This window comes from Mesobacillus sp. (genome assembly GCF_057785455.1).
Genome location: NZ_JBYNSB010000042.1, coordinates 57,672 through 115,342 on the forward strand (window position 1 = coordinate 57,672; position 57,671 = coordinate 115,342).

Annotated in this window: 57 protein-coding genes (2 of these 57 cut by a window edge); 30 read left to right on the forward strand and 27 right to left on the reverse strand. The window is 41.8% G+C overall.

All coding sequences use genetic code 11. The features are described 5' to 3' along the window. Positions 1-277, forward strand: the 3' portion of a protein-coding gene (locus AC3EBE_RS16800) for a hypothetical protein (protein ID WP_488596194.1). 401 nt of this gene lie to the left of the window's left edge; 277 of the gene's 678 nt are visible here — the last part of the coding sequence; its start codon lies beyond the left edge, outside the window; its stop codon occupies positions 275-277. Between the two features lie 54 nt (positions 278-331). On the opposite strand, the gene AC3EBE_RS16805 is transcribed toward AC3EBE_RS16800, so the two are convergent. Together AC3EBE_RS16805 and AC3EBE_RS16810 are read right to left on the reverse strand one after the other, a co-directional pair. Next, complete coding sequence (locus tag AC3EBE_RS16805) at positions 332-706, reverse strand: hypothetical protein (RefSeq protein ID WP_488596195.1); 375 nt, start codon at positions 704-706, stop codon at positions 332-334. Between the two features lie 5 nt (positions 707-711). Then, positions 712-1,902: a ParM/StbA family protein gene (locus AC3EBE_RS16810; protein ID WP_488596196.1), complete on the reverse strand. Its 1,191-nt coding sequence runs from the start codon at positions 1,900-1,902 to the stop codon at positions 712-714. A gap of 176 nt (positions 1,903-2,078) precedes the next feature. On the opposite strand from AC3EBE_RS16810, the gene AC3EBE_RS16815 reads away from it, so the two are divergent. The 3 genes from AC3EBE_RS16815 (at position 2,079) to AC3EBE_RS16825 (ending at position 5,277) form a co-directional block, all read left to right on the forward strand. Next, entirely contained in the window at positions 2,079-2,903 is an 825-nt protein-coding gene (locus AC3EBE_RS16815; protein WP_488596269.1) for a CsxC family protein, read from the forward strand. Positions 2,904-3,201: 298 nt separating this feature from the next. Next, positions 3,202-3,978, forward strand: a complete 777-nt coding sequence (locus AC3EBE_RS16820; RefSeq protein WP_488596197.1) for a CsxC family protein — start codon at positions 3,202-3,204, stop codon at positions 3,976-3,978. A gap of 150 nt (positions 3,979-4,128) precedes the next feature. Continuing rightward, positions 4,129-5,277, forward strand: coding sequence for a hypothetical protein (locus tag AC3EBE_RS16825; protein WP_488596198.1), 1,149 nt, complete (start codon positions 4,129-4,131; stop codon positions 5,275-5,277). A 63-nt stretch (positions 5,278-5,340) separates the two neighbouring features. On the opposite strand, the gene AC3EBE_RS16830 is transcribed toward AC3EBE_RS16825, so the two are convergent. Beyond that, positions 5,341-6,141: a CsxC family protein gene (locus AC3EBE_RS16830; protein ID WP_488596199.1), complete on the reverse strand. Its 801-nt coding sequence runs from the start codon at positions 6,139-6,141 to the stop codon at positions 5,341-5,343. A 276-nt stretch (positions 6,142-6,417) separates the two neighbouring features. After that, the gene (locus AC3EBE_RS16835) at positions 6,418-7,041 is read right to left on the reverse strand and encodes a CotY/CotZ family spore coat protein (RefSeq protein ID WP_488596200.1); all 624 of its coding nucleotides are present in this window, start codon (positions 7,039-7,041) and stop codon (positions 6,418-6,420) included. Positions 7,042-7,233: 192 nt separating this feature from the next. Between AC3EBE_RS16835 and AC3EBE_RS16840 the strand changes: the two genes are divergently transcribed. The 6 genes from AC3EBE_RS16840 to hutG all read left to right on the forward strand — a co-directional run bounded on the left by AC3EBE_RS16840 (position 7,234) and on the right by hutG (position 14,454). Continuing rightward, positions 7,234-7,833: a branched-chain amino acid aminotransferase gene (locus AC3EBE_RS16840; RefSeq protein WP_488596201.1), complete on the forward strand. Its 600-nt coding sequence runs from the start codon at positions 7,234-7,236 to the stop codon at positions 7,831-7,833. A gap of 515 nt (positions 7,834-8,348) precedes the next feature. Then, a complete protein-coding gene (hutP, locus tag AC3EBE_RS16845) occupies positions 8,349-8,786 on the forward strand; it encodes a histidine utilization transcription antiterminator HutP (RefSeq protein WP_488596202.1) in 438 nt (145 codons plus the stop codon). 103 nt (positions 8,787-8,889) lie between these two features. After that, the gene (hutH, locus tag AC3EBE_RS16850) at positions 8,890-10,416 is read left to right on the forward strand and encodes a histidine ammonia-lyase (RefSeq protein ID WP_488596203.1); all 1,527 of its coding nucleotides are present in this window, start codon (positions 8,890-8,892) and stop codon (positions 10,414-10,416) included. A gap of 95 nt (positions 10,417-10,511) precedes the next feature. Continuing rightward, positions 10,512-12,173: a urocanate hydratase gene (gene hutU / locus AC3EBE_RS16855; RefSeq protein ID WP_488596204.1), complete on the forward strand. Its 1,662-nt coding sequence runs from the start codon at positions 10,512-10,514 to the stop codon at positions 12,171-12,173. 84 nt (positions 12,174-12,257) lie between these two features. Continuing rightward, on the forward strand, positions 12,258-13,538 hold the full coding sequence (gene hutI, locus AC3EBE_RS16860; protein WP_488596205.1) for an imidazolonepropionase: 1,281 nt from the start codon (positions 12,258-12,260) through the stop codon (positions 13,536-13,538). Beyond that, entirely contained in the window at positions 13,507-14,454 is a 948-nt protein-coding gene (hutG, locus tag AC3EBE_RS16865; RefSeq protein WP_488596206.1) for a formimidoylglutamase, read from the forward strand. The genes hutI and hutG overlap by 32 nt, the downstream gene beginning before the upstream one ends. 58 nt (positions 14,455-14,512) lie before the next feature. Here hutG and AC3EBE_RS16870 read toward each other — a convergent pair whose 3' ends face one another. The 10 genes from AC3EBE_RS16870 to AC3EBE_RS16915 form a co-directional block, all read right to left on the reverse strand. Beyond that, complete coding sequence (locus tag AC3EBE_RS16870; protein ID WP_488596207.1) at positions 14,513-14,944, reverse strand: spore coat protein; 432 nt, start codon at positions 14,942-14,944, stop codon at positions 14,513-14,515. 28 nt (positions 14,945-14,972) lie between these two features. Then, complete coding sequence (locus tag AC3EBE_RS16875; protein WP_488596208.1) at positions 14,973-15,404, reverse strand: spore coat protein; 432 nt, start codon at positions 15,402-15,404, stop codon at positions 14,973-14,975. A 131-nt stretch (positions 15,405-15,535) separates the two neighbouring features. Beyond that, entirely contained in the window at positions 15,536-15,760 is a 225-nt protein-coding gene (locus tag AC3EBE_RS16880; RefSeq protein WP_488596209.1) for a spore coat protein, read from the reverse strand. 210 nt (positions 15,761-15,970) lie between these two features. Then, entirely contained in the window at positions 15,971-16,993 is a 1,023-nt protein-coding gene (locus AC3EBE_RS16885) for an LLM class flavin-dependent oxidoreductase (protein WP_488596210.1), read from the reverse strand. Positions 16,994-17,153: 160 nt separating this feature from the next. Then, a complete protein-coding gene (locus AC3EBE_RS16890; protein WP_488596211.1) occupies positions 17,154-17,888 on the reverse strand; it encodes an exonuclease domain-containing protein in 735 nt (244 codons plus the stop codon). Further along, positions 17,875-18,861, reverse strand: coding sequence for a DUF294 nucleotidyltransferase-like domain-containing protein (locus AC3EBE_RS16895; RefSeq protein ID WP_488596212.1), 987 nt, complete (start codon positions 18,859-18,861; stop codon positions 17,875-17,877). Before AC3EBE_RS16895 ends, AC3EBE_RS16890 begins: the two co-directional genes overlap by 14 nt. 82 nt (positions 18,862-18,943) lie before the next feature. Continuing rightward, on the reverse strand, positions 18,944-20,263 hold the full coding sequence (locus AC3EBE_RS16900) for an ammonium transporter (RefSeq protein ID WP_488596213.1): 1,320 nt from the start codon (positions 20,261-20,263) through the stop codon (positions 18,944-18,946). Positions 20,264-20,401: 138 nt separating this feature from the next. Next, on the reverse strand, positions 20,402-20,725 hold the full coding sequence (locus AC3EBE_RS16905) for a MerR family transcriptional regulator (RefSeq protein WP_488596214.1): 324 nt from the start codon (positions 20,723-20,725) through the stop codon (positions 20,402-20,404). 81 nt (positions 20,726-20,806) lie between these two features. Beyond that, positions 20,807-20,953 (reverse strand): Fur-regulated basic protein FbpA, encoded by a 147-nt coding sequence (fbpA, locus tag AC3EBE_RS16910; RefSeq protein WP_488596215.1) that lies wholly within the window; start codon positions 20,951-20,953, stop codon positions 20,807-20,809. Positions 20,954-20,965: 12 nt separating this feature from the next. Further along, on the reverse strand, positions 20,966-21,109 hold the full coding sequence (locus AC3EBE_RS16915) for a hypothetical protein (protein WP_488596216.1): 144 nt from the start codon (positions 21,107-21,109) through the stop codon (positions 20,966-20,968). 169 nt (positions 21,110-21,278) lie between these two features. On the opposite strand from AC3EBE_RS16915, the gene AC3EBE_RS16920 reads away from it, so the two are divergent. From AC3EBE_RS16920 to AC3EBE_RS16935, 4 genes are all read left to right on the forward strand, one after another. Beyond that, positions 21,279-22,139, forward strand: coding sequence for a dimethylarginine dimethylaminohydrolase family protein (locus tag AC3EBE_RS16920; protein WP_488596217.1), 861 nt, complete (start codon positions 21,279-21,281; stop codon positions 22,137-22,139). A gap of 159 nt (positions 22,140-22,298) precedes the next feature. After that, the gene (locus AC3EBE_RS16925; RefSeq protein ID WP_488596218.1) at positions 22,299-23,759 is read left to right on the forward strand and encodes an alanine/glycine:cation symporter family protein; all 1,461 of its coding nucleotides are present in this window, start codon (positions 22,299-22,301) and stop codon (positions 23,757-23,759) included. A gap of 137 nt (positions 23,760-23,896) precedes the next feature. Beyond that, positions 23,897-24,808 carry a CBASS cGAMP-activated phospholipase gene (locus AC3EBE_RS16930; RefSeq protein WP_488596219.1) on the forward strand — a complete coding sequence of 304 codons (912 nt, stop codon included), beginning with the start codon at positions 23,897-23,899 and terminating at the stop codon, positions 24,806-24,808. Positions 24,809-24,896: 88 nt separating this feature from the next. Continuing rightward, positions 24,897-25,166, forward strand: coding sequence for a DUF1292 domain-containing protein (locus tag AC3EBE_RS16935; protein ID WP_488596220.1), 270 nt, complete (start codon positions 24,897-24,899; stop codon positions 25,164-25,166). A gap of 217 nt (positions 25,167-25,383) precedes the next feature. Here the strand turns inward: AC3EBE_RS16935 and AC3EBE_RS16940 are convergent, their stop codons facing one another. Beyond that, the gene (locus AC3EBE_RS16940; protein ID WP_488596221.1) at positions 25,384-25,536 is read right to left on the reverse strand and encodes a hypothetical protein; all 153 of its coding nucleotides are present in this window, start codon (positions 25,534-25,536) and stop codon (positions 25,384-25,386) included. A 174-nt stretch (positions 25,537-25,710) separates the two neighbouring features. Here AC3EBE_RS16940 and AC3EBE_RS16945 point away from each other — a divergent pair, with 174 nt between their 5' ends. Both AC3EBE_RS16945 and AC3EBE_RS16950 read left to right on the forward strand, forming a co-directional pair. Next, positions 25,711-26,490, forward strand: coding sequence for a class I SAM-dependent methyltransferase (locus tag AC3EBE_RS16945; RefSeq protein ID WP_488596222.1), 780 nt, complete (start codon positions 25,711-25,713; stop codon positions 26,488-26,490). A gap of 53 nt (positions 26,491-26,543) precedes the next feature. Then, the gene (locus tag AC3EBE_RS16950; protein WP_488596223.1) at positions 26,544-26,813 is read left to right on the forward strand and encodes a hypothetical protein; all 270 of its coding nucleotides are present in this window, start codon (positions 26,544-26,546) and stop codon (positions 26,811-26,813) included. 166 nt (positions 26,814-26,979) lie between these two features. Here the strand turns inward: AC3EBE_RS16950 and AC3EBE_RS16955 are convergent, their stop codons facing one another. Both AC3EBE_RS16955 and AC3EBE_RS16960 read right to left on the reverse strand, forming a co-directional pair. Next, on the reverse strand, positions 26,980-29,040 hold the full coding sequence (locus tag AC3EBE_RS16955) for a metallophosphoesterase family protein (RefSeq protein WP_488596224.1): 2,061 nt from the start codon (positions 29,038-29,040) through the stop codon (positions 26,980-26,982). Positions 29,041-29,149: 109 nt separating this feature from the next. Next, positions 29,150-30,304 carry a glycoside hydrolase family 18 protein gene (locus AC3EBE_RS16960; RefSeq protein ID WP_488596225.1) on the reverse strand — a complete coding sequence of 385 codons (1,155 nt, stop codon included), beginning with the start codon at positions 30,302-30,304 and terminating at the stop codon, positions 29,150-29,152. Positions 30,305-30,467: 163 nt separating this feature from the next. Here AC3EBE_RS16960 and AC3EBE_RS16965 point away from each other — a divergent pair, with 163 nt between their 5' ends. The 7 genes from AC3EBE_RS16965 (at position 30,468) to AC3EBE_RS16995 (ending at position 36,381) form a co-directional block, all read left to right on the forward strand. Next, positions 30,468-31,262: an alpha/beta fold hydrolase gene (locus AC3EBE_RS16965; RefSeq protein WP_488596226.1), complete on the forward strand. Its 795-nt coding sequence runs from the start codon at positions 30,468-30,470 to the stop codon at positions 31,260-31,262. 108 nt (positions 31,263-31,370) lie between these two features. Further along, a complete protein-coding gene (locus AC3EBE_RS16970) occupies positions 31,371-31,655 on the forward strand; it encodes a DUF3219 family protein (RefSeq protein ID WP_488596227.1) in 285 nt (94 codons plus the stop codon). Positions 31,656-31,657: 2 nt separating this feature from the next. Then, a complete protein-coding gene (locus AC3EBE_RS16975; RefSeq protein ID WP_488596228.1) occupies positions 31,658-32,659 on the forward strand; it encodes an LLM class flavin-dependent oxidoreductase in 1,002 nt (333 codons plus the stop codon). Between the two features lie 158 nt (positions 32,660-32,817). Then, on the forward strand, positions 32,818-33,534 hold the full coding sequence (locus tag AC3EBE_RS16980; RefSeq protein ID WP_488596229.1) for a YebC/PmpR family DNA-binding transcriptional regulator: 717 nt from the start codon (positions 32,818-32,820) through the stop codon (positions 33,532-33,534). 177 nt (positions 33,535-33,711) lie between these two features. Then, a complete protein-coding gene (locus tag AC3EBE_RS16985; protein WP_488596230.1) occupies positions 33,712-34,956 on the forward strand; it encodes an erythromycin esterase family protein in 1,245 nt (414 codons plus the stop codon). A gap of 43 nt (positions 34,957-34,999) precedes the next feature. Continuing rightward, the gene (locus AC3EBE_RS16990) at positions 35,000-35,251 is read left to right on the forward strand and encodes a hypothetical protein (RefSeq protein ID WP_488596231.1); all 252 of its coding nucleotides are present in this window, start codon (positions 35,000-35,002) and stop codon (positions 35,249-35,251) included. 83 nt (positions 35,252-35,334) lie between these two features. Beyond that, a complete protein-coding gene (locus tag AC3EBE_RS16995) occupies positions 35,335-36,381 on the forward strand; it encodes a mechanosensitive ion channel family protein (protein WP_488596232.1) in 1,047 nt (348 codons plus the stop codon). Between the two features lie 52 nt (positions 36,382-36,433). Here the strand turns inward: AC3EBE_RS16995 and AC3EBE_RS17000 are convergent, their stop codons facing one another. Then, positions 36,434-37,081: an SDR family oxidoreductase gene (locus AC3EBE_RS17000; RefSeq protein ID WP_488596233.1), complete on the reverse strand. Its 648-nt coding sequence runs from the start codon at positions 37,079-37,081 to the stop codon at positions 36,434-36,436. Between the two features lie 153 nt (positions 37,082-37,234). On the opposite strand from AC3EBE_RS17000, the gene AC3EBE_RS17005 reads away from it, so the two are divergent. Further along, positions 37,235-37,426, forward strand: a complete 192-nt coding sequence (locus tag AC3EBE_RS17005) for a YbxH family protein (RefSeq protein ID WP_488596234.1) — start codon at positions 37,235-37,237, stop codon at positions 37,424-37,426. Positions 37,427-37,511: 85 nt separating this feature from the next. Continuing rightward, positions 37,512-38,075 (forward strand): class I SAM-dependent methyltransferase, encoded by a 564-nt coding sequence (locus tag AC3EBE_RS17010; protein ID WP_488596235.1) that lies wholly within the window; start codon positions 37,512-37,514, stop codon positions 38,073-38,075. Positions 38,076-38,094: 19 nt separating this feature from the next. On the opposite strand, the gene AC3EBE_RS17015 is transcribed toward AC3EBE_RS17010, so the two are convergent. Together AC3EBE_RS17015 and AC3EBE_RS17020 are read right to left on the reverse strand one after the other, a co-directional pair. Next, positions 38,095-38,454: a hypothetical protein gene (locus AC3EBE_RS17015; RefSeq protein WP_488596236.1), complete on the reverse strand. Its 360-nt coding sequence runs from the start codon at positions 38,452-38,454 to the stop codon at positions 38,095-38,097. An 83-nt stretch (positions 38,455-38,537) separates the two neighbouring features. Beyond that, entirely contained in the window at positions 38,538-39,764 is a 1,227-nt protein-coding gene (locus AC3EBE_RS17020) for an MFS transporter (RefSeq protein WP_488596237.1), read from the reverse strand. A gap of 307 nt (positions 39,765-40,071) precedes the next feature. On the opposite strand from AC3EBE_RS17020, the gene AC3EBE_RS17025 reads away from it, so the two are divergent. Together AC3EBE_RS17025 and AC3EBE_RS17030 are read left to right on the forward strand one after the other, a co-directional pair. After that, on the forward strand, positions 40,072-40,650 hold the full coding sequence (locus AC3EBE_RS17025) for a CBO0543 family protein (protein ID WP_488596238.1): 579 nt from the start codon (positions 40,072-40,074) through the stop codon (positions 40,648-40,650). Between the two features lie 237 nt (positions 40,651-40,887). Further along, entirely contained in the window at positions 40,888-41,847 is a 960-nt protein-coding gene (locus tag AC3EBE_RS17030; RefSeq protein WP_488596239.1) for a nucleoside hydrolase, read from the forward strand. A gap of 46 nt (positions 41,848-41,893) precedes the next feature. On the opposite strand, the gene AC3EBE_RS17035 is transcribed toward AC3EBE_RS17030, so the two are convergent. Further along, positions 41,894-43,114 carry an MFS transporter gene (locus AC3EBE_RS17035; protein WP_488596240.1) on the reverse strand — a complete coding sequence of 407 codons (1,221 nt, stop codon included), beginning with the start codon at positions 43,112-43,114 and terminating at the stop codon, positions 41,894-41,896. 239 nt (positions 43,115-43,353) lie between these two features. Between AC3EBE_RS17035 and AC3EBE_RS17040 the strand changes: the two genes are divergently transcribed. Next, entirely contained in the window at positions 43,354-43,743 is a 390-nt protein-coding gene (locus AC3EBE_RS17040; RefSeq protein ID WP_488596241.1) for a cupredoxin domain-containing protein, read from the forward strand. Between the two features lie 149 nt (positions 43,744-43,892). Here AC3EBE_RS17040 and AC3EBE_RS17045 read toward each other — a convergent pair whose 3' ends face one another. Beyond that, positions 43,893-45,296, reverse strand: coding sequence for a PQQ-dependent sugar dehydrogenase (locus AC3EBE_RS17045; RefSeq protein WP_488596242.1), 1,404 nt, complete (start codon positions 45,294-45,296; stop codon positions 43,893-43,895). Between the two features lie 281 nt (positions 45,297-45,577). Here AC3EBE_RS17045 and AC3EBE_RS17050 point away from each other — a divergent pair, with 281 nt between their 5' ends. Then, positions 45,578-47,191, forward strand: a complete 1,614-nt coding sequence (locus AC3EBE_RS17050; RefSeq protein WP_488596243.1) for an acetolactate synthase large subunit — start codon at positions 45,578-45,580, stop codon at positions 47,189-47,191. A gap of 906 nt (positions 47,192-48,097) precedes the next feature. Here AC3EBE_RS17050 and AC3EBE_RS17055 read toward each other — a convergent pair. The 5 genes from AC3EBE_RS17055 to parE form a co-directional block, all read right to left on the reverse strand. Beyond that, positions 48,098-48,589, reverse strand: coding sequence for a staygreen family protein (locus tag AC3EBE_RS17055; protein ID WP_488596244.1), 492 nt, complete (start codon positions 48,587-48,589; stop codon positions 48,098-48,100). Positions 48,590-48,670: 81 nt separating this feature from the next. After that, positions 48,671-49,429: a hypothetical protein gene (locus AC3EBE_RS17060; protein ID WP_488596245.1), complete on the reverse strand. Its 759-nt coding sequence runs from the start codon at positions 49,427-49,429 to the stop codon at positions 48,671-48,673. A 316-nt stretch (positions 49,430-49,745) separates the two neighbouring features. Next, positions 49,746-51,176 (reverse strand): alanine/glycine:cation symporter family protein, encoded by a 1,431-nt coding sequence (locus AC3EBE_RS17065; RefSeq protein WP_488596246.1) that lies wholly within the window; start codon positions 51,174-51,176, stop codon positions 49,746-49,748. Between the two features lie 262 nt (positions 51,177-51,438). Next, entirely contained in the window at positions 51,439-53,883 is a 2,445-nt protein-coding gene (parC, locus tag AC3EBE_RS17070) for a DNA topoisomerase IV subunit A (RefSeq protein ID WP_488596247.1), read from the reverse strand. Next, entirely contained in the window at positions 53,880-55,859 is a 1,980-nt protein-coding gene (gene parE / locus AC3EBE_RS17075) for a DNA topoisomerase IV subunit B (protein ID WP_488596248.1), read from the reverse strand. The genes parC and parE overlap by 4 nt, the downstream gene beginning before the upstream one ends. A gap of 444 nt (positions 55,860-56,303) precedes the next feature. Between parE and AC3EBE_RS17080 the strand changes: the two genes are divergently transcribed. Beyond that, positions 56,304-57,671: the 5' portion of a S8 family peptidase gene (locus tag AC3EBE_RS17080; protein ID WP_488596249.1), read on the forward strand. The gene runs 69 nt beyond the window's last position; the window shows 1,368 of its 1,437 coding nt (coding positions 1-1,368); its start codon is at positions 56,304-56,306; its stop codon lies beyond the right edge, outside the window.

Here is a 57,671-nt window from a genome sequence, read left to right on the forward strand (position 1 = left end):
TCAGATGAAAGAAAAGCTTGTAGTAGTTTACAATGAAATTTATCACAAGCCTAAAGAAGGCAACATGGTAATTGGTTATTTACTCCCTGCCGGTGATGGTTCTTTTTCACCAGTCATTGATTTCTTCCATATCCCTGCAACCTACACAGAAACCACCGCTTTTAGGCTCCTGGATTATTACCACAAAAAAGCTGTTTCTACAGACAATGATTTCTACTTGAAACATTATCCCAAATTATTGATGTTGATCTGCCAAATGCTGAGTCAGTCCAAATGAATTTCAATAAGGCAGAACAAAGGACGTGTACTCATGTACCGTCCTTAATTCATTCTATCCTCCAAATGCCTCGAGAATGTCCTCTACTTCTTTCAGATTAAGCAAATTAGAGGCATCTGTTTGATCTTTCCCTATCCTTTGGTGGACTGATGGTCTTAGTGGGTATACGCCATTCGCTAATATTTCCTTGATATCTGCCAGCTGCTGCAGAATTTCGCTAGTGCCACCATTGAGCACAGGTTTAGGAGACAAGTATTGATGAAGAGCCGAGAGAACAAGATGGCTCAATGAACTGTTGTTGGCATGGTATTCAATTTGCTCGGCAACTTTAGGTGAAACTGTATAGGTTTCGCCAGTTTTAACATCAATATATCGTTCAGGGACGGTTATCGCGATTTTATTTACATAGTCCGTATATGTGTTTGACATACCGATCATCCTTCAACGGAAATTAGTTCCTCGGTATTCTCATGCTGTTTTTTTAATTGATTCATTTTCGCCAAGATCATGAGGCCGAAGACATTCAGTTTTTCAAGGTTTTCAGGGAACGTCAGGTCAATTGGGCGCCCTTTTTCAGACCATCTTAAGGCTGCTTCCTGAATTTGTTTCTGTGCAAGCTTGGCTGCACCGCCCACAGCAATGTAACGTGAGGCACCTTTTATTTCACTGGAACTGCTTCTGGCACGATCAAAATGTTCGAGGTATTTAATCGCCATGATCCGCAGCTGCGGAATCACATATTTGCTGATGTCTTTCCTGACACCTGCAAAAGGCTCGACATACCATTCGGATTGTCCGGCATAAAGCTTCTCTTCAAGCTCCGACCTTGAATCGAAGGTATATAGCTCGTTTTTGCTGACTTTTTTAATGATGGTATCGAGGAATAAATTGATGCCGAAGTGGTCTCCCTCAACGGAGGCTACAGGCTTGCTATTTTTTATGCCTACAAAGTCTACAGAATCACCGCCGAGGTCTCCGATAATAATGCCCTTCCGCGAATCTTTAACCAGATTTTCATCCTTGATTGCCATCGTTTCGATATCGCGAATTAAGCCAAGATAAGCGCAGGCTCCTTCCGCCCCGACAATAACATCCTTGATCTCAAGTTTGACAATCAATTCCTTTGGTTCAGGAATGCCTGGCACCTTATGGAGGGTAACGGTGTGGTTCCCTATTAATCTTTGTTTCAATAATTCTTTCTTTTCCTTGTACTGAGTAGTTGGCAGCGATACTGCAAGCTGGTCGATACAATAATTGATTTCGATATCATCTGGATTGATGATCGAAGCATGATAGGCAGCCGCTGCGAAAAGCAGGATATAGGTGCGGTCTTCATCGGCTTTTTGATTATTGCTTGCTGTCAGGCTGACATTCCTTTGTTTTGCCGCAGCCTTCCCCGCATAAAAAACTTCTCTTTTGTTATTGATCGCCGGGCTTCTTACCTCTGCGATCAAATTTTCCTCGAGGTCTATATCTTCCTCGTCATAGGGCTTTTCATAAAATTCGTCATCATATAGGGCGATGGCATTTGGCAGCTGATATTCAAAAAGCTCTCCTTGATCAGAGGCCAAAATCTTATACCAGCTGTTGCCAATATCGACTGCAAAGTAATTATGATTGTTCATTTTATCCTCCTCCTTTTGAATTCTATGCAATAGGCATGGGCATCTGTGCAAGTACCCATTTTTTAATATTCACTAGAAAAGAATAATCGCGGAAATCTTGTAAAATAGCAAAATTCCGCGTTTGCTCTGATTCATTCATCTATGCCAAAAAGCCTTTAAAGAATAGGATAAACTGTATAAGAAATTACAAGGAGGAAAAAAGAATGACTAAAGAACATCACGGTTCTAAAGGCTGTGTTAATGTAAATCAATCCGCATCTGTGGAACAATGCGAAAATGTAATTGTTGATCCAGTAGGTACAATAGGTTCCGGAATTGTTAGAGTCCCAGTTGTACTCCAGGAAGTAAGAGTAAGAACAAATACGGTAGCAAATATTAGTTTCCCTGATCCTGTACTTGAAATTAAAGACGTTAAGAAAAGGGTTAAAATTGTCCAGTGCAGGCTGTTATTAGGAGACGATTTAGAAACTGATTTTGGTATACCTTTATTTATTAAAGGTTTCATCCGCAAGAATATTCAATATGCAACACCTTGCCCTCATGCAAAAAGTGACTGTGTTGCCTCTGAAATGCGCTCACTTACAGTGGACGTTCCATTTGAGTGTGTTACTAACATTACTGACTTTTTGACTGACCCGCTTTTGCCATCGTTAAATACTCGTTCTGAATTTGATTTCTTCAGAGCACAGAACCTGGGACACGGTTTCCCTGAAAAAGACCAGCTGTTATCAAGCGATCTTTCTCAATTCCATCAGGTAAGCACACAATTCTACAACCAGCTTCCATTCTGTGAACTGATTTCAAGCAGGATCGTACAATGGGATGAGGCAGTTGACCGTTATCCATTACCAGGAAATGGCCCTTTTGAAGAAGGTACCTTCCAACACATGGTTCAAAAAACAATGCTGGAATTCACAATTAAAATTTTGCAGAACAGGCAAGTTACAATTACAGACAATGGAACAGGCGGCGTAGGAAATCCGGGAAATGGCGGATGCTAATTAAATAGTTTCTGAGGAAAAGCATGGCAATGACAAACAGTCGCCATGCTTTTTCCATTTTCACTAATCCATACATATTCACATGGGATCATTTTGACAATGTCAATAGAAGGAAAAAAAACGAAAAAATTTTTACCAAAGGATTATTAGTATGTACATTATAGAGAAATAAAGGGATTAACGTGGGTACTTGCCCTTAATTCCGCTCTTGCATAAGGGCAAATGCCTAGACCCAAAAATTGAAAGTGCATAGGATAGAGCATCTTCACTCTACGGAGAGTTTAAGGAGGAGCCATGTATGTTTGAAAAAGATAAAAATAAACCAGATTATGAGTGCAAGCCTTCCAATGACCATTTCGATTGCAAGCCGCATCATCATCACCCGCATGTGAGCTTAGGGAAGGTCGTAACAAAAGTTCCTGTTGTTCTAGCCGAGTTGACCCTTCAAGTAAATCTTGATACAATGATCAATTTTCCAGAGCCGGTATTGGAAATTAAGGATGTAAAGAAAAGAATCAAGTTAACTCAATGCCGTTTGCTGCTGCCAACAGATAAATTATTCATTAAAGGTTTTGTAAGGAAAAACATTCAGTATGCCAGCCCTAGCCAGGATATCCAGGCTTCTACATCATCATCAGTAGCATCTGACCTGCATTCTTTCACAGTGGATATTCCATTTCAGGTGGTAACGGAAATCAAAAAATTCCTGTCCCCTCCAGTAAAACCACAAGTCAATAATCGCAAAGAATTCGATTTCTTTGTTTCGAAACCATTGCCAACTGGGTTTCCGGAAAAGGACGAATTGCTGACAAGCGATTTATCTCAATTCCACCAGGAGAGCAGCCAGCACTATAATGAACTTCCTTTCTGTGAATTGGTTTCCAGCCAAATCATTGAGTGGGATGAAGCGATCGACCGTCAGCCGCTGCCGACATCTTCACCGATTGATGAGGGCTATTTCCAGACAATCGAGGAAAAAATGGTCATCGACTTCAAAGTTCGTGTCTTGCAAAATCAGCAAATCCGCGTTTCTTCCGCAACAAATGATCCAGATTACTTTGATGAGTCAGAATAACCTAAATTATAAAATGGCGGGGATTATACTAAGCGATCAGTAGTATAAGCCCCTTTCTGCATTTAAGAGCCTTTAGGGTGAATCATGATTCAATAATCATTTATAGGAAAGGAGGGTAGGGAAAGGATGCACTAACAGAAGCACCTTCCATTGAAAATGGCAAATGAAAATAGGACATTTCAAGACAGGAACCCTTTTTATGGTGACTGGAGAGGCAGAGGACCTGAAAATAGCCAGCCATTGAGTGATGCCGAGATGGAAAAAGTTTTTGAAGAAATAGATCATGACTTAAGTACTGGCAATTCACAAAGAGGCAGCCAGCTGCAGAGGCCACGAGGAAAAGGAACTGCTATGCCGTTGATTCTTGCTCCTCCTGTAATTAAAAGTGTCGAAGAAAAACCTTCTTCCGCCAGATTCACTGCCTCAGATTCATTTGAAGATGAATCAACAGACATTCTGGAATCAAGTGGTGAACTCGAATCCCCTGAAGAGTCCGATGAGCAAGTGATGTTAGAGAGCCAGGAAAATGAGGAAAGGCCCACCATGCTAGAGGATGAGGAATCTTCCGAACTAATATGGTCTGCATTTGATGATGAAAATGAAGATGACGAGCTATTTCTGGAAAGTCTTGAAGATGATGAATCTGAAGAGTACACCGAGGAATCCGATAATGTGGAATCCTATGAATCCGTCGAGCTTCATCAGGCTGATCCGGAAGATATTGATTTTGCTCCAGCAGCATACCTTGGCAAGGATTATAATGTTGCCAATACAAAGGTCAGGCTCCCGGTACACCTGGCCACTGTGGATTTAGAAATTGATATCTTCGATACATTTGCATTATCCAGGCCCCTTTCGTCTGTAGATAAGGTTGAGTGCACACTTCACTCTATTGATGTAGAAGCGTTGATCCCATCTTCAAAGCTGTTCACAAAAGGAATTCTGCTCTTGAATATTGATTATGTGAGCACAAATGATTGCGGCACAATGCATTCAGTGAAGCTGCATATACCATGGAAAAAAATAGTAGACATCGATTGGATTCAAAAACCAGAGCTCTCCTGGAAAAACAGTAAAGAATATATGTATACGACACCATATGGAGATGATCCTGCTTACCACAGAGAATTCTGTGAAAGTCTTGTTGAAAAGATAACCTTTAATCTTTCGAGCCTGCATGCCGTATGGAATGAACAATTTATCAACCATGACCGGGTTTTGGTGCAGGGAACTGCCAGAATGGACATCGACCTGTATCAGAAACAAAATCTTGATCTTAGCAGGATATTAGGGCATTAAAACCCTGCATTCAAATATTTTTGTATGTAAAAGGGTGCCTCATACGAGTCACCCTTCGAATTATTAGCCTTCATGACGCTTCATTAATTCAGACATTCTTGCTTTCATGCTTTTAGGTTCTTCCATCTTGTAACCTGATTCACATGATTCTTCTTCCTTGCCGCCATAGCAATACCCCAGGTTAACCTGTTGAGTCTGAAGCAGTTTGAAGAATAAGCCAACTTCCATTTTTTCAGTGATGCGACTGAATCTTCCCCAGTTGTCGAAGTCCTTGTAAAGATCTAGATCGTTGACGAAAGAAGCCAGAAGTTTACACTCGATTGGTTCATTGTAATATTCATACGTGAATGCACCAGACGTACAGTTATCTGCTCCATGGCCCTTCTTGTCTACGAATCTTCTTTCGTAAACTGTGTTTTTCTGGCTTAGGTGCTCGTAATCTGGGTAGTTGTGTACATATACAGCCTGGCTGCATGTGAACGGAACATCTACGCTGTAGTCCTTAAGCATGCCGCTGCATTGCTCTACATACTGGATATTCTTGTGTACAACACCAGTGATATAGAGTTTAACCTTTTTGTAATCCATTGCTGAACGGATTGCTTTGCACTGCGTCAGGGAAACATTCCTGCGCATATGCTTGATTTCACGTGCTGCAGTCGGAAGTTTGATGTCAGCTTCCACTTCTACCTGAAGTTCTACTTCGGATAGTGCAACTGGAATATCAGCAACTGGATATTTTAGATAGTTGCCTTGCGGATAGAAGGAATCACTATCGCAGTCTACCCGGATCGTTTTGGCTTCATCGCAAGAAAGCTGAGGCGGGCAGCCATGATACGAATTGCAACCTGTGTTTTTCTTCATAATGTTCACTCCTTTTTTTGATAATCAAAAGCAGTAAGAAACAGAAAATTTCCGTTTCTTTCTTTTGACTTACTATTTTATATGCCAGTACAAGGCTAACGGCATAGACGAATGATAGAGGGCAATCACATATTTTTTACTCCACGAAAAAAAATGAGAGAATTCGGGACAAGTGCGGAATGATTGATAGACAACAATAGAACCCCGCAGCCAATTATGCGGGGCTCTAAATCTCTTTGTAATTATTGGACCGATAAATTGTTTTTACATTCTGCTTCAATGCTTTTTGCCAGAACAAAGGATTTTTCTAGGATCCATTTTATGTGCTTTTACAGGCGGGAAGCATGTGATACCTACAAAGTCTTTCAGGTTGACTTCAAAGCAGGCACCTGTCCGTATGAAGCCTTCTATTCCATTATGCTTTCCTTCGCAGCGCTCTGGGCATAAAAGCTCCAAAATTGCGCAGCAACTGGATCCCTTAACAAACTTGCTTACACGGAAAAAAGCAGACTTAATATCATAAAAACATCCGTTCATCTTGATGACGCCTGTACCGACAAAGGTTTCGCAATCTCCCTTGCAGCCGCATAATAACTTAAACGGGATTGTGTCAAACTCAGAATGCTTTGTCTGGTTAAGCAGTTCTTTAATGGACCTTTCGCAGCTGACATCACAGCCATGGTTCCTTTGCTTTACTTCCTCTTGGGCATCATTGATTGCCCGGACTTTGCTGCATACACAGCTGTGAAAGTCTTTTTCATCTTTCTCCTTTCTGCACCCGCAGTCATGGTCGTCATCTTCATACTTATGCTCGTGGCCATAATCACGGTCTTTATGGTCTTTGTATTCGCGCTTATGGTCCTTGTCATGATCACGTTCACGGAAATAATGATACTCCATCTTAGCATCTCCTTCCCTATAGATTGGTGATGTATTAACAGAATATGGGGAAAAGCTTTGTTTTGTATGGGGATGTGACTAGAGAAGCGGAAAATCTTTCGGATTTTTTGGGAAGAGCCACAAGAAAATTTGCTATTTATAAAAAGAACATTCAAAATTAAGTGGATGGATCATTAAGGAGGGACAAGCATTATGCTGAAAAAACAAGTTGAACAATATATAAATGAGAAACTTAAAGAGGCAGAAGCCAATACTAATCTTGAATTATATAGAGAAGAAAAAGATTATGCAGAAGAGCACAATCTCCTCAATAAAAATAAGCAGGAAATTACCATTGCTGAACCACAGAAAAGGTTCGAGGGTGCATATATTGAAAGAGGAGATAAAGAAACAGAGGAGTTCCTAGGTGAAGAATCAGCGGAATTTTTAAAGAAGCCAATAGACTATTTTAAGCTTCACAAAAACGAATTCATGTACCTTGAATCAGAATGGTGGGGATTCGTAAATGTCGATGCTGTCAGTTTCGAAGCGGATGATGTATTCGGTACCTTTGATGTCATGCTGGGACTCAAGTTTCAAAAGAAATATGGAGAGGCACTCAAGGCCTATTTATCGGAAAATCTTCAGGGTGCTGAATTCGATTTGATGTTTGATGGTAATGAAGGGATCTGGAGCCTGAATTTTGCTTTGAATAATTTAGATGGCTACCAGGAGAACATGACCATAGGCGGCGCGTACAGCCTGGTTTACAGCTTGCTTTTTGAGCTGTCAGAACAAATTGAAAAGAAATAAATTGGAAAAACGCCTCTTTTGGCGTTTTTTTTAATTTGAATTTTGATCGATTTTTGTAGAGCCGTATTTTCTGATACATGGGATAAAGGACAATTAAAGATGAAAGTCATTGTGAAGGTACTTATACAAGAGTTCTATAAGACATTCAGAGATAGGTGATTGTTGTGAATGTCTTAAATAAGGGTTCTTAAAGACATTCAGAGGGAGAAAAGTGTTGTGAATGTCTTATAAAATGGCGCTGTAAGACGTTCAGAGGGAGAGAGTGGTTTAATGAGAGTTCTATACTGCATTTTTTTAGGGTAAGCACCTATTTTTAAAATACAACTTTATGAATAATGATTTCCTGTTCGTATGATTTTTGAAACAAACCATCCTTTAAAACACTTTAGCTTGGCAGTGTACTGCTATATTAGAATACTAAAATTTGCCAAATCTGTTGACAGAGGATAGTACGGGAGCATACACTTAAGTTAAGTTATTAGTTAATAGTAAAAATTCAGAAATTGAGGTTTGTCATGAGCACTAAACTAGCCATTGGAAAAACTGCAATTCTGCTGGCTTCGCTGACAGAAGAAGAAATGAGACTCATTAATCCGGCATTAACAGAAATCAGCCATTGCACAGGCAAGGTTGGTTCGATGAATATGCAGAAGGTGATTTCAGCAGTTGAAACTGCGGCCAAACGCAACGGGCTCATACATCCTCATTTATACAGAGAAACACATGCCCTTTACCATGCGATCATGGAGGGGATGGAAGGTGTCACAAGAGGGCATCTTGCGATCGGTGAGATGAGCAGGACAGTCGGCCTTCGTTTTGCCGTTGTCCGCGGGACTCCATTTGCTGATAAAAGCGAAGGGGAATGGATTGCTGTCGCTTTTTATGGAACCATTGGTGCCCCAGTGAAAGGATCGGAGCACGAAACCGTAGGGTTAGGAATCAATCACATATAATTGTACATTGCCTATAGTATACAAGTCATTAGGAGGCGATGATGGTTTTGCATGCCATTGTCGTCTCCTTTTTATTTTTAAAATTAACGGGAGGTTAGTGTCAATGGTTGTATTAACAGGGGCTTCATTAACACTAGAGGAAATCAAGCAAATCTGCTTTCATGGCGAAATTGTCGCCATCAGTCCAGACAGCATGCGCAAGGTGGAAGATAGCAGGGCGGCAGTTGAAAGAATCGTTGCAGAAAAACGTACGATTTATGGAATAAATACCGGATTCGGCAAATTTAGTGATGTAGTGATTGACGAACAGGATGTAAATGCTCTGCAACTGAATTTAATTCGCTCTCATGCCTGTGGAGTTGGTGAACCCTTCCCTGAAGTTGTTTCACGGGCAATGGTCCTGCTTCGCCTGAACGCACTTATTAAAGGCTTTTCGGGAGTGCGGCCAGTGATTGTCAAAAGGCTTGCGGATTTGATTAACCTGAATATCCATCCAGTGGTTCCGCAGCAGGGATCTCTTGGTGCTTCAGGTGACCTTGCTCCGCTTTCCCATTTGGCACTCGTTCTTCTTGGGGAGGGAAAAGTTTTTTATAAAGGAGAAGTGATCCCTACAGCAAAAGCATATAAGCAGGAAGGGTTGGAGCCTGTCGTTTTGCAGGCTAAGGAAGGTCTTGCTTTAATAAACGGAACTCAGGCGATGACGGCAATGGGTGTAGTGAACTGGCTTGAAGCCAATGACCTGGCATATCAATCTGAATGGATTGCTGCGCTGACAATGGAAGGGCTTGAAGGTGTCATTGACGCTTTCCATCCGGCAATTCATCAGGCGCGAGGCTACAAGCAGCAGATGGACGTAGCAGAACGGATGAGGGATTTGCTTGAAGGCAGCAAGCTGATCACGAAACAGGGTGAAAAAAGAGTCCAGGATGCCTATTCTCTCAGATGTATTCCGCAGGTACACGGTGCTTCCTGGCAAGCGCTTGATTATGTAAAAGAAAAGCTTGAAATAGAAATGAATGCCGCAACTGACAATCCATTGATTTTTGATGGAGGAGAAACTGTGATATCAGGCGGGAATTTCCATGGACAACCGATTGCGATTGCGATGGATTTCATGAAGATTGCGGTAGCAGAATTCGCCAGTATCTCAGAGCGGAGGATTGAAAGGTTAGTGAACCCCCAGTTGAATGATCTGCCGGCTTTCCTGAGCCCTCAGCCTGGATTGCAGTCAGGGGCGATGATCATGCAATATAGTGCTGCTTCCCTCGTCTCGGAGAACAAGACACTGGCTCATCCTGCAAGCGTGGATTCGATCCCTTCATCAGCAAATCAGGAGGACCATGTGAGTATGGGGACAATCGCTTCCCGTCATGCCTACAGCATCATCCGAAATGTTAGGCGTGTGCTGGCGATTGAATGTATCTGCGCTCTCCAGGCTGTTCAAATACGCGGAATCGATAAAATGGCTCCGAAAACGAGAGCCTTCTATGAGGATGCAAGAAAAATAGTTCCTTCCATAACTGAAGACCGTATCTTTTCCGAAGATATTGAAAGGCTGGCAGATTGGCTAAAAAAAAATAACAGGCAATGGACAGCTATGATCAATGATAATTACAATCTAGTTCATTAAATAAAAAAGATGAAGCTTAGGTCATTTTGATATAAATCTTGCTAAAGAAGGTTATCTGCAATACCGAAAATCAAAAAAATCAAGGAGCTGGGATTATGGCAATCGAAGCGAAAAGGAATATCAGGGCGAAAAAGGGACTGGAACTGGAGTGCAAAGGCTGGGAGCAGGAAGCTGCATTAAGGATGCTTTATAACAATCTTGACCCTGAGGTTGCAGAAAGGCCAGAAGATCTAGTTGTATATGGCGGCATCGGCAGAGCTGCGCGAAATTGGGAAGCATTTGACGCGATTGTAGATACTTTGCGCAGATTGGAAAACGATGAAACAATGCTTATCCAGTCTGGCAAGCCGGTAGCTGTTTTTAAAACGCATAAAGCAGCTCCGCGAGTATTATTATCGAACTCTGTACTTGTTCCAAAATGGGCCAATTGGGATCATTTCCATGATCTGGACAAAAAGGGCTTGATGATGTATGGCCAAATGACGGCAGGAAGCTGGATTTATATTGGTTCACAGGGGATTTTGCAGGGAACATATGAAACCTTCGCCGAGGTAGCAAGACAGCATTTTGGCGGTACATTGAAAAACACAATAACCTTAACAGCAGGACTTGGAGGCATGGGCGGCGCCCAGCCGCTTGCTGTCACCATGAATGGCGGTGTCTGTATCGCAGTTGAAATTGATCCTGAGCGGATTCAGAAACGTATTGATACTCGCTATTGTGATAGGATAACACATTCCATCGATGAGGCTATGGAATGGGCAACTGATGCTAAACTCAAGGGAGAGCCATTGTCGATTGGTTTGGTCGGTAACGCAGCTGAAGTACATCTTGAACTGCTGCAAAGGAAATTCAAGGTGGAAATCGTAACAGACCAGACATCAGCACATGATCCCCTGAATGGATATATTCCTGTTGGGCTGACCTTAGAAGGAGCGGATAAATTGCGCAAGGAAGACCCTAAGGAATATGTTAAGCAATCCTCATCCTCTATGACGAAACATGTAGCGGCGATACTTGAATTCCAGCGCAGAGGTGCCGTTGCTTTCGATTACGGGAATAACATCCGCCAGGTTGCCAAAGACAATGGAGAGGAACATGCATTTGATTTTCCGGGATTTGTGCCAGCATATATCCGCCCGCTGTTCTGTGAAGGAAAAGGCCCTTTCCGCTGGGCAGCTCTGTCCGGGGATCCGTCTGACATCCATCGAACAGATGAGCTGATCAAGGAGCTTTTCCCGGAAAATGAAGCGTTACAGCGCTGGATTGCTATGGCACAGGAAAAAGTTGCATTCCAGGGACTTCCGGCCCGCATTTGCTGGCTTGGATATGGCGAACGTGTAAAGATGGGTCTTGCCATAAACGAACTTGTTCGCAAGGGTGAATTAAAAGCGCCTATCGTCATTGGCCGCGACCATCTTGATAGCGGTTCAGTCGCCTCTCCGAACCGCGAAACTGAAGCTATGAAGGATGGGAGTGACGCGGTGGGTGACTGGGCAATACTGAATGCCCTTGTAAATGTGGCAGCTGGAGGCTCTTGGATTTCCGTCCACCATGGCGGCGGAGTTGGGATGGGGTATTCTTTGCATGCAGGAATGGTTGTAGTTGCGGATGGAACAGACCTGGCAGAGGAGCGGCTTAGAAGAGTCCTTACAACAGATCCTGGTATGGGCGTGGCCCGCCATGCAGACGCAGGATATGAAAAAGCAATCGAGACTGCCAAAGTAAAAGGCGTCGACATCCCGATGCTTCCTTAAAGTAACAAACTCAGAATTTATAAAACTAAAAAAATTCCCATGTTTCCCACCGAATCAACTAAATACAGAAAGGGTGGAGCTGAATTGAAATATGATTTGCTTGTATACAATATAGGACAGCTAATCTTGCCAAAGGCGTCTGATAAGCCGTTAAAGGGCGACGAGATGAAACAGCTAAACATAATCGAACACGGAGCATTTGCGATAAGTGAAGGGAAAGTCGCCTGGATAGGATCTGATTCAGAGGCTGCCAGCTTAAACGCTTCGGAACGATTCAATGCAAAAGGGAAAGTAGTTTCGCCTGGTCTTGTTGATCCCCATACCCATCTTGTTTTTGGCGGATCCCGCGAGCATGAACTTTCCTTAAAACAAGCGGGCGTTCCTTATCTTGATATCCTGGCGCAAGGAGGCGGCATATTATCAACAGTGAACGCTACCCAAAGAGCTTCCGAAGAAGAACTTTTTGAGAAAGCTTCCTTTCATCTGGAGAGGATGATTTCCTATGGTGTGACCACACTCGAAGCAAAGAGCGGTTATGGGCTTGACCCGGAAACGGAATTGAAACAATTACGAGTTGTGAAGCGTTTGAAAGAGAAATACCCTGTCAGCATCGTTTCAACCTTTCTCGGTGCACATGCTGTCCCGCCTTCTTTTAAGGGAAAAGAAGATGAGTTTCTTACATTAATGTCAGATATGTTCGATGAAATAAAGGAACAGGAACTGGCTGAATTCGTCGATATTTTTTGTGAGACTGGTGTCTTCACGATTGAACAGTCAAAAGCCTTTTTGCAAAAGGCTAAGGACATGGGGTTTGGTTTAAAGATCCACGCAGATGAAATCGACCCGCTCGGAGGGACTGAGCTTGCAGCCACTTTGGGAGCGGCAAGTGCCGACCATCTTGTTGCTGCCTCGGATAAGGGGATTGAGTTATTAAGCGAAAAAGATACAGTTGCTGTGCTCCTCCCAGGCACCACCTTTTATTTAGGGAAGGACCATTACGCCAGGGCAAGGAAAATGATAGATGAAGGTGCGGCGGTTGCATTGGCTACCGATTTCAATCCTGGAAGCTGTGTCACAGAAAACCTGCAAATGATTATGTCGCTTGCAGCCCTTAAGCTGAAAATGTCAGCGGAGGAAATCTGGAATGCCGTTACCGTAAATGCGGCCCATTCCATTGGAAGGGCAAGGGAAGCGGGATCGCTGGAAATTGGAAGGAAAGCTGATTTTGTCATTTGGGATGTTCCAAATTATAGATACATTCCTTACCATTATGGAGTCAATCATGCGGAAACTGTATTTTTAAATGGAAACAAACTTTGGGAGAGAATGCCTTATGGTGAAATTCAGCTATCTTCAACCCGGTAAAACGGCTGTTTTTAAGGATCAGTATGTCACAAAGGTAAATGAATGCCTTTTTCCTTATACAGGAGGAACTAAGGCAGATGTTGGGGTGATTGGACTGCCGTTATCGAAAACCTCGATATCGCTGTCTCAGGCTTCTGATGCGCCAAAAACCATCAGGGCATGCTTAAACGGGTTCACAACATTCTCAGGTGAGAGAAATAAAGATTATCACGACTTAAATATCGTCGATTATGGAGATGTGATGACCCATCCAACAGATATGGAGGAATCGATAAGCCGGATTCATACTAGTGTAAAAGAGATGATCGATTCTGGATCCAGCGGGAGATACATCATGCTAGGCGGCGATCACGGTGTAAGTTTTCCCTCTATCCGTGCCTTTCAGGAAAGCTATGGCGAAATAGGAGTAATCCAATGGGATGCTCATCATGATGTCAGGAACCTGGTTGATGGCGGCAGGACAAATGGAACTCCATTCAGAAGCCTTATTGAAGGAGGATTCTTGAAAGGTGAACACTTGGTCCAGGTAGGGATACGGGATTATGCAAATGCGAAGGAATACCATGACTATACCCAGGATAGGGGAATTACCGTCTATCATATGGCAGATGTCGAAAGAGAAGGAATTGTTCCGATTATAGAAAAGGAAATCAGCCGTTTGTCTAAAATAGTAGATGTCATTTATCTTTCCGTCGATATGGATGTAGTCGACCAGGCTTTTGCGCCGGGATGTCCTGCCATAGGGCCAGGAGGAATAACGAGCAGAGAACTGCTGGCTGGCATTACTGCGGCTGCTAAGCATAAAAAAGTGATTGCAATGGACATTGTCGAAATCGATCCGTCCAAGGATTTCCGGGATATTACCAGCAGGCTTGCTGCGGCAGCTATGCTGAGGTTCATGTATGCTGACAAGTGAAACAATAAAAAACAGCCTGCAGGCAAATAAAGCCTGCAGGCTGTTTTGAGTTTCATGATCATCCAATATCCAATTTGGCAACCAGAGTTACCAGGATTTGCAGAAGTGCCTGGATGTTTACTGCGATATCCGTATCCGTTGTTTTGACTTCTACATGTCTTGATCCTTCAATGATTGTCTTTTGTGTGTTTCGCTGCCTAGTCTTGATTACCTGTTTAATCTCATTGACTACAGCATTTCCGCGGTCTGAATCGCCGATAGTGATGCTGATGACCGCTGCAATTGCAGCCTGAAGACCGACCTGAAGAGATACTGCTGCCTGAGTGTCTGTAGTGTGCACGTCAACACACTCTGAATCCTTGATAATAATCCACTCGAAAGACTGCTGCTTTGTAACTGCTACCTGATCTGCTTCTTGTGTTACTTCAGCATCTTTGCCCTTGCCTGTATCACAATGATCCAATGCTCTCCATTTTTTTTCTTGACCCATTTTTTTCACCTCTTCCTAGATTAATAGTTTAGAAAATGTCCAATTCGGCAACTAGAGCAACCAATACTTGCAGTAAAGCCTGGACGTTAACTGAAACATCAGTGTCAGTTGTCGTAACATTGACATCTTTAGAGTTGTTGATGATGATTTTTTGCGTGTTTGTCTGCTCAGTGCCAATTTCCTGTGTTAGCTGCTGTGCAACGTATTGGCCTTGCTCAGAGTCACCGATTGTTACGCTGATCACTAATGCGATAGCTAACTGCAGTGCCACCTGAAGCGAAACGGCTGCTTGAGTATCGCTGGTATGAACTTTAATATTGCAGGAATCCTTGACCCAGATCAGTTCATTGGAATCCTGTTCTGTGTACTCCAGCTGTACTGCCTCCTGCTCTACATCCGCCTTCTTCTTGCAGCTTTTTCCTGAATGCGGCTTGTGATAATCGTGATAATAGTTTGACATTATTTTCACTCCTTTTAATCTAGTATGGAATATCTTATTAAACATGACTCTCAATAGCTTGTGTATATTCCCTAAATAGAGTCTATTTTATAAAAAATAGACACCCGCTTAGAGGGTGTCTGGGGTAAAGTCTATTTTTTTGATCCGGGACCCTGATTAGAATTGCTGCTGTTTATAAAAGAATCAACTTGTTTGCTCAAATCTTCAACCAGTGCCTTGATTGCTTGTTTCTTCTCGTCAGTAAGCTTTTCTTTTACATCCTTTTTAGAGATTCCGTTCTTTTGTAAAAGGTCAGTCACAAATAGATCAATGAGGCTGTTAGGAATTGTATTTGGTTTTTTCGGATGATCACTCACGCTTATCTCTCCTTTAAAAATTTTTTCGTCATTTTAGCATATGATAGGAGCTCCTTACTGGACAGGGCGGGAAACTCGTCCTTTGTTATTTTGTTTATGAGGAGCTGAAGGCTGACGAGGTCAAAGAAAAAAGACTGGGGGATAATAAAAAGGAGAAGGGCAGTGTACCCCTTCTCCTTGCTTGATAGGCAGATATTATATAACCTTCTCTTAATATTTACCTTGAAAAACTTGAGATACAATTTCATAGGACCTGAGCCTAGCTTTGTGGTCAAATATTTGCGCATTTATGATCATTTCATCAGCCTGTGTTTCCCCAAGGAATTCATTCAGCTTGGTTCTAACGGTCTCCGGGCTTCCTACAATAGAGGATCCGATACGGCTATCCAACAGAGTTTTTTCATATTCACTGATCTGATCGCCTAAGTTATGGGCTGGGGGAAGAAGTGGACCCGGATTATTCCTGAACAGGTTAAGGAATTGCTGCTCCATCGATGTTGCCAGGAACTTCGCTTCTTCGTCCGTTTCCGCTGCAATGACATTTACACCAACCATGGCATATGGTTCCTGAAGGACTTCAGAAGGTTTGAATGATCTGCGATAAAGCTTCAGGGCTCCTAATGTGTTCTCTGGTGAAAAATGGCTTGCGAATGAAAATGGCAATCCTAATTGACCTGCCAGCTGGGCGCTGTATCCGCTAGAGCCTAGCAGCCAAATAGGGACATTCAACCCTTCACCAGGAATTGCCCTCACGCTCCTATATTGGGAATCGAGTTCAGGGTTGAAATAGGCACGCAATTCATCCAGTTGTTCAGGAAAATCCTGTCCGTCACTTCGGCGTTCGCGTCTCAAAGCATATGCAGTCACCTGGTCCGTCCCTGGAGCACGTCCTAAACCTAAATCAATCCTCCCGGGGAAGAGGGACTCCAGCGTACCGAATTGCTCAGCAATCACAAGAGGGGCGTGGTTTGGCAGCATGATGCCTCCTGAACCGACTCTGATGGAGGAAGTCCCAGAGGCGACATGGCCGATGACTACCGATGTTGCTGAGCTTGCGATGCCCGGCATATTGTGATGCTCAGCCAGCCAATAGCGATTAAAACCCCATTTTTCTGCGTGCTGTGCTAAGTCCAGTGTATTTTTTAAAGCTTCAGAGGCTGTGCTGCCTTGAAGAATCGGAGACAAGTCCAGAATGGAATATTTAACTTGGCTTAGTGTCTTTGTGTTTGTCATTTTTTCATCTTCTTTCATTGAAAAATAAATGCGTGAATAATATCTTTACTATACCCGCAATCACCCAAATCAATAGTACCAATTATCTTTCGGTAATCAAAATAAAAAGGTTTGAGATATATGAATGCAGGAGAATGAAAGAAGAAAGGGAAGCATGAAGCTATCTCATCCTGGAGAGATGCTCATACACTTCCCGGAGATTTTTATATCCGTGTTCCTGTGCTTTCTTTAAATAATGCCCCCAAATTTGCGCAGCCATTCTGGCATCGTATAATGCATGGTGCCGATTCACGATCTGAATTCCGCAAATATGGCATAGTTCATCTAAAGAATGCGGCTTCAAAACAGGATTGAATAATCGGAACAGGAAGAATGTGTCGATAATGCGGTGATCGAATCTTATCCGAAAAGAATCCAAGGCCATTTTCTTAATGAAGGACTGCTCGTGTTTGGCGTGATGCGCAACGAGGATAGAGCTGCCGGCAAACCGGTAAAATTCCATGAGTACCTCTGAAGGATCAGGAGCCGTTTTTAGCTGTTCATCCGTAATATTAGTCAAATTTGTTATGTGGACTGGTAATTGAGTTTCGGATTTAATAAGTGAATAGAATTCTTCCTTTTCAAGTATGCTGCAGCCGGACATTTTGACAGCCCCAATGGAAATGGCTCTGTCGCCTTTTTCCGGAAAAAATCCTGTTGTTTCTAAATCAAATACTACAACCTCTAATTCATCCAAAGGAATATCGAGGCTGTTCTTTTCGTTCATTTCCTTTTGCAGCTGCCTGATAAAAGAAGTCTGGTGAGCATTTGCAAGTGGCTGAAGGCCTGCATAAATATTTGATCCAAGCCTTCCGGTCATTTGCCTGACGAAACGGACTATATTATTCATGCTCATGGTATTTTTCCTTTCCTATCTGGCTCCAAACCTTTGCATACAGCTGTTCACCGGCTTTCAGAATCTCTTTTAATTCTTTTCGTTCGGCCTTTGTTAATTTATCTGTGGAAACATAATGTCCCGAATCATAATTAAAATGATTGCCATGATGCAAGCGGAAATCAAGGAGGCGGGCAAATTTCCTTTTATAATATTCACTTTCCTCAGCAGTCAAATTTCCCCCGGAGATAGAAGTCAGTCTTGCGAGAGTGGAAGTATCTAAAATTCGTTCCTTTATAGCCATCAGTCGGGCAGAATTCACATATGGAAAAAAGGCTGTATCCTTCAGATTAATAGAGCCGGAATTTAATCCATGAGTTTCGACCAATAGCTGACCGAATATGCCTATCCCTTTTTTTACGTGCATCGTATTTTTCAGGAGACGATTGATCAAATTGAATGTTTCAATATGAGAGAAGAATTCGTCTTTTAGAGTGGATAGCAGGGAAGCGCGGCCATAAAGGCACCGTGCGTCTGCAAAAATCAATAAATATCGGACTGCTTCCCAGGAAGCTTCCACTGACCAACTGAGGAGCTGTTTCTTCCAATCCATTAAGGATTTGCACCATAGGGTATTTTCTGCCATCACTCCGCCAGGACATTTGGGATACCCGCATATATGCAGGCCATTTGAGATTTCAGACCCTAGAAGTCTGAAGTAGGTTCTTGATTCTGAAGTGTCGTGCTCAAACACTAATCCGTGGTCCTGGTCACTCCAAATTGATTGTTCATGTCTTCCGGCGCTGCCCATAACAAAGAACGCAAAAGGTGAGGGAGGGGTTCCGTGCTCTTTAATCGTGCGTTCTAAAGCCAGTGAAAGAATCTGCCCATAAATCAGGTCATGAAATTCATTCAGCTGCTCATTGTCACGATCGGCAACTGCGATTCCCCTTAACCGAAAGTCGTTAATTTGCTCATAGCTGTTCCGTTCCATAACGATACATCCCTTCTAATTGCAAAAAATAGAAAAGACGGCATGCCCCTCTTGCTGGACTGCCGTTTATTCTATTCCTCCATTAATTAATTGAATGGTGCTGTGAATTTAATGCTATATTCGAGCTTACTGTGTCAACTTTTTCTCCGTTTTTCACTAAAGAAGAGTTCACAAGTTCAGGATAACCGTAGCTGCCATGTTCACTCATGTCGAGGCCGATTATCTCTTCCTCTTCGGTTACGCGAAGTCCTTTCATGGAAACCTTCATGATTGACAAAATAATATATGAAACTACGAAAGCAAAAGCTGCGCAAACAACTACACCCATTGCTTGAACACCCAGCTGCTCCATGCCGCCGCCATAGAATAAACCAGGATTGCCTACAGTGGCCAGTTCTGGAGTAGCGAAGAAGCCTGTCGATAAAGTACCCCAAACACCTGCAGCTCCATGAACAGAGAGTGCGAAAATCGGATCATCGATTTTTCGGCTTTCAAAGAAACGAATACTGTAGAAAACAAGGATTCCTGCAACCAAACCTATGACTACAGCTGCCCAGGTATCTACAAATGCACACGAAGCGGTAATGGCAACCAGCCCTGCCAGAGCTCCATTCAGCATCATTGGCACATCCGCCTTTCCGACAACAATCCAGGAAATCAGCATCGCCGCGACCGTGCCGGCAGCCGCTGCCAGGTTTGTATTAAGCGCAACAAATCCGAAAAAGGCACTATCAACTGAAACAGTACTTCCAGCGTTGAAGCCGAACCAGCCGACCCACAGCAGTAATACGCTCAGGGCAGTGAAGACCTGATTATGGCCTTCGATGTTATTGGCGGAACCGTCCTTGTTGAATTTGCCGATACGCGGCTTCAGCAAAATAGTAGCTGCCAGTGCTGCCATTGCCCCTGTAAGGTGTACTACCGTTGAGCCAGCGAAATCCTGTTTGCCGTGCTCGGCAAGCCAGCCGCCTCCCCAAATCCAATGTGCGATGAAAGGGTAAACTATAACTGAGAATAAAAGTGCAAAAACGAGATATACCGACAATTTTGCCCGTTCAGCGAAACCGCCGAACGCGATTGTCAAGGAGATACCTGCAAATGCAAGTTGAAATAAAAAGAATACAGATCCGGAAAGGCTTAAACCCTCAATATCATATCCCGAGTAAAAGAAATCAGAAAAACCAAGGATCGAATTTCCTTCTCCGAAAATGAGTCCATAACCTACAGCCCAGAAAACGAGAGAAGAAATCCCGAATGTTAAAATGGTTTTTCCTGCAATATGACCAGCATTTTTCATCCTCGTTGAACCTGTTTCCAGGAGGATAAAGCCCCCCAGCATTAAAATGACCAGTACAGCTGCTACCATGACCCAAAGACTGTTCATCAAAAATAATGTATCCATAAAACTGATCTCCTTTCAAAACTAAAATATAACTCGTATTCTCGCATGAATTTTGAAAGGTATCTATAATTGCGTAAGGAAATCTAACATGTTATTTTGGTAATGAAAAAAACCTCATGAAATGAGGCTTTTTTAAGATTAATATTTTCGTATACCAAAACGGGCATTCAGCTGTCCCTGGATCATCTTTTTATGTGCTGCTTCATCGTTTTTCTTCTTTTCACGGATCATTTCCTGCCGTATTTCATAGGTCTGCACTCCATCTTCAATTTTATTGGCGATTTCGACTAATTGTTCTACGTCAGCAAATGAATACCTCCTGCTCCCCCCTGAGGTCCTGTCTGGGAAAATTAATTTTCTTTCCTCGTAGTACCTTATTTGCCTCTCGGATAAGCCGGTCAATTCCTTCACTATCCCAATAGTGATAACCTTTTTTTCTTTATAGGAAGGTTCGTTTGCCATGACAATCACCACTCTTTTAATTGTATATTTTATTTTATGTTATATTTTCTCACACGAAACACCGCTTGGTAAACAATTTTCTTATTTTGTGAAATTTTTGCAAAGATTCTTTAGCTCGGTGAAGGTCATTTTTTTTAGATCTTCTTCTGATTCATCTTTAAAACCAGAATTGATTAAAAAATTGATATAGTGATTTTTAAGCTTTTCAATGGCTGTTCGAAGTTCCATATCCAAACCTCCCTAATAATGCCCATTTTGCAAATCTCTTAAGATAACCTGGCCCTGAATCCCATTTCTATTTAGCAGCTGCTCGTATAATTCATCCCTTAAGAGATCAAGGAGTAAAATCATCTTGGCTAATTGCCTGGCAGTTGGTTCTTCCATCCAAAAATCCCTCATTCCTTCATCAATTGTTTTTTTCATACTAAGTGAAATTAAAGCTGATTTCAGCAAATGTGTAAGAAAGTCTGACTTAACTTTTTACGTTGAAGTGTAATGTTTAAGCAGTAACTGGAAAACCTATGATGGACTGTGAAAAATAGGAGGAATATTTATGGAGCAGAACCGTGAACATGACAACAAAGGGTTTGTCATGAATGAATATGATGTCCTTAAAAAGGTTATTCTGTGCCAGCCCCAATATATGACCATTCGTGAAGTAATTAATGAAACTCAAAAGCATTTCGAAGAAGAAGGAATACATATTGAAAAAGCACTTGAACAGCATAATCAATTTGTCAAGACACTAAACGAACATGGCGTCGAGGTCATATTGCTGCCTTACCATAAAAAATATCCGGAGCAGGTATTCACGCGGGACATCGGTTTTACACTGGGACAGACGATTTTCGTAGCTGAAATGGCGAGTGATATCAGAAAAGGTGAAGAGGATGTCCTAAAGCAATGGCTCGAGGATGAAGAGATATCATATTACAATTTGCTTGGCGACCAGATCGAGGGCGGAGATGTCGTAATTGATAATGACACAATTTATGTAGGGTTAAGTAACCGTACTAATCAAAATGCAGCAGACCATTTGCAGGAAATCCTGCCGCAGTTTAAGGTGCGAGCGATTCCCTTTAAAGCTGAATACCTTCACCTGGACTGCGTTTTCAATGTGGTTTCACCCGAGGTTGCTCTCATTTATCGGCCTGCACTGACTGAGGAAGACATAAAGCTGTTCAGCTCGAAATATGATTTAATCGATGTATCTGATGAAGAGCAATTTTCGCTTGGAACCAATGTCCTTAGCATAGGTAATAAAAGGATCTTTAGTCTCCCTGTAAACAAATCTGTAAATGAACAATTAAGGAACAAAGGGTTTGAAGTAGTAGAGGTAGATATTACGGAAATAATCAAATCAGGAGGATCTTTCCGCTGTTGTACCCTTCCAATAATGCGGGAGGGCAGATGAATATGAAAAAACACACCCTTTCACCGCATTGAAAGGGTGTGTTTTTGTACAGAGAGATAAAATGTTGACTGTTAGATAGCAGTTTTTAATTGTCCATTTGCAAAAGATAATTTATAATTCTAAATAGAAAGAATTTTATAAAAGTAAAGGGGGATTTATTTGGAGACTTTTGTTGGATGGCTCAATGGGATTCTGTGGAGTACACCGGTGATTTACATTATTCTAGGAATCGGTTTACTATTCTCGATCCTCACAAGGTTTTTGCAAGTGCGGCATATTAAGGACATGGTAATGCTCATGTTCAAAGGAAGAAGTTCTGATGCTGGCGTTTCATCATTCCAGGCCTTATCTATAGCTTTATCTGGCCGCGTTGGAACAGGTAATATTGCAGGTACAGCCACAGCAATTGCGATGGGCGGTCCTGGTGCTGTGTTTTGGATGTGGACCATTGCCTTTATCGGCGCAGGCAGTGCATTTGTTGAATCAACTCTTGCGCAAATCTATAAGGTTAAACAAGATGGCCTGTATCGAGGCGGCCCGGCTTACTACATTGAAAAAGGTTTAGGAATCAGATGGTTTGCCATTGCGTTCGCAATTGCAGCTCTTCTGGCTATGTCATTATTGATGCCAGGTATCCAATCCAATTCAATTGCTATAGGCATCGAAAATGCCTTTGGTGTAAGCAAGTCAGTGACAGGATTAGTAGTTATCGCACTATTAGGATTAATCATTTTTGGCGGTGTAAAACGAATTGCGACAGTAGCACAATATACTGTGCCTTTCATGGCTGTCGGCTATATCCTAGTCGCATTAGTCATCATTGGCATGAATATTTCGGAAGTCGCTGCAGTTTTTGCCCTTATATTTAAAAGTGCTTTTGGTGCTGATTCCATGTTTGGCGGCATTCTTGGAAGTGCGATTGCCTGGGGTGTCAAGCGTGGGATTTATTCAAACGAAGCTGGTCAAGGTACTGGTCCTCATGCTGCGGCTGCGGCAGAAGTATCTCACCCGGCGAAACAAGGTCTCGTCCAGGCATTCTCGGTTTATATCGACACTTTGTTCGTTTGTTCCGCTACTGCTTTTATGATCCTGTTCACAGGAATGTTCAATACAGTCGGTGCTGACGGTTCATTCATCGTTGAAAACCTTAAGGGTGTTGAAGCTGGCCCTGGATATACCCAGGCTGCAGTGGACTCTGTAATTCCAGGTTTTGGAGCGGAATTCGTAGCTGTAGCGTTATTCTTCTTCGCGTTCACTACCATCATGGCATACTATTACATGGCGGAAACGAATATAGCTTACCTGTTAAGAGGCAGGAATGGCAAAGTCCCGATGTTTATCCTTAAGATTGTCATCCTCGGGGCAACCTTCTATGGAGCTGTTAAAGAAGCTTCGCTAGCATGGGCATTGGGTGATGTCGGTCTGGGGCTGATGGTATGGCTGAACCTGATCGCTATAGTCCTTCTGGCCAAACCGGCTTTAATTGCTTTGAAAGATTATGAAGAGCAAAAGAAGCAGGGGCTCGATCCGGTATTCAACTCCAAGAAGCTCGGCATCAAAAATGCAGAGTATTGGGAAGAAGAATACACTTTTGACCGCGAGAAAGAAAAGGTATCTTAATACAGCCCTTAAAGGAGAAGCTGGAGAAATTTCGCCAGCTTCTTTTTTCATAATCTGGTTCTTGATTGCGGTTCGATAATATTGTCCTTGTGGAAAGGGAAGGATAATAAGAAGAGTTCTCTATCCGGGGGAAAGATATGAAGATTTTATGCATTGATGGCGGCGGGATTCGCGGAGTATTTCCAATCGCAATCTTAAACGCGATTGAAGAGGAATATCAAAGGCCGGTAGGTGAATTATTCGATGTGATTGCAGGTACAAGTACTGGATCCATTATCGCTGCATCCGCAGTTCTGGGAATACCTATGGGAAAAGTGTTGGAGAATTATCTGGCATATGGTGAGAAAATTTTTATGAAAAAAGCGAAGGTAGGGTTATTCAAAAGTGTTTATAGTGACCGTTATTTAAGAAGGCTTTTAAAAAGAGCTTTCCATGATATTGCACTTGGGGATATCCAAAAACCACTGCTTATTCCAGCGGTTGATATAACCCATGGCAAACCTTATGTGCATCGCTCAAATTTTGGCTTTGCCAAAAGCAATGAGCTATCGGTTAAGATATGGGATGCGGTTTTATCCTCCTGTTCGGCCCCGATTTATTTTCCGCCAAATAATGTGAATAACGAATTTCTCTCAATAGATGGAGGCTTATGGGCAAACAATCCCTCACTCGTCTGTGTAACAGAGGCATTGCACCATTTTAAATCCAGCCTTGAGGACATCCGGATTTTTTCCATTGGGACAGGCCAGCAGCGCATCGACTTTACCATGGACGATGAAAAGTATTGGGGCATAAGGCAATGGCTCCCGTTCCACTTCCCTTCTATGAAGGTGACTCCAAAGCTTCTGGACCTTGCAATGGATTTATCATCTGAATCGGTTTCCTATCATTGCCGATTGCTGCTTGGCAGCCATTATTTTCGGGTTAATAAGGAATTGTCGGAGGAGATCCCGTTTGATGATGTGACATTTATGTCCGGGATGAAGGAGATAGGCCAGCAGGTTTTTAAAGAAAAGAAAAAGGAAATCAATACATTTTTTTCATCTTGATCAATTTTAAGGTTATATAAGTCAACGAATTGGGAAAATATCGATATAAGGTACTAAATGAGACTAATACATAGGGAGTGGATCCAACTTGGATAAAATTGAAGTAGGCGAAGTTTTTACTATTAGTGACGAAAATGATGCGGAACAGGAAGTTGAAGTGATCGGTACTGTCACGATCGATGGAGCAGATTACGCAGCTGTTAGCTTCGTTGAAGACCTGCAGGAAGAAACAGACGAGGATATTGATATTTTCTTTCTCAAAGTAGATGCTGACGGAGATTTTGCTGCCATTGAATCAGATGAAGAATTTGAAAAGGTATCAGCAGCCTTTGATGAAATGATGAGTGAGGAAGAATAGAGGAAACGGAGAGGGATAATACCTCTCCGTTTTTGTTGTTGTATAGGAAATTATAAAATGTTTAGATGTGGATAACTATATGGGGTGTCTTAATCCTGCTCCAGCGCCTAGCCCCTCGAGACGCTTCGGTCCTGCCAATGAAGTCAAAGAGCGACTTCACTGGCAGGCCCTCCAGCGCTTTTCGGAGTTAAGCAGTCGCCTCCGCTTTTCTTATTGTCTAGTTTCGCCTCCTAGAAACTCCGAAAATTTCAACTCCGCCCGCAGAAGCAAAAAGCGCTTCTTTGCCGGAGTCTCCAGTTTCTGCGTTTCTGGGCAGTCGGCTATACATTTCGATTTCGGTCCTGCCAATGAAGTCAAAAAGCGACTTCACTGTCAGGCCCTCCGACGGACCCGATGTTCTAGTGCCGACGTTGCCAAAGGACGTGGCAATATTAGTCGGCCAGCCCATTTCGAGGCTGAACGAGGCGCTTGCGCTTTTTGTTCTTAATGCCATACTTTTCCTTTTTTGTTATGATGGATTTAACAGGCGGAGGGAGGAATGAGAATGAAAGAGAAAGATCTGGTCCAGCAGCAATTTGGCAAGAACGCCAACCAGTATGTGACCATTAAATCACATGCTAAAGGACAAGACTTGGCTAAATTAGTGGAAATCGTCCAACAGCATGGTGCAAAAGGAAATTTGCTTGATGTTGCTACGGGCGGGGGGCATGTTGCCAATGCGCTCGCTCCGTATTTTGAGGAAGTCACCGCGCTTGATCTTACGCAGGATATGCTGCATGAAGCAGAAAAATTCCTAAAAGCAAATGGCCAGCATAATGTAGTTTTGGTGCAAGGAGATGCGGAAAGTAATCCATTCCCTGAGGATTCCTTCGATGTTGTGACATGCCGTATTGCTGCCCATCATTTTCCGGCAGTGGACCGTTTTATCGGGGAAGTTTACCGGGTATTAAAACCAGGTGGGCTGTTTATCCTGGTAGACAATGTCGCACCTGAGAATGATGAATATGACAGGTTTTATAATTATATTGAAAAGAAAAGAGACCCCAGCCACCTGAGAGCCTATAAAAAATCCGAATGGATTGCCAAGGTTGAAACAGCTGGGTTCTATGTCGAATCTCTCCATACATTCGAAAAGAAATTCACCTATGATGCATGGTGCAAAATGATGGATTTATCACCTCAGGAGAAAACAGAGCTGACTACATACATGAAATCCGCTTCAAAAGCTGTACAGGATTATTTTTCAATAGAAATGTCACAAAACGATATTGTGAGCTTTAAAGGACAAAGTATTTTGCTTTCTGCTCTGAAGCATCAGGGTTAATAGAGGAAAAATCAGAAAAGATGTCGAATTGGTTGTGGAAGGAGTTGATTTAATTGGATAGCGTCATTTTAGTAACCTTTAAAATAAATGGTATCCCCATTCCTATAAAAATAGCATCTACTAATGAACCGACCAGGGAACAAATCTTAAAAAAAATTACGGACTTAGCTAAAGGCTACGACTTAATTGGCGAGATCCAGTTCAAGAAGCTTCTCAAAGAAAATGGCCATAAAATGTATATTTATGAAATTGGTGACCGAAAATGCATGGTGCTAGTGGAAAGGCTGGAGAAAATTAAAGAGTTTGAGGAAATACAGGCATAGTATAGATTAAAATAAACCCAGGGGAATAGCTCCCCTGGGTTTATTTATCTTTGTCAAAGTAGGATTTTGACGCTTTGGAATTCTGGATCAACACTATAAGGTCAAAAAAATTAAGGGTACCTTTCTTAATTGTTTTGTTTGGATACATTTTCAAATTTTTGGGCTGTTATAACGTATCATCTGTCATCAGGAGGGTATTTTCCAGCTTTTGATCTGCTATTGATAAATATCCGAAAGCATTTTTAGTTTCAATTATGCTTCCATCCTGGAAGGGCTTATATTGTATGACCTCTTTCCATAAATGATCAGTACCTGAATCGAGGGGAGATTTATGAAGCTTAAGATTATAATCTCTGTCACAGCTGCGGTAAAGGGTGCGTTTCTTACGCTTATAGGAGTTTAGCCAAAGGACAGCTTTCATAAGTGCACCCCATATCCCTTGAAAACTTCCGTTGTTAATCGGGCTGCAAGTGAATTGATAATAGTTTAATTTTTCTCTGTTTTCATCCTGTACCTCGGAATGAACAGAAGATGAAAAATGTACATCTCCGGAAAGCAAGATACAATAGCTCGGATCCCAGCTTCCTACATGGCGGAGGAAATCGTTGAACCCTTTTCCATTATATTTCCACGAATCAAAGTCAAAAGAGGTCTGGACGGGTATACCTAAAATTTTAAAAGGAAAAACATACTTGTGCAGGAATGACTCTATTAAACCCATGCCGTAAAAGGGTGAAGCAGAAACGATCATGACCGGAGAGTTTTTTGTCCAGCCGCTTTCGTTCAGCTTCGCGGTTATTTGTTCCCAGCTGTCTTCACTCATTAAAAAAGGAGTCCTTGTTGTTTCCTCCATCATGTTAAGGAGCTTGACTGGCTTGGGCCTTTTGTCAAATTCCCGCTGTGTCCTTGTATCCAGGAAGACTGTTTTAGGAACCGTCGGTGCGATAAAATGCCAGGAACTGAAAGTGGATAAAAGCTGCATGCCATGCTGATATTCTTTTGAATTCAAATCTCCTGCCAGCAAGAACTTGCTGGCTGTTTTAATAAATTCGGCATTAAAGCTGTCTGGGTCATTTCCGAAGCCCTGGAAAAGCCAATATGCGGCCAGTCCATTTGTCAGTATATGGCTTCCAAGCGGTGATTGATTGACCGCTGCTGACCAATCAGGGGAAATATTCCAATCATCTGTTAAGTCATGGTCGTCAAAAATCATATAGGTAGGTGTGTTTGCCATCACTCTCCTTGCAGCAGAGACAGCAGGAATAAACTCTCGGAGGTTTGTGATCTGTTCTTCATATCTCTTTTCAAGCTTCATTATTTCCTGCTGTTTTATTTTTTCATCTTTCTCGAACATAAGATGAAGCATCCCTCGATCTTGGATTTCCCCGAAGGATAGCATCAGCTCGTTATCGAGTGCGTATTTCCACAACTCGGGACTCCACACAAGAAGATACATTGCGGCATATTCACTGAAGCGGATAAGATGGTTTTCCCCATGTCCGGTGGTGAACTTTGCAAAATGTTTGACAATGAACTTCCTGCCGTTTATTTTTTCTGCGGTGATTGCGAGTTTTTCGTCTTCCAGAAGGGGGGCTAACGAAGGTTCATGATCCGTGCTGCCTTTTATAACGCTAGCAATGCTCTTTAGAATCACCATCATTGGATCGGCAACATCATCAGCATAAATTTGGTCTCCCACTAAAAATAAACTGCCTGGACGGTTAGAAAGATTATGATGTGTACCATTTAACAGCAAATCTGCAGCAGTAAAAGCATCTGCTCCTTCCCCATGAGGCTTTCGGCAAGATCCATATAAAATCCTGGTGGGGGCGCTGCCGTCATTGATATAAAATGTAGGGAATTTCATCTGATCATATACAATCGATTCAGGAGATTCCTGGGCTAGTAATCCGTAACTGCCCAAGTCACGCATACGGCTGCCTTTTCTAAAAATCAGATTATAGCCAATTAGTGCGGAAGAAGGGAAAGAATATTCCACAGGTGTAATTTTGATAAGGTTTACATACAAATGCTCCCCAGCTTTTATGGTCGTGGTCTTTGTGCGTACATTTAAAGGGGTATATGTGATAGTATCGCTATCAGTACCAGTAACATTGAAAAGCTGACCATCTATTTCAAGTTTACGGCTTAAGGCAATCCATATATATATACAATCAGATTCTGCACGCCTGAGTATGGGACCACACAATATAGTCGGTAATTTCATGCTGTTTCACCACCTAACATTCATTACTGCTAATGTATTCAAGCAGTTATCGATAGGTGTCCTTGGCCGCATGCATATAAAAAGGAAGCCTCTGACAGGCTTCCTTGAATTATTTACGTGAGTAATATTTAGTATCCTCTGGAACGGCTATAGTCCTGGCAATCAAAGATGCGGCACTTGCTTTACCTTCTGCATCCAATCCAGCCTCCCAAAGCATCATTCCACCAAGCTGCTTTTCGACTGCAAGCTCCGTTTTTTTCCTCAGCGTTCCATGGCCATTGTAATGGTAGGTTGTGTTGTTCATCTTCACGGAATCCGACTGGGCATTGGCTGGGTTATTTTTGACGATTGCATCGTAGGACACTTGTTTTATGGAAGGGTCCTCCGGCTGGCCGTATAGGGGAACTCCCAATACAAGTTTCTCTCTTGCAATTCCCTGCTCGTCAAATAAACGAGTCCAGTAGTCTATAATATTTGCTGAATAGGAGTAGGGGGACAAATTTGCTGCGTTGTAGTCTCCATCCCACTGGCCATCATATGCCATTAAATTGACATGGTCGAAGTACCTGAACATCGAAGGTTCAAACACTACTGAATGAATCTCTGTCCCTGTAACACTATGCACTTTTGCATTGACAGCAATAGATAATTCCTTGCCCTCTGGATGCAGGCTGGCACTCAGTTCTTTTGCAAAGGCTGCCAGTGAACGGGCATCTTCATTTGAACGCGGGTGTTCAAAGTCAATATCAATTCCATCAAGCTTCTCTTTTTCTGCAATGCTAACAAGCTCGTTGACTAGTTTTTTTCGTGAACTTGGGCTGATTATGGCTGCTTTAAAATATTTGTACGATTCTCCGCCATTGATATGGAACCAGCCGCCGATCGCCAACAGTACCTTTGTATCGTGTTGTTTGGCTAATCTGACCGTTTCACGCAAATTACTCAATGCTTGATTTCCATTCAGCAGCAAGCTGCCATCCTCTGTTGGGTGGCCAAATGAAAAAATCACATGAGTGAAATTTTCATAGTCTATTTTTGCGGGATTCCGATAGTCCTGGACATAGCCTATCAAGACTTTGGATTGCTGATCCTTCAACTCGGGCTGCGTCTTTTGTTCGGGGCTTTTGGCTGACTGAGGAGCAGATACACTGCCTGGCAGGACATTTGACTTCCGTTGATTTTCCTTAGAATAAAACATGCCAGATATAAAACCTACACCAAAAATGAGCACGATGCTCAAAAGGAGCAGGAATTGTTTTCGCATAATTATTTCCCCCCAATTTATTTACTCCAAAATTGTAACAGAGAAACCAGGCATTTAGATGTGGTAATATCAGCCTTTATATAATCGATTAATGGCAATAAAGAGATTAATTAGAAGGGAGAAGGGAATACAGTAGAAATAAAAAAGAATAGGAGAAGTGCCAATGGGATCACAATTTGTAGAGCTTGGAAATATGAAAATGTCCTTTTATGATATTGGGAAAGGTAACCCGATTATACTCATTCATGGCTTTGCAGGAAGCAAGCAATACTGGGATAAAGTGATTTCCCGCTTAGCTGAGAAAAATCGCGTCATTGCAATTGACCTTCCTGGGCATGGTGAGTCGACCATGGGTGGTGATCATTACTCGATAGAAGATATGGCCGGTTTAGTTAATAACTTAATTGATACCTTAGGTCTTGAAAAAGTAACCATGTTCGGTCATTCACTTGGAGGGTATATCACTCTAGCATTCGCAGAGCTATATCCACAAAAACTAAACGGTTTTTCCCTTGTTCATTCGACTGCTAATCCCGATACTTCTGAAGCAATGTCGGCCAGGGAAACGAATGCGAAGAAGGTCAGTGAAGAAGGCCCTGATGGTTTAATGGAGGGACTCTCCAAAAAGCTCTTCTCTCCCGCAAATTCCGAAATACATGCTGAGGACATTATAAACGCAGCAGAGATTGGAGTATCCACATCCATTAAAGGAATTGTGAGCGCTCTACTTGCGATGAGGGACAGGCCAGATCGAAATTATGTCCTTGAGCAAACAAAGCTGCCTGTATTGTTGATTGCTGGTGAAGATGACCAGATAATCCCGCCGGAGAAAACTTTCTCCGTAAGCAATTCTAATATAGAGCAAGCGGTTATAAAAGATTCCGGACATATGAGTATGTATGAACAGCCGCTTGAATTAATTGCTGCCATGCAGGGATTCCTGTCAAAAATAAAATGAGTATAGCCTGCCTTCAACTGGGCAGGTTTTTCTAAGAACAGATTTTTGAATGGAAGAAAAAGGAATGGTAAAATTAGATCCAATCCCATTCTAAAAAAGGAGAGCAATATGGCGGAAGTGATTACCCTTAATGATAAAGTTTTTCAAGTTAGCCAGTATGAACTCAAGTTGATGGATCACCTTCATCAGCTTACAATGAACTTTAAGGTTTCTAGTGATGATTATCATGAGATTGCTACTCTGTTATACAAAGGGGAGTTTGAAGTGAAGATTCCAAATGAAAAGGTAAAATTTTACGGAATCATTGCTGAGTATTCCACTTCAGTTACCAACCTTTATAAGAGCGGCAATGTAGGCGATTATAGATTAGTCTTAAAGGAAAAGAAGGAATAACAATGAAACTTAGCATTTTAGACCAGGCACCGATTTCTGCCAATCAGACGGCTGGCGAAGCTTTGCAGCAATCACTGGAATTGGCAATGGCCGCTGAAAATATGGGATATACCCGTTATTGGATTGCAGAGCATCACGATATGCCAGGTCTGGCTTGTCCAGCTCCAGAAGTGATGCTCGGCTACATTGGCTCGCATACAAGCAAGATCAGGATAGGTTCTGGTGCAGTCCTGCTGCCGCATTACAAACCTTATAAAGTAGCAGAAGTATATAATTTGCTTGCTACATTATTTCCGGGACGCATTGATATAGGAATCGGCAGGGCTCCAGGAGGGTCAGCGGAAGTCACCAATGCCTTATCAGATAACTTTTTGCAGAATGTATGGAAAATGCCTGAAACGTTAAAGGATTTACTTGGTTTCCTTTATAATGATCACCCAGAAGGAAGTGAATGGTCCAAAATAACAGCAGCACCGCTGCCTAATCTCCCTCCAACACCCTGGCTCCTTGGCACGAGCAGGAAAAGTGCATTGCTTGCAGCAGAGTACGGTATGGGATATGCGTTTGGTTTATTCATGAGTGACCAAGATGCCAAAGAAATACTTGAAAGCTACCATAAAGCTTTCGAGTTAAGGCATAAACAGCAGCCTTATACAATTTTGACAATTACAGCTATCTGTGCTGAAACTGCTGGGCAGGCTGAAGAAATTGCACTTAGCCAGCTAATATGGGCCATCCAGAGGGGCAAAGGGGATGGATCTGCTGGTGTGCCATCCATTGAAGATGCAAAAGCATATAAATTAACGGATGCAGAAAAGGAAACCTTCGAGAATATGAAAAGGAAGATGGTCATTGGGGATCCAATTCAAGTAAGGGACTCCCTTCTGGAAATGCAAAGCGAATATCAAACAGATGAAATCATGATTGTGACGATAACACATTCTTCCGCTGACAGGATCAATTCTTACAATCTCATAGCCGCTGAAATGTTAAAAAGTTCATAATATCCCTTTTCAACATTCTAATAGACTTCACTATTAACAAAATACACAAATAAGGTATAATATTATTTGTGAAATGCTGCAGTCATAGTCTATTAGCATTAAGGTTGCTATTTACCGCTGCGGAAATCTGATTTATAAGCTGAAAGAGAGTGGGATAAATGGGTCGTAAATGGAATAACATCAAGGAGAAGAAAGCATCCAAAGATGCAAATACCAGCCGGGTTTATTCAAAGTTTGCGCTTGAGATTTATGTAGCGGCTAAGCAGGGTGATCCGAACCCTGAATCAAACCAGGCATTGAAATTCGTACTGGAACGTGCGAAAACATACAATGTGCCAAGAGTGATTATCGACCGCGCCATCGAAAAAGCAAAAGGCGGCGGTGACGAAAACTACGATGAGCTTCGTTATGAAGGTTTTGGTCCTAGCGGATCAATGATCATTGTTGATGCCCTTACTAACAATGTAAACCGCACTGCATCCAATGTACGCGCAGCCTTCGGGAAAAACGGCGGCAACATGGGAGTCAGCGGATCAGTATCTTATATGTTCGATGCTACAGCAGTAATCGGATTCGAGGGCAAAAATGCTGAAGAGGCACTAGAAATCCTGATGGAAGCTGATGTAGACGTTCGAGATATCATGGAAGAAGATGAGTCTGTCATCGTGTACGGAGAACCTGACCAGTTCCATGCGATTCAAGCCGCATTCAAAGATGCCGGTATAAGTGATTTTACAGTTGCTGAACTGACAATGCTTGCTCAAAACGACATCACACTTGATGAAGAGGCACAGGCACAATTTGAAAGGCTGATCGATGCTCTAGAGGACCTTGAGGATGTTCAGCAGGTCTACCATAATGTTGATTTAGGATAAATGAATTTTTTCGGAAGCCCATTCTTAAAGAGTGGGCTTTTTTAGTACCCTCTGATTTGCAGGATCATAACAAAACTTATTTATTCATGTTCATTTAACTCTATTTTTAAGATCATCCCTGCCGCCTTATTGACTTCATTTTTGGGTAAACTAAGTGAAATATTACATTCGGGAGGGATGGAATTGAAACATAACGAAAAGTTAATCAGTTCAATCAAAAAAGATGCTATACGGTTTAATGATTATAGCGACCTGGATACATTGATTGATGAAGCCTCAAAAGCTGATTTTGTTTTATTGGGAGAAGCTAGCCATGGGACTTCTGAATTCTACAGTATCAGAGCAGAGATCACCAAAAGACTGATCGGGCAGCACGGCTTCTCTTTCCTTGCAGTTGAAGGAGACTGGCCTTCTTGTTTTACCGTCAATCAATTTGTTAAAGGCTATATAGACATGGGAGCTGAAGCCGCCTTAAGAGCATTTGACCGATGGCCGTCCTGGATGTGGGCAAATGAAGAAATACTAGAGCTGGTAAAGTGGCTGAAAAGATATAACGCAGGTTCAGAAAAGAAGGCAGGATTTTATGGCTTGGATGTATATAGCCTGTGGGAGTCAATGGAAGAGATTATCCGCCAGCTTGAGAGGATTTCTCCTGGTGAAGTGGAATCAGCCAGGAAGGCGTTTGCCTGCTTTGAACCATTTGACCGTCGTGGTGAAAACTATGCAATCTCAGCTGCATATTATGGAGAGGACTGCACTGAAGAGGTAATTAAGGTTTTGGTCGACCTCCAGAAAAAGCGCCGAAATTTCCCTCAGGAGCATGAAGGCGATTTAAACGTAGAGGTAAACAGTCTAGTAATGCTTGATGCTGAACGTTATTACCGGGCGATGGCCAAGGGTGGTGCAGAAGATTGGAATATCCGTGATACCCATATGGTGGCTGCTCTCGAAAAAATTATCGGAGCACATGGCGAAGGTGCAAAAGCTGTCATCTGGGAGCATAATACCCATATTGGCGACGCAAGGGCAACAGATATGGCTGAAGAAGGAATGATCAATGTCGGCCAGCTTTTAAGAGAAAAATATGGGAAGAAAGTGTTTGCGCTTGGTTTTGGAACCTATCAGGGGACTGTCATTGCTTCTGGCGAGTGGGGCGGAAAAGTGGAAGCTATGGAGGTACCCAAGGCACAATCCGGATCCTGGGAGGATCTTCTTCATCAGGCAGGTGCCTATGATCAATATTTGATATTCAATCATGAAAATAAATCTGTGTATGATAATGTGATTGGGCACCGGGCAATTGGGGTTGTATATGACCCGGAAATGGAGCATCTAGGGAATTATGTTCCTTCAAGGATCTCAAGCCGTTATGATGCATTTATGTTTATTGAAAAAACAAATGCGTTAAAGCCCTTGTTCTGAAACAATAATTTATGAAGGTCCAATCTTAGGGATGTGCCTAGGCATGCAGCACCGGATTTATGATGATTTTAAGGGCTATTTTAGTTTATCACCAGTAGATTGTGTTATTTCACCAGTAAGGTTTGTTTTTTCACCAGTAGATTCGGTTATTTCACCAGTAAGGTTTGTTTTTTCACCAGTAGATTCTGTTATTTCACCAGTAACCTCTGTTATTTCACCAGTAATGGCCAGTATTTCACCAGTAGATATGACTTTAATACTGGTAACCGATAAGCTGTCTTACTTAGTCTATTAAGGAGGCAGCTTATTGTCTTTTTGAGTTTAGTCTAACAGGATTACAGGAATAGAAGGATATAACTCAAAAAACAGGTGGTACAGATGGTTGATTCGTTGATAAAGGATGTTTCAAATGAGCAAATTATCAGGTTTGCACTTATTTTATTGCTGATAATGACAGTAAACTGGCTGATTAAAATATACTCGAAAAGAACTCATGACAAGAATTCAAAGATCAATAAAAAAATCCTGCCAATAATAGACTCTTTATCTGATTGGCTTTCATTCTACGGCATCATTCTTTTGTTTTTATTTACTTTTGCAAAATCAAAATGGCTTTTTTACCCCCTTTATACTCAAGATGGTGTTGATGTAACTGCCTTCCTGATTATCACTGCCTTTTTGATTGTATCGCTGGCACACAGAATCGTGAAATTATTCACTAAATATATTTTGGTATCAGTCTATGATCACTATGGTGTCAATAAAGGAATTGGCTACACCTTCAATCAATTCATTTACTATTCGGTTATGTTTGCTGCTCTTGCATTCAGTCTGACAAGTGTCGGACTCGATCTTACCGCCTTAGGTGCGATATTTGGCGTACTTGGGATTGGAATAGGTTTTGGTATGAGGAATGTTGCCGGGAACTTTGTTTCTGGCATCATTATTTTATTCGAGCGCCCAATTGAAGTTGGAGAAGTTATCCAGATCGATAATAAAATTGGCCGTGTTGAGAAAATTCGTCTGCGATCAACTGTCATTCGGACTGCTAAAGAAGGGACGCTGATTGTTCCAAATCAGTATTTTATTGAGCAGATCATTAAAAATCGGACAAGCGCGGAGATGATGGCACAGGTAAAGGTGAATGTTGCTTACGGGGCAGACACTGTACATGTACAGTCACTTCTTGAGAAAGCAGTAGAGGAAATCAAGGAGTCATCTCCCGGAATTCTTGATTTCCCTGCCCCGGATATACGTTTTGTTGATTTTCAAAGCAAAGCAATGCAATTTTTAATCGAGATACCTGTCCTGAACTTTGAGATAAAAGAACAAATCGAAAGCAAATTAAGACACCAAATAGCTAGGATTTTTATGAAATATGATATTCAGATACCAGACATTCAACTTGGAATGCTGAAGGAGTAGCAAATAGCATATAAAAGAGTTTACCTCAGTGATAAGGTAAACTCTTTTTCGATTAATTTATAGATTTTAATGCGGCCTCAATCGATTCATTACCCGAAATTAAGTCAAATGCTTTTTTATTTGTGTTTGTTTCTGTAAGACAGGCAAGAATGACAGCTGCTACATCCTGTCTTGGTATTGTTCCTCTCCCCAGGCTCTCGCCAGCAGAAATTTTTCCAGTTCCCGGATCATTCACCAAACCTCCGGGCCGGATGATGGTATACGTTAAGCCGCTCTGCAAGAGAGCCTTATCAGCATAGTGCTTTGCAACATAATAGGGTTTGATCGCTTCAGACCAATTTTCCCGATTATTCGCCTGAAGTGCACTGACCATAATGAATCTGTTAACACCAGCCTGTTCGGCAGCTTCTATGGTCTTAACAGCGCCATCAAGGTCAATAAGCAAGGTTTTGTCATACCCAGTCTGTCCGCCAGATCCGGCAGTGAAGACGATTGCATCACAGCCTGTTGCAGCTGTTTTAATTTCCTCTACAGATCCTTCTAAGCTGGCGATAACGGTCTCAACACCCTGCTTGCTAAAATCCTCAGCTTGCGCGGGATTCCTAAGCATTGCTCTGGCCGAATGTTCTTTGCTATCCTTCAATAGTTTTACAACATGCCTGCCAATCTGTCCATTTGCACCTACTACTAAGACTTTCATAAACTGCCCCCTTCCAACCATATCATAATTAATTTACCCATAATTTTGATCAGTAAAAGTGATGACAGCATTCCCCCCATATTTAGGAATGGCAATCCATAATATAGGGGAAATATATAGCGGATAGAAATTAGGAAAGGGAGGAAAGGGCAAATGGGTGCAGTGGAACGGAATGGGTATATGTTTGAACCTGAATATAGTGTCATTAGCCAGGACGGAGCTATACATGTATATCATAAAGGTGAATTTAAGGAGGAAATAAAATTTTCTTTCTCGGGAGAGTTCCCTGAATTGGACCAAATTGAGAAAATCATTGAAGATTATTGTGTCCAGAAAGGAATATGATGGACAAACCGCACATTTTGTTGCATGCAGGATTATAATATATTCATACATATAGAGTTTGAGTTTTTTGGGAGAGTGAAGCTACTTGGACCAACAAGAAAAATGGAATAGGAAATACCTTGAAAAAATCGGCGAAGCCCAGGAAAAAGAAGCAAATAAGAGACTTAAGAAATTTGCTCCGTTAATGGATGGTGGCGGGGCGGCGATTGACATCGCTTGCGGCTTGGGGAGCAACAGCTTTTTTCTGGCGGGTATTGGATATAAGGTCACTGCTGTAGATCTATCTGATGTTGCAATCAAATTCATTTTGGAGCAGTCAAAAAGACTGCAGCTGGACATCAGGGCCTGTACTGCGGACCTGACTGACACCTCGAATATCAGTTTTCAAGCAGGAAGCTATGATTTGGCGATCATAACGTATTACTTGGACAGATCGATTTTTCCGATTGTTAAAGAATTGGTAAAAACCAATGGATACATATTTATCGAAACATTTTATCAGACTGGAACTGGCAGCAGACAGACAATCTCAGATAAGTATAAACTCCTCTCTAATGAGTTATTAAAGGAATTCAGCGGCTGGCGTATTCTTTTTTATGAAGAATGCATGGAGGAAGGAAGGCAAACGATTTTTTGCCAGAAGCAATAAGAACAAACAAAAACAGGCATCATCCTGTTTTTGTTTGTTTATTTTTCAGCTGAAGATTCCCTTTATTAAACATGATCAGCCCGTTCATTCGCTCATATATAGCATAGACAGGATAAAGGACGCCAATAAATACAATTGAAGTTGGAATCTTCTCCACTACAGGGAAATAGACAGCAAGGAATGACTGTGCTTTTTCAGCTAGATAAATGAACAATGGAATCATGACAACAAGGGCGGCTAGCAAGGATGGAGTTGCTTTTGTTTCTTTCAGCTTAGCCTTGCAGTGAGGACACTTCATAGTAAATGGAGAAGAAAAGTCCTCAAAGTCTTCTAAGGTGATCGGTTTGCTGCATCCTGGGCACGGGATGGATGTTTTCAACTTGTTTCTCCTTATCGTTTTACTACATTATAAGTTACAAATAACTTGCGTCGCTATTTGTAAAAATTGTTAATGAATTGCTGTTAAGCTGATTTTACCACCATTTTTCTGTCCAGCTTCAATGCGACGATCAAGAACGAACAGGCGGCCCCAAACCGCAAAATCGATATGACATTCATCGCAGCATTCATGCCTATACCGTTGAGAAGGAAGACTCCGCTCTGCGGGGCAAGAAATCCAACAATTGAAAGCATGAAATTATAATTTGCAATATAATTCGTACGATCGGTTTCCGGAGATGCCTTTAGGAGCTGATTGAATAATAACAGGTTTGTGCCTGAAACAAACAGTCCAATCCATAGATTAATCAATGTTAAATATACCAGACTATCAGAAAGGACTGTCAAAGCAGGAGCTGTGGCCATTCCAGCAGCAGCTACAAACAATACAAAGCTATTACCTCGCTTGTCGGCAGCATTCGCCCACCATTTAATGCTGACGATTTGCGCAAGCTGATTTGTGACTGAAAACAAACTTAGCCATAGTGCAGTAGCTTCTGCTTCCTTAATTTGATAGATGCTGAAGAGTGACCAGGCCATCTGTGAGGAGAAAGCGAACAACAATGCAGCAATGACAAAAGCAAGATAAGGTTTATGCTTGTAGACATTCAATGATAATTTGCCATTTCTTTTTTCAGTTATTTTTTTTTCTAATACGTTACGAGGTTCTTTATGTTTGAAAAGAAAGTAAACTTCAAAAATCGCAAATACAAGGCCAGCAAGGAATAAAATTTGATACGGAAATGCATTTTCTTTATCGAAGTGCTGCAAAAAGAGACCGGTGGCAAAAGTGACAGCCATTGCTGCAATCGTATTATTGCGATTCCGGGAACTGAAGAAATTACCTCTGCGTTTCTCAGGAACCAAATCGCCAATCATGGATTGCCAGGAAAGGCCAGACAATGCACCGGGAAAATTCAGTATAGCAATCAAAGCGACCAGTGCCCAGGCAGCGTTTGTGCTGTCAAGGAATGGGACGAACAGGATCATGCTGAACAAAAGCCTTGTCATTAGAGTGGAAATAACAGCAAAATTTTTTTTGCTTCCGACTCTGTTCAGCCAGATGGCCCCGGGTATCAATGCCAGCATCCCAATGATTGATGGCAAAGAGGTGATTAAGCCTATTTGTTCATTTGTGGCCCCTAAAACACTAATCGCAAATAAGGGTATATATCCGTTCACTGTATTAGTGGAAATGGTCGACGTGATTCCATTATAGATACTTAATTTCTCATTTTCATTAAGCTTCAATTCATTTTGGCTCCTCTCAAATAAATCACACGAATTGGATTGTACGATTTTGCTTCTCGAGTGACAAGATATGAAATGAAAAACAGTTATTATGGCATAGCTTCTCAATTGAGAACGAGTGCAGGAAGAATTAGATGCTGGTTGATTATGCTGCAGGGTTTTAAAAAGAATGCGATTTTTGTAGGTGAATTTAAAAGTTCTCTAATCACAGTAGGTTAAAGGGAACCGATTCACTATGGATAAATGTTGTTGGATTAGCTAACACTAGATTTTATAGAAAATAATCTTTTATGAACTGGTGAGAGAAATGAGTGACAACCAAAGAGAATTCCTGCAAAAATTAGAAAAGATCCAGCTTGAACAAACCAGCACCTGGAAGGAATACTGGTTCCAGTACTCAGGTCCCGGAACCTGGGAATTTTGGGTCATGTTATTGCTGTTGATTCTGCCATTGATTCTTCTGTATCTGGTGATCAACAAGAGGCAAGCATTTCTGCTTGGGTTTTATGGATATAATGTGCATGTCTTTTTTACTTATACCGATCTTTATGGAGCCAGCCTGGCAAAGTATTATTATCCATACAAAGTTTTCCCGATTTTGCCTTCTAGCTTTACGCTTGATACATCACTTGTACCAGTTGCTTTTATGCTTGTATATCAGTGGACCCTTAGGAAAAAGAAAAACTATTATCTTTACACCACTATTTTGAGTGCCATTTTTGCTTTTGTATTTAAACCGATCATGACAGCGATTGGATTATTCCATATTACCAACACAAACTACTACAGGCTTTTTATAGGATACCTGGCTGTAGCTCTTATTTCTAAATGGGTAACAAACATTTTTATTTACCTGGCGAAAAAGGGAGGACAAAATCCTGTTTGAACATTCAGCTTAGCTTGTGGAGCAGGAATCAATTGACTAAAAAAGGTAACCGCCATTTAAGGCTGTTGCCTTTTTTACTGGTTATTTTGCAATTGGATTTTCTATGTTTGCTCTAACAAAGGTAATTGTTTACCTTATTGGTACTAATAATTAAATACGGTGTTCCAGTTCCAAAGGAGAATGAATCCTACCCGTGGATTCATATTATTAAGATAGGGCAAACGTGGAGGAGCAGCTATGTATAATATTCTGTTGTTTACTGATTCGGGTGTAGATGACTCACTGGCATTGATGTATGCACTTTTGCATCCGCAACTTAATGTTGTAGGTGTAGTGACCGGGTATGGTAATATCACAAAAAAACAGGCAATAAGCAATACAGCTTATTTATTGCAGCTTGGAGGCAGAGAAGATATTCCAATCATTGCGGGATCAACAGGTCCATTATCTGGGGAGCTGGCAACCTTTTATCCGGAAATACATGGACCAGAAGGGCTTGGGCCAATACGGCCGCCTGAAGGAGTAGGGGACGTAGAGGTTTACGAAATCAATAAAATCCTTGAGATTGTAAAACAATATCCTAATAATCTAGTACTTGTTGGCGTAGGCAGGCAGACTGACCTCGCAATCCCCTTCATTTTATATGGGCGGGAGGCTTTCCAAACTGTTAATGCTGTCTATATTATGGGCGGTGCTTTCCTTGTACCAGGCAATGTCACAGCCGAGGCCGAGGCAAATTTCTATGCAGATCCGATCGCTGCAAATCAAGTGCTGGAAAAGGCGAGGAATGTCTTTCTTCATCCCTTGAATATTACCAATAAAGCGATTATCCCTCCGAATGTAATAGACTATCTTGCCCAAAACAGCACTTCACCATATAAGGACTTGATAAAACCGGTATATGACTATTATTTTGAGGCCTATAAAAAGAATGTTCCGGGTATACCTGGAGCACCGCTGCATGATGTTTTAACGCTAAGTGCGCTGGTGAATCCAGAATTGGTTAAATATTTGCCGAGGCGGGTAAGGATAGAGCTTTTCGGGGGAGCAAGAGGGAAGAGTATTGCCGACTTCCGCCCAAAGCCGGAACCTGAACCGGAAGAAACATTGGATTGGATTGGTATGGAGGCCGACATACCTGCTTTTATTGAGGACTTCATCCAGGTTTTCATGGGAAGCAGCAAAGAAGGTCAGTAGTATTTCTAGCAAAAACAGTCCCAGCAGCAGTTGCTGGGACTGTTTTTTATACACTCTGATTTATGTTTGCGGCCTTATTTCGATTAAAAGTCAAATAGATCATGACAAGAAGGCTTGTGCTAATCAGTGTGCCATGAAAAATCCAGACCATTTTAGGCAGTGATAACGCTTCTAACAAAATAGGAGCAACCACGAATCCAAGTGCGAATCCCAGCGATTTCAACAGCATGCCAACACCAAAGATCCTGCCCCTGATATGATTATCTGTTTTTTGTAGGATGGTAGCGTGCAAGGTTGTAAAGCAGGCATCAAATATGCCAGTCAGGAAAGCAAAAATTAAGATAATTGATAAGCTTGTATTTGATAAGAAAGTGATAAAGCCAGTTGACATAAGGATTGCCGAGCAGAAAAAGATGGAATTCAAACGATTTTCACTAACGCTCTTCAATCTTGCAAGGAATAAAGTGGCCAACACTGAACCAATGCCCCAAACACCCCATATTAATCCATAATAAAAGCTTTGCTTAGAGGAATTTATCTCTTCAGCGAGCAAAGGTATTCCTAAGTTATGAGAAGCCCCAGCAAACGCCCCGACAAGGAAAACGATATTCACCATTAATAAGAAGGGAGCAGTCATTATATAAGAGTAGACCTCTTTTATGTCTCTTCCAAAGCTAATTACATGTTTTATCATTCCTTTTGAAATATCCTGCTTTTTGGTTGTTATCGAAGTCTGCCAATTCATCTTCACAAGAACAACTGCTGATAAAATATAGGAGGCAGCGTCAATCAGTAATGTAATTTGATAGCCCAGGGAATCAGTGATAACGCCAGCCCCGATAAAACCAAGAACAAGACTGATCGAGGTCAATCTGGATATCAAAGCATTGGTTTCAAGCACTTTATCCTGGCCGAAAATTTGCGGGATTTCCGAACTATAGCTTACAGCAAAAAAACTGCTCGTTAACCCAATAAGGAAGCAAACAATCAAGATCATCACAGGATTAGGAAATGGAATAAGAATGAGTATGATCACAGCGCGGAAAAGATCTGTCCAGATCATGATTTTCCGCCGATCAAATCTGTCAGCAAGCACTCCGGAAATTAAACTGGACAATACACCGCCCAATGTCCTCAATGCCATTGTTGCTGCAAGCCAGGCAGCACTTCCAGTAGCTACGTACATTAATACATTGATTGCAATTAAATCCATGAAGGTTCCTAAATCAGAAAAAGCTTTTACATATAAAAATATTTTACGGTTCATAATTTCTCCTAAGCAGTTTAAGTTGTGTATTTTATTTTAAAGATTATGAAAATATTTAGCAATACGAAATTTTTGCTTTTTCTATAATACAGCGATTAATTGCAGTTAATGATTGGTTATTGGGTAAGCTATAAGAAATGAATGATAAAGTCTTGTTCTAAATAACGAATGAATGATTTAGCTTATGGATTAAAAACTTTTCTTTAGCCTTGTAAATTTAGAAATAGGAGAGATTGCGAATGTCAGTGAAAAAGTGGATTACAGGAATGGTCGTTTTTCTTGCAATGGTTACGGTTGTGACATCTACAGGCTTACTCGGCGTTTTTGCCAAATCCGTTGATAAAACCCAACCAATGGAGAATATGAATACGATTGAAGTAGAGCTGAATGATGATTACTTTAATCCGAAAGTGATTACAATTCCAAACGGAACAACTACAACGTTGATATTGAGAAACAAAGGGAAGAAAGAGCACACTTTTACAGTGGAAAAGCTTGGGGTCGATACCGAGGTCCTGCCAGGAAAGGAAAAAAGCATTTCCGTGAAACCAGAACAGGGAGGTACTTATGAATTGATATGTCGTTACCATTTCCAGGAAGGAATGGCTGGGAAAGTCATAGTCAAATAATGAGCATGGTTAATTACAGGATGGTACCCAAAAGTTAGGGGGAAATCTAACTTTTGGGTACTTTTTATAATTTAATATAGTGAACGCTAAGAGGTAAAATACATAAGAAGTTGCGAGCATTTCAGATAAATTGACATAGTAGTTTTAGATTATGGAATTATTTCAAAAACAGTACCTTGGTTAAAGTCTGTGACTTTCATCGAGCTATAAACACCTAAATATAATCTGGTTTGGTCAAGATTACCACCGAGAGTAACAAAATAAGCAGATTCAGACCCGAAATTATAGTCGGTTTCAATAACACTATAATCATTTAGTCTGCAATCTGGCATTACTATAGAATAAGCTAAAACTCCCTTATCCGGAGCTGGCGATTCTTCCTTGCGGGCTAAATCGGTAAACAAAACACTCCCCGTTAGAGCGGGGATAGCATTCCCGATATATGGCTGGACTCCTGTAAGGGCAGTTCCGCCAAATTTATCTGGCCGGGGGTCTTTGTGGAAATAACTAGTGAATGGCTGAATCCGCCTGACTGAGGTTTTAATTGCTTCATTGTAATAAACAATGGTTTTCTCGTCAGAATTCGAATTTTCAGAGCAGGCCGTCATAATTGAAGTTGGAAAAGAACCTTCCCAGCCACGCCAGCCAAAGTTAATAGGTATTTCCTGAGCGAGTCCTGAGTTCAATGTAAGTTCAGTAACCGGTATTGGTTTATAATGAACAAATGAAAAAATCGACTCTTCCAAATCCTGCCCGACATTTCCAGCATATTTAATATAATGATTATAATACCGATGAAATGATATTCCTGGTATATTGCGGACACCTTTGGCCATTACCGTAAGAGTTGCCTGAATCGATGCAGGCAGTTCGGTAAAACGAGTGACTACAGGTGGATTATTAAAAGCTGTATTTTTAACTACATCAATTTCAATTATTTTACCGGCGATTTCCAAATCGTCCTGACTCAAATTAAATGGATCAAAGCCTGAACCACCATCTCCTGTAGTTAAAACAAGCTTTCCACTTTCAGGTGAAAAGTTTAAGCTATTGACACCATTATGATTAAAAAAGGGCCTTCTTAAATTGAGCAGTGTTCTTCGTTTTATAGGCTGCCCATTTACTTGCAGAGCCCATTCTTCCACTGTATCTATATGATCGAATTGAGTTTCTCTATTAACCCATTTTCGATTTAGCGTTTTTGGATCACAAGGGTCAGGCGATGAAGTTTCAGGAAGTGCACCTGGACCTTGTGTTCCAGCAACTGAATAATGAAGATAAAACAGACCGTTGAAATAAAACTGGGGATGAAATGCAAGTCCTAATAATCCCCGTTCATCATATCCGCCCCCTTGACTGCCAAGTTTGAGGACTTGCGGGCGAATATCTAAAAAAGTTTTGATGACTCCGTTACCTATATGAAAAATTTCTCCTGTTTGGGTAGCAATAAATAATCTTTCAATTGAATCTCCCGGCAGAATTGCTGATTTCAGAACAGTGGGTAAATTTATTTTACTTACAATAGGCCGCAACCTTACCTTAACTTTTTCCAATTAACTTTTCACCTCTTCTAATTGATTCTTTTTATAAGAATATGGTTAGAAACTCCCTTACAGTACCAGAACAGGCTTATAGAGTATGTCAAGGTGTTGGACCGATATTAAGCAGCAGAACAAGGAGTTAAGGCCACGTGAGACGTTAGTCAGCCAGAAGCTTTTCCTCGATCGATTTCCATTTCCCTGCCTCTTTAAAAATGATGAAATTTATCACTTCCCTTGAATGAATCATTTATCAGAGGAAACCATTAGATTAGTACATATTTTTGGAGGGAACCATGAAAACTTCTGATTTGCTTGTTCAATGTTTGGAAAACGAAGGGGTGAGATATGTTTTTGGGATATTCGGCAAGGAAGTATTGGACATAGCAGACTCATTGTCCGCGTCAAGTTCAATCCAATATGTTCCTGTGCGACATGAGCAGGGGGCAGCATTTATGGCGGATGTATATGGAAGGGTAGCTGGAAAGCCTGGAGTTTGCCTGGCTACCCTGGGCCCTGGTGCCACAAATTTATTAACAGGAGTTGCAAGCGCCACATTGGATGGCTCGCCAGTTGTAGCGATAACTGGACAAGCAGGAATGGAAAGACAGCATAAAAAGTCTCATCAATTTCTTGATGTAGTGAAGATTTTTGAAACAGCGACGAAATGGTCAGTTCAAATTAAACAGTCAGCAACGGTGCCGGAGATCATCCATAACGCTTTCCGTAAAGCAGCAAGTGAAAAGCCTGGTGCTGTGTTAGTGGAATTACCAGAGAACCTGGCATCAGAGGCAATCTCCGGTAAAGCGATGCCTAAAAGGCCTGCTCCAACTGTTGTCCCATCGATGGAGGCAATTTCAGAAACAGAATTAATTCTTAAGCAGTGCCAAAAACCTTTCATCCTGATTGGAAACGGTGTAATTAGGCAAGGGGCCAGCGAAGCAGTCAGAAGATTCGCGGAACAGCTTCAAGCACCAGTGGCAAACAGTTTCATGGCCAAAGGGGTATTGCCAAAAAATCATCCTCTTAACTTCTTTACCTTTGGATTCAAAGACAATGACTTAGTATCAGAGGGAATAGCAGAGGCAGATTTGCTTATTGTGATTGGATTGGATTTGATTGAAACCCAACCGAAAGATTGGAATAAAAATAAGGTTCCAGTTGTGCATATTCATACGGAAGAGGCTGAGTGTGATGAATATTATCCTGTTTGCAGTCAATTAGTTGGCGATCTGCAACAAATATTTGAGCTTTTGAAAAATAAGGATATAGTTTCTAAAGAATGGCTTCCCGCCAACAGTCTTAAAGAAAGGATATTGCAAGGCAACCAAGTTTACTGGAATGAAGAAACGATTAGTAAACAGTCTCTAACGACCAGGAATATCCTCCATATAATCGAAAAGCACACTGACGAAAATACCATTGTCCTATCTGATGTTGGTGAACACAAAATGGAAATAGCACGTTACTTCCAACCTGACGGGCCTGGACAACTAATCATTTCAAATGGGCTTGCCTCCATGGGAATTGCCTTGCCAGGATCTATAGGAGCCAAATTGGCTGCGCAAAATAAGAAGGTTATTTGTATAACAGGGGATGGAGGACTCTTGATGAACGTGGGGGAAATCGAAACAGCAAAAAGGCTTGGATTAGCTTTTGTGATCATTTGTCTGAACGATTCGATGCTGAAAATTGAAAAAAAGATGATGGAACAGCAATTTGGCCACAGTTATGGTGTCAATTTCAGCAATCCGGATTTTGTTCAGCTGGCAGGCAGCTTTGGGATAAAGGGTGTAAGGGCGAAGAGCCTTACTGAGCTTGACAGCATGCTTTCCCGCGAAATCTCGGCACAAGAAGGTATTGTATTAATTGATGTACCAATCAACGCGGAAAACAATCAGGCTTATTGAGAATGGCTGAGCAGGACTGCAAATTCACAGCAGTCCTGCTGTCTGTTTTGTGTAACAATGAACCTCGCAGGGAATGGTACTTAACAGCAGATTTAGAATGATGAATTACTTGTTACAAGATCCCTATATATGTAAACCAGCGGGAACAGTAAGGAATTGTGATTTTCAGTTGTTTTTAAATGGAACGGAACTATATGGCCTCATTTTAAAAATTTCTGATTTAATTAAACTTTATAAGCTGAAGAACAATAAGGCATTCTTTTCAAGGTGTATCTATGTAGGTAAAGTCTTTTCCGAAAAATTTCAGCAGTTTGAGAAGTAACCAAGAATTATTTTGCTGGAAAACTTAAAAGGAAGAAATGCAGTCAGGGCATGAAAGGGTAAAATCAGTATGAATGATACTATTTAAATTTCATTCTAGTTTACATAACATAAATTCTCGGAAGTTCTATAACTGAGATTGATTAATGTCTCAATATCTAAGTATACTTAAATTAGTGAGACAAGATTTAAATTTTTAACGATTCTGCTAAGTTACATGTTATTTGAGATTGAAATGTTTAACGATATTTTTCATGTGCGGATCAAACTTTTGTACATCACAATTATTCTGGTTTGCTGTTCCAAATGATTATGAACAATTAAGTAAATCAATCTTCTAGTATCTTTTATCGGTTTTGTTTCTTTGTGAGTCTATATCAGATATTTAAATTTCTTTATTATTCACCTTTTTTTGTTTACATAATATTATTATATATTCCTATTTCCTAATATCTCTTTTGGTTCAGTAAATTGTAACCATTCTTTTTTTAACGTTCTAATAATAGCGAATTAAACATGCAAACACTTGTTCACCAGGGTTGATTTTTGCTTCTCCTCCCTTATTGAACACCAAAAAACACAGGATCAGACCTGTGTTTCTGCTGAATTTAATCTTTTAGCCAGATGCAAATATTTTCTTGGTGTCCCGTAGAATAATGTTTCACTAAATTCTGGGAAAACCGAATTGAAGTGAACATAAATTGGCGCATCCAGAAGCCATGGATAGTATGTGTAGAAGCTCCTGTCCCCATAAATGATACCAGTTAATGCTAATTCCAGCTCTTTTTTGAAGATCATATAACGGATTCGGGACATGTTTTTATTATATTCCCCATTGCTGATGTAAACCTGGCTATATAGCAGATATTCCCCATTGTTCTTTGTCCATTCTGCCAAAACTTCGTCCCGCATAGCATAGTTAATTGCCTTGAAATCATAAATGGTTCCTATAGAAAGATAGAGGTCACTGGTAGTATCTGAATGTGTGAGTGTGTATTTTCTTCCCTCCACAGGCTCAAAAGGTGTGGCAGGTGGAATAAATCTAACGCTCAGTTTTTCAGGCCTGAATTTGCTCATCCTGGCAGGCTCCTTCCTGAAAAAGAATCCTTTTTCTTAACAGCCTATGCTGAACCGTTAGATTCGTGACAAATGCCTATATTATTTGCTTTTAAGACTGCGGATCTTTGTATCAATCAAATTCCACTTGCTGTTTTCATAAAACCAGGTGGACTCCACCTCAGCAATTCCGTCGGCATTGAATGCTCCATTGATCCTCTGGCTGCCAGCCAATCCAAAACCTTTGCCTGGCACTTTTATCGGTTTCAGGATTCCATACGGAAGTACCATAAGCTCTGTCGGTTCATTCAACTTTCCATCCTGGTAAAGGCCAAGTCTCTCGTAGTCTTCCTTTCGGTCACTTATATCAAAGCTATAAGACTGGCTGGTCTGCTGTATGGTAATGGACGCCTTATATCCGTCCTCAAACTGGCTGCTGATGGCTAAAGGGTCAGGAACGGGTAGATTTTTTACCTTAAAGTCCTTTAGCGTATACAAATAAAAATTGGACAGTCCACCGCTGCCGCCTGTCGGAATGCTGATAAAGATATCTTTTACTCCATCATGGTTCAAATCGCGATAGGTCAGCGCAGGATCATAGCCCCCATCTAATTCAATCTTATAGGTTTTGCCATTGGATGCCTTGATTTTCAGATAAATCCGTTTTAGAAATTGGGCTCCTTCTTCATACGGAACTCCTTTAACATAAATAGTATCTTTTTTCTTATCTCCAGTGACATCGATTTTGGATTCTGAGACGGTCACGGTTTTATCATGTGATTCCCCAGCATAGACTCCGGTCAGGGCCGTCAATGACATACAAAAGAACGCAGCGAAAGTCAGCAGTAATTCCTTTTTCATATGCATCCCTCCTAAATAGATATAGTTAAGTTGTCCATTTTTGGCAAAATGATGCATAAAATGTCCTGATCTTGATATCCAGAGGAGCTGAAATTCTATACAACTAACTGTTTTGAGGCAATTCCGCAACTTAGCCCAGGTATTCCGACAATAATTGTCGAAATCCTGCAAAACCGCAGGGTGATTCCTCAAATTTTTGTTGAAATCCCGCAACATGGAAAAAACAAGCGATTTTTTCCAATTTAAAAGGAGAAGCATAATGCTCCTCCCTTTCTCTAACAACTCGGCCCTTCCGCTATATTCATAGGGCAAAATCTTATATTTTATTTTTAGAATCTGCTGTCTTTTTAGCTTCCCATGATTCGATTCCTTTTAAGCCAGGAATCGAATCAGAATAAAAAACTGGGTCTTTGCCTAGTTTTCTTTGCTCACGGTAGTCTTTTAATGCAGCTAAAGCAACTTTGGTTAGCATCGTGATTGCTGCAAGGTTAATTAAAGCCATGATTCCCATGAATAAATCAGCCAGGTTCCAAACTATAGCTAAATCTACAAGAGAACCGAAAAGAACCATACCGACAACTGCAATTCGGTATATTAAAATCGCTGTTTTACTTTGCTTAATGAATTCGATATTGGTTTCACCGTAATAGTAATTGCCGATGATCGAAGTAAAAGCGAAAAGGAAGATTGCTCCGCCTATAAAAATATTTGCCCATGAGCCTACATGTGCAGCCATAGCTGTTTGTGTAAGCTGGATGCCGTCCAAATCAGGATTGGTGTAATCACCTGACAAAATGATAATGAAGGCAGTAGCTGAGCAGATCAGTATTGTATCGGTAAACACTCCAAGCGTCTGGATGAGACCCTGCTTAACAGGATGTGTTACCGCTGCTGTCGCTGCTGCATTTGGGGCACTGCCCATCCCGGCTTCATTCGAAAACAGGCCTCGTTTGATTCCCATCATAACTGCTGCTCCCATTCCACCGCCTACTGCTTCTTCCAACCCGAAAGCATTCTTTACGATTAAAGCCAGCATAGCAGGAACTTCTGTTAAATTGGTAAAGACAACGAATAATGCAAGAATCAAGTATAATACAGCCATGATTGGCACGATGATTTGCGATACATGTGCTATTCTTTTAATCCCGCCGAAGATAATAACAGCTGTAAGCACAGCTAGAATAATTCCCATCCATAGGCGGCTCAAACCAAAAGCCTGATCAAAAGCGAGGGAAATTGTATTTGATTGTACAGAATTAAATACTAACCCGAAGCAAAATACAATAATCACGGCGAACAATATGCCCATCCAGCGTTTATTCAAGCCTCGCTCCATGTAATAAGCAGGCCCGCCTCGATACTCGTCACCGTCTTTAACTTTATAGATTTGGGCAAGGGTACTTTCTACGAAGCTCGACGCCGCCCCGATTAAGGCTATCAGCCACATCCAGAATACCGCTCCGGGACCGCCTGCAGAAATAGCTGTTGCTACCCCAGCAAGATTACCTGTCCCAACCCGGCTAGCTAAGCTGACTGTGAATGCCTGGAAAGAAGAAATACCCCTTTTTCCTTCAGCCGATACTGTGGCCGGATCTTTTAGAATCCTGAACATTTCCGGAAAGAACTTGAATTGCACAAACCTGGTCCTGATTGTAAAGTATGTACCCAGAATAACTAGAACAGCAATGAGGATATAAGTCCACATATACTCGTTCAGAGCCGAAATAATATTGTTTAAAATCTCCATAAATCTACTCCTTCTCCAAAAAATCAATGTTAATGGTATTCGAATATAATTTTCAATTTACCAAATATCTAAAAAAATCACAATGGTGCTTCATTTCCAATCCGGTATTCTTAGGCTTTACTCCCTTCCTGATCCTTATTTGTTCTCTTTCTTGGTCCTGGTGACTTATATATTTACCCGAAATCAGATAATAAAAAACAAGAAAAAACACAAATAATCCGATAAAACAAAAAACACAGGCAGAGCCCGTGTTTTTGTTTTATTATTGAGTGTTTGTCTCGGGGTGGCTTTCATTTTTCCAGAGTTCGGCAAGTTTGCCGCTCTCGCTTTCATCCACCATGAACGACCCATTTGTATATCTGTCGCTGAATCGAAGTTCACCTGCTTTAAAGGATATGAGCTGCTGTTTCTCTGTCTGGATGAAAATCTCATCTTGATCTCTGGCAGTTTCAATGCCAATAATCCGATGAGGATTGGATTTCAGTTCTCTTAACAGCACGACTCCGCGTTTTGCACGTGAACTTTTTTCGAATTCGGATAGCTTCATCTTCTTCACGGCACCGCGCTGTGTCGCTACGATAATCGACTGGCCGCTATTATCAGTGTCGAGGACTTTACCGCCAACGACGAAATCACCGTCCTTGACATTCATCCCTTTAACCCCTGCAGCTCTTACACCAATTGGGCTAATCTCTTCTTCACTGAACCAAAGCGCATACCCTAAACTAGTAGCAAGGAATAAATCCTTCGTGCCATCGGTGATGTGGACATCAACTACTTTATCGTCGCCTTTGACGTTAATTCCTGTCAGTGGTTTAGAATAACGCTGAGCTTTATAAAGATTCAATTCGGATTTTTTCACCATGCCATTCTTTGTGACAAATACTAGGAATAGTTTCTGGTCAAAATCCTGAATAGGCAATGCTTTGATGATCTCCTCGTCCCTGTCGATTGGCACTATATTGGCGATATGCTGGCCAAGGTCCTTCCAGCGGATATCAGGAAGCTCATGGACAGGCAGGTAGAGATAGCTGCCTTTATTCGTGAATAATAGGAGGACGTCCTTCGTGTTCATATTTAGCTGAGAAAGAAGCCTGTCGGTGTCCTTCATCGCAAAATCCTGTCCATTTGAAGCCGCGAATGATCGCTGGCTGGTTCGTTTAATGTAGCCGTCCTTTGTTACAGTAACAATTACATCTTCACTTGCAATCAGGACCTCAAGATTGATTTTGATTTCTTCGATTTCGGCCTCTATCTTAGTACGTCGTTCATCAGCGAATCGTTTTCTGACGTCCTTTAGTTCTTTTTTGATGACGGAAAGCAATTTTTTCTCACTGCCGAGAATGGCCGAAAGCTCGTCCACCTTCTTTGCCAGCTCTTCTGCCTCAGCCTGCAGTGCAGTTATATCGGTGTTAGTCAAACGGTATAACTGCAAGGATACAATCGCTTCAGCCTGAACTTCGGTAAAAGAGAATCTTTTAATTAAATTGTCTTTAGCATCACGCTTATCCTTGGATGCACGGATTGTTGCGATTACTTCATCAAGAATGGAGAGGGCCTTCATGAGACCTTCAACGATGTGCTGGCGCTCTCTGGCTTTTTGCAGGTCGTATTGTGAACGCTTCGTCACGACGTCCTTCTGATGGTCGATATAGGCATCAAGCAGTTCGGCAAGACCCATCAGCACTGGTCTTTTTTTGTTGATTGCGACCATGTTGAAATTATAGGTAATTTGCAGGTCACTATTTTTGTACAGGTAATTCAAGACACCATTGGCATCAGCATCTTTTTTTAGCTCGATGACTACCCTGAGACCAGTGCGGTCTGTTTCATCGCGAACTTCTGAAATGCCTTCCACCTTGCGATCAAGGCGGAATTCATCGATTCTTTTTACAAGATTGGCTTTATTGATTTCGTAAGGAATTTCAGTAATGACGATTTGCTGTTTTCCGCCTCTGACGTCCTCTATTTCAGCCTTGCCGCGGACAATGACTTTCCCTTTACCGGTTTGATATGCTTTCTTGATGCCTTCCACACCCTGGATAATGCCGCCTGTCGGAAAATCTGGCCCCTTGATGACCTGCATGAGGTCATCAATTGTGCAGGCTGGATTATCCATGCGCATGATTACGCCATCGATTACCTCAGCAAGGTTATGTGGAGGGATATCAGTTGCATAACCGGCGGAAATTCCTGTAGAGCCGTTGACAAGAAGGTTTGGGAACATTGCCGGAAGCACTGTCGGTTCACTTGATGTATCGTCAAAGTTAGGGATGAATTCAACTGTACGCTTTTCAATGTCCCTTAACAGTTCACCTGCTATTGCTGATAATCGGGCTTCTGTGTAACGCATCGCAGCTGGGGGATCCCCATCGATACTGCCGTTATTTCCGTGCATTTCCACAAGGTAATTACGGACTTTCCAATCCTGGCTCATCCTGACCATTGCATCGTATACAGAAGTATCACCGTGAGGATGGTAATTACCGATAACATTTCCGACTGTCTTGGCAGATTTGCGGAAGCCTTTTTCGCTTGTATTCCCTTCAACATGCATGGCATATAAAATCCTGCGCTGTACCGGCTTCAAGCCATCCCTCGCGTCCGGAAGCGCCCGCTCCTGGATAATATACTTGCTGTACCGGCCGAATCTGTCGCCAAGTACATCTTCTAATGGGAGGTCACGGAATTTTTCAACTGAGCTCATTCCCCAGCAACCTCCTCTGCAACTGAAATATTTTCATTCTCCAATATGTTTCCATCTTCTTCAAGACCGAAAGCGACATTGGATTCGATCCATTTCCTTCTCGGCTCGACCTTGTCACCCATCAATGTGGTCACTCTTCGCTCAGCTCTTGCTGCGTCATCGATTCTTACGCGAATCAATGTACGGGTTTCCGGATCCATTGTTGTTTCCCACAGCTGATCTGCGTTCATTTCGCCAAGACCCTTATAGCGCTGGATCATATAGCCTTTGCCGACTTTTTTCATGGCGCCTTTAAGCTCATCATCGCTCCAGGCATATTCAATGACCTCTTTTTTGCCGGTGCCCTTGCTTACCTTGTAGAGAGGAGGCAAGGCAATATACACTTTGCCAGCTTCAATGAGCGGTTTCATATAACGGTAAAAGAAGGTCAGCAGCAGCACCTGGATATGTGCTCCGTCTGTATCAGCATCCGTCATGATAATAATTTTATCGTAATTGATATCCTCAACGCTGAAATCAGAGCCTACACCTGCACCGATGGCATGGATGATCGTATTGATTTCTTCGTTTTTAAAGATGTCCTGGAGCTTCGCTTTCTCCGTATTAATAACTTTACCTCGCAAAGGAAGCACAGCCTGGAATCTTCTGTCCCTGCCCTGTTTTGCAGAGCCGCCCGCTGAGTCGCCCTCTACCAGGTAGAGTTCATTTTTGGAAGGATTTTTAGATTGTGCCGGAGTCAGTTTACCGGAAAGCATAGCATCCGAACGTTTCTTCTTCTTGCCGCTTCTTGCATCTTCACGGGCTTTTCTTGCCGCTTCTCTTGCCTGATATGCCTTGATCGATTTCCGAATCAGCAGCGTGCTGATATCCGGATTTTCCTCAAGGAAATAGGAAAGATGCTCTGATACAACAGAATCAACAGCAGATCTTGCTTCACTTGTTCCAAGTTTACCTTTTGTCTGCCCTTCAAATTGCAGCAGTTCTTCAGGAATGCGGACCGAAACGATTCCAGCAAGGCCTTCGCGGATATCTGCACCCTCAAGGTTCTTATCCTTCTCTTTTAGGAGTCCTACCTTACGAGCGTATTCATTGAATACTCTTGTCATGGCCGTCTTGGCCCCCGCCTCGTGCGTGCCTCCATCTTTCGTACGGACATTGTTGACGAATGAAAGGACGTTTTCAGAGTAGCCATCATTGAATTGGAATGCGAACTCAACCTCGATCTTGCTGTATTCGCCCTCAAAGCTTACAACAGGATGGAGGACATCCTTTTCCTCATTCAAATATTCGACGAATGCCTGAATGCCTGTTTCATAGTGGAAAACATCCTTTGCGTCATGGCGCTCATCGATTAATTCAATTTTTAATCCCTTTAACAAGAAGGCAGATTCTCTCAGCCTTTCAGACAGGGTGTCATAGTTATAAGTCAAAGTTGAAAAGATTTCTGGATCAGGCTTGAAATGGATGGTTGTACCTGTCTGGTTTGTTTTTCCGATTTTTTCAAGGGTTGTTACTGGTTTACCGCCATTCTCAAAGCGCTGTTCATACACGAACCCGTCCCGTTTAATCGTAACAACGAGCCATTCAGAAAGCGCGTTCACCACTGAGGCACCTACTCCGTGCAAGCCGCCGCTTGTCTTGTATCCGCCTTGTCCAAATTTACCGCCGGCATGCAGGACAGTCAGGATTACTTCAGGTGTCGGTTTCCCGAGTTTATGCATTCCAGTAGGCATTCCGCGCCCTTTATCCTGGACACTGATTGAATTATCTTTATGGATTTTGACAATGATCTGGTTTCCGTAGCCGCCCAGGGCCTCATCAACCGAATTATCAACGATTTCATATACGAGATGGTGAAGGCCTCGTGTATCTGTGCTGCCAATATACATACCAGGTCTTTTACGGACGGCTTCAAGACCTTCTAATACCTGTATGGCATCATCATTATAATCAAAAGCTTGCTGATTTCTTGCCACAAACATACCCCTTTCATTTCTTGCAAACAACATTGACAGTTTTTATGTATAGTGTCAATGAATTCGTTAAGTATTCGCTCTATAGCTAAAATGGCTGTCATTTTCCGCATATGAGAACACTTGTTTCTATATATTTATTTTACCATAAGATTGGCGTCTATGCTTAATTGTAGCGATTAATTGGGATTTGGCAAACGGATTTCAAGAATTAATTGGAATTTTGTCGTAAAAACATAAACTAAATATCAAAACAGGACCATTGTCAGAATGGATAGTTTTGTATCCCAGGAGGGTCATGAAGGCTGTTTCCTTGAGGGATTGCCATTGGTTTTTATTGAATTCCTGTTTGAAAAAACGGCATTTTGTAAAATACCAGTGATTCCCGTCAGTAAATATGGTTCCTCTACTGCAACATAAAAACAAATCAGTTAACGGAGGATTTTTATGAAAACGATAAGAATATGGATACTTGCAGCGGGATTGCTGTTAGTGCTTGGTTTGACAGCCGGCGGAGCTTTTAGAATGGACGGTTCAACCAGGAACCAGACTCAGCCGGGGGTACAAAACACGGGACCGCAAATCCTGATAAATACAGAAAACCGACGCCCAGGCATGGTTAAGATAAATAATGTAGAAATGGGAGAAGGCATAAAGAAACAGCTGGATTCTCAGCAAGAGGTCACGTTAATCCGTCATAATGATAAAGACACAAGCCATTATTATGATCATGAAGCAGCTGTCGATTTTCTAACAGAACCGACTGAAGAAGAAATCGACCGCATCACCCGGGATATTAAGGGCTGGGTAGTGAATAAGCATCTCGATTCAATTTACATCTTCCGCTCCACTTCAATGGAAACAACGGAGATGATTGATTATATTACCGCGGACCCCAATGTGGAGTATGTCGAACCGAATTTTATTTTGATGCAAAATCAGGCTGGCACTCCGAAGGTTCCGGGTACCAGCCCAAATGATTTGCTTTATAAAGAAAATTATCAATGGAATCTGCCTGTAATTGGAACAGAAGAAGGCTGGTCCATAACCCGGGGCAAGGAGAATATTGAAATTGCAATTGTCGATACAGGTGTTGACCTGGATCATCCAGAACTTAGGAATCGGCTGGTCGAAGGCTATAATGTACTAAATGAAAACAATGCTCCTGATGATGACAACGGACATGGTACCCATGTAGCTGGGATAATTGCTTCTGAGACAAATAACCAGGAGGGTATAGCCGGCATGACCTGGTTCAACAAAATCATGCCAGTCAAGGCAATGGGTGCAAAAGGATACGGCACTACCTTTGATATTGCAAAAGGAATTGTCTGGGCAGTGGATCATGGTGCGGATATCATTAACTTGAGCTTAGGGAATTACCAGCCTTCAAAGGTACTCGAAGAAGCGGTGCAGTATGCTTATTCCCGGAATGTAGTAATGGTTTCTGCTGCCGGTAATGATGGGTCCAACCAGCCCACTTACCCATCGGCATATCCAGAAGTAATGAGTGTCGCAGCCGTGGATTATGATGGGAGGCGCGCCAGTTTTTCAAATTATGGAGATTATATTGATATCGCTGCGCCTGGGGTATATATTCCAAGCACTTATTTCAACAATCAGTATGCTGCTCTATCTGGGACCTCCATGGCCGCTCCTCATGTTGCCGGCCTTGCAGCTTTGATCAAATCTGCAAACCCTGAATTGACCAATACTCAGATCATGAACATTATAAAACATTCAGCAATCGATCTTGGGGAACAAGGGAAAGACAATGATTTCGGCAGTGGTTTAATCGATGTTAACTCAGCTCTC

Excerpts from the sequence above, each read along its gene's own strand:
- AC3EBE_RS17030 (WP_488596239.1), top strand. The coding sequence starts at position 40,888 with ATGTATAATATTCTGTTGTTTACTGATTCGGGTGTAGATGACTCACTG.
- AC3EBE_RS16895 (WP_488596212.1), bottom strand. The coding sequence starts at position 18,861 with ATGGAACGGAACAGCTATGAGCAAATTAACGACTTTCGGTTAAGGGGA.
- hutG (WP_488596206.1), top strand. The coding sequence starts at position 13,507 with ATGGTGAAATTCAGCTATCTTCAACCCGGTAAAACGGCTGTTTTTAAG.
- AC3EBE_RS16870 (WP_488596207.1), bottom strand. The coding sequence starts at position 14,944 with ATGGGTCAAGAAAAAAAATGGAGAGCATTGGATCATTGTGATACAGGC.
- AC3EBE_RS16830 (WP_488596199.1), bottom strand. The coding sequence starts at position 6,141 with ATGAAGAAAAACACAGGTTGCAATTCGTATCATGGCTGCCCGCCTCAG.
- AC3EBE_RS16820 (WP_488596197.1), top strand. The coding sequence starts at position 3,202 with ATGTTTGAAAAAGATAAAAATAAACCAGATTATGAGTGCAAGCCTTCC.
- AC3EBE_RS16960 (WP_488596225.1), bottom strand. The coding sequence starts at position 30,304 with ATGCGAAAACAATTCCTGCTCCTTTTGAGCATCGTGCTCATTTTTGGT.
- AC3EBE_RS16920 (WP_488596217.1), top strand. The coding sequence starts at position 21,279 with ATGGAGCAGAACCGTGAACATGACAACAAAGGGTTTGTCATGAATGAA.
- AC3EBE_RS16900 (WP_488596213.1), bottom strand. The coding sequence starts at position 20,263 with ATGGATACATTATTTTTGATGAACAGTCTTTGGGTCATGGTAGCAGCT.
- AC3EBE_RS16915 (WP_488596216.1), bottom strand. The coding sequence starts at position 21,109 with ATGGAAGAACCAACTGCCAGGCAATTAGCCAAGATGATTTTACTCCTT.
- AC3EBE_RS16930 (WP_488596219.1), top strand. The coding sequence starts at position 23,897 with ATGAAGATTTTATGCATTGATGGCGGCGGGATTCGCGGAGTATTTCCA.
- AC3EBE_RS17005 (WP_488596234.1), top strand. The coding sequence starts at position 37,235 with ATGGGTGCAGTGGAACGGAATGGGTATATGTTTGAACCTGAATATAGT.
- hutP (WP_488596202.1), top strand. The coding sequence starts at position 8,349 with ATGAGCACTAAACTAGCCATTGGAAAAACTGCAATTCTGCTGGCTTCG.
- AC3EBE_RS17060 (WP_488596245.1), bottom strand. The coding sequence starts at position 49,429 with ATGAAAAAGGAATTACTGCTGACTTTCGCTGCGTTCTTTTGTATGTCA.
- fbpA (WP_488596215.1), bottom strand. The coding sequence starts at position 20,953 with ATGGAACTTCGAACAGCCATTGAAAAGCTTAAAAATCACTATATCAAT.
- AC3EBE_RS16970 (WP_488596227.1), top strand. The coding sequence starts at position 31,371 with ATGGCGGAAGTGATTACCCTTAATGATAAAGTTTTTCAAGTTAGCCAG.
- AC3EBE_RS17035 (WP_488596240.1), bottom strand. The coding sequence starts at position 43,114 with ATGAACCGTAAAATATTTTTATATGTAAAAGCTTTTTCTGATTTAGGA.
- AC3EBE_RS16840 (WP_488596201.1), top strand. The coding sequence starts at position 7,234 with ATGCTGAAAAAACAAGTTGAACAATATATAAATGAGAAACTTAAAGAG.
- AC3EBE_RS16875 (WP_488596208.1), bottom strand. The coding sequence starts at position 15,404 with ATGTCAAACTATTATCACGATTATCACAAGCCGCATTCAGGAAAAAGC.
- AC3EBE_RS17025 (WP_488596238.1), top strand. The coding sequence starts at position 40,072 with ATGAGTGACAACCAAAGAGAATTCCTGCAAAAATTAGAAAAGATCCAG.
- parC (WP_488596247.1), bottom strand. The coding sequence starts at position 53,883 with ATGAGCTCAGTTGAAAAATTCCGTGACCTCCCATTAGAAGATGTACTT.
- AC3EBE_RS16805 (WP_488596195.1), bottom strand. The coding sequence starts at position 706 with ATGTCAAACACATATACGGACTATGTAAATAAAATCGCGATAACCGTC.
- AC3EBE_RS16885 (WP_488596210.1), bottom strand. The coding sequence starts at position 16,993 with ATGACAAACACAAAGACACTAAGCCAAGTTAAATATTCCATTCTGGAC.
- AC3EBE_RS16980 (WP_488596229.1), top strand. The coding sequence starts at position 32,818 with ATGGGTCGTAAATGGAATAACATCAAGGAGAAGAAAGCATCCAAAGAT.
- AC3EBE_RS17040 (WP_488596241.1), top strand. The coding sequence starts at position 43,354 with ATGTCAGTGAAAAAGTGGATTACAGGAATGGTCGTTTTTCTTGCAATG.
- AC3EBE_RS16835 (WP_488596200.1), bottom strand. The coding sequence starts at position 7,041 with ATGGAGTATCATTATTTCCGTGAACGTGATCATGACAAGGACCATAAG.
- AC3EBE_RS16985 (WP_488596230.1), top strand. The coding sequence starts at position 33,712 with ATGGAATTGAAACATAACGAAAAGTTAATCAGTTCAATCAAAAAAGAT.
- hutH (WP_488596203.1), top strand. The coding sequence starts at position 8,890 with ATGGTTGTATTAACAGGGGCTTCATTAACACTAGAGGAAATCAAGCAA.
- AC3EBE_RS16995 (WP_488596232.1), top strand. The coding sequence starts at position 35,335 with ATGGTTGATTCGTTGATAAAGGATGTTTCAAATGAGCAAATTATCAGG.
- AC3EBE_RS16965 (WP_488596226.1), top strand. The coding sequence starts at position 30,468 with ATGGGATCACAATTTGTAGAGCTTGGAAATATGAAAATGTCCTTTTAT.
- AC3EBE_RS17050 (WP_488596243.1), top strand. The coding sequence starts at position 45,578 with ATGAAAACTTCTGATTTGCTTGTTCAATGTTTGGAAAACGAAGGGGTG.
- AC3EBE_RS16975 (WP_488596228.1), top strand. The coding sequence starts at position 31,658 with ATGAAACTTAGCATTTTAGACCAGGCACCGATTTCTGCCAATCAGACG.
- hutU (WP_488596204.1), top strand. The coding sequence starts at position 10,512 with ATGGCAATCGAAGCGAAAAGGAATATCAGGGCGAAAAAGGGACTGGAA.
- AC3EBE_RS17055 (WP_488596244.1), bottom strand. The coding sequence starts at position 48,589 with ATGAGCAAATTCAGGCCTGAAAAACTGAGCGTTAGATTTATTCCACCT.
- AC3EBE_RS17000 (WP_488596233.1), bottom strand. The coding sequence starts at position 37,081 with ATGAAAGTCTTAGTAGTAGGTGCAAATGGACAGATTGGCAGGCATGTT.
- AC3EBE_RS17065 (WP_488596246.1), bottom strand. The coding sequence starts at position 51,176 with ATGGAGATTTTAAACAATATTATTTCGGCTCTGAACGAGTATATGTGG.
- AC3EBE_RS16990 (WP_488596231.1), top strand. The coding sequence starts at position 35,000 with ATGCAGCACCGGATTTATGATGATTTTAAGGGCTATTTTAGTTTATCA.
- AC3EBE_RS16905 (WP_488596214.1), bottom strand. The coding sequence starts at position 20,725 with ATGGCAAACGAACCTTCCTATAAAGAAAAAAAGGTTATCACTATTGGG.
- AC3EBE_RS16890 (WP_488596211.1), bottom strand. The coding sequence starts at position 17,888 with ATGAGCATGAATAATATAGTCCGTTTCGTCAGGCAAATGACCGGAAGG.
- AC3EBE_RS16955 (WP_488596224.1), bottom strand. The coding sequence starts at position 29,040 with ATGAAATTACCGACTATATTGTGTGGTCCCATACTCAGGCGTGCAGAA.
- AC3EBE_RS16945 (WP_488596222.1), top strand. The coding sequence starts at position 25,711 with ATGAAAGAGAAAGATCTGGTCCAGCAGCAATTTGGCAAGAACGCCAAC.
- AC3EBE_RS16810 (WP_488596196.1), bottom strand. The coding sequence starts at position 1,902 with ATGAACAATCATAATTACTTTGCAGTCGATATTGGCAACAGCTGGTAT.